Here is a 55,950-nt window from a genome sequence, read left to right on the forward strand (position 1 = left end):
AGCCATTTACAAAAACAAGGCACACCCACCATGGGAGGGATTGCATTTTTAATCGCTTTTGCAGTGGCTGCCGCCTTTTTCATGAAAGGAAATAAAGATGGCACGGTAATTCTTTTGGTAACGGTTTGCTACGGAATTATCGGATTTTTGGATGATTATATCAAGGTTGTGAAAAAGCGTTCCTTGGGGCTTCGGGCAATGCAGAAGATCCTGCTTCAGCTGATTGTGACAGGTGCTTTTTGCTGGTATATCTTTCAAAGTGGCATTGGTACAGCAGTTTATATTCCTTTTGGGAACGGTGTAACCATAGACTTGGGAATCCTTTTTATTCCATTTTTATTTATTGCTGTTTTGGGAACGGTAAACGGAGTCAATTTGACCGATGGTTTGGATGGCTTGGCAGGTGGCGTAACACTGATTGTAGCAGCTTTTTTTGCTGTGGTTGCTTGGGCATCCGGCAGTACCGTTGCACCTGTTTGCGGCGCGATTGTTGGTGGCTTACTTGCCTTTTTGATTTTTAATTCATATCCGGCAAAAGTTTTTATGGGTGATACCGGTTCTCTTGCTTTGGGTGGATTTATTGCATCTACGGCTTTCATTTTAAAAATGCCCATTTTTATTCTGATTGTAGGGTTTATTTATCTTTTAGAATCAATCAGTACAATGTTGCAGGTGGGCTTTTTTAAACTGACAAAGCGCAAATATGGTGCAGGTAAGAGACTATTTAAAATGGCACCGTTTCATCATCATCTGGAGCAGAGTGGATGGAGAGAAACGAAGGTTGTTACATTGTTTTATGTTGCAACAGCCATGCTATGTTTGATAGGATTTTTAGGCTGCAAGAATATTTTTTAAGTTTTTTTGTTAGCGAAACAACCGTTATTGCATAATTTAATTATTTGTTATGGTTTTTCAGCTGTTTTTAGGCTGCAAAACTCACGGAAAGAAGGAATATATGTTGAGTTATAAGGACAAAAGGGTTTTGGTTTGCGGTATGGCCAAAAGTGGTGTTTCTGCTGCCAAACTTTTGAATACAATGGGCGCAAGGGTAACATTACAGGATATGAAAAAGCGTGAGGAAGTAAAAGACCCTCAGCTTTTAGAGGACGAAGGAATTTCATTGTTTTTAGGATCAAACCCTTGTGATATTGTTTTGGAGCAGGACTTGGTTGTGCTAAGTCCAGGGATTCCCTGTGATCTTCCATTTATTCTAAAGGCAGAGGAGAGGGGGATACCTGTAGTTAGCGAAGTTGAATTGGCGTACTGTTTCACCCCTTGCCCTGTGACTGCAATTACGGGAACAAATGGTAAAACCACTACAACCACCCTTGTGGGAGAGATTATGAAGGCAGTAAAACCGAATACAGCAGTGGTAGGTAATATTGGCGTTTCTTATAGTGGGGAAGTTGACCGGCTATCGGAAGATGATTGGGTAGTGGCTGAAATCAGCAGCTTTCAGATGGAGAAGGCGAAAACCTTTCGTCCACATATCAGTGCAGTTTTGAATATTTCCCCGGATCACTTAAATCGTCATAAAACCATGGAAAATTACATTGCTATGAAAGAGCGTGTTTTTATAAATCAGGAGGAAGGCGATTTTTGTATTCTGAATTACAGCGATGAGGTTTGTTGTAAGATGGCAGAAAAAACAAAGGCGAAGGTATTCTTTTTTAGCAGCAAAGAACCTTTAGATGAAGGGATTTATCTGGAAGGAGATATGATTCATTTTCGCTGGGACGGAATGGACGAAGATTTAATTTCTATTCATGACCTCCAAGTTTTAGGGGTGCATAACTATGAAAATGTTATGGCGGCATCGGCTATGGCAATTGCTGCAAAGGTGCCTATAGATATAATCTGCAGTGTTTTGAAAAATTTTTCCGGTGTTGCCCATAGAATTGAGTATGTTACCACGGTTGACGGCGTAGATTATTATAATGACTCAAAAGGAACAAATACGGATGCCTCTATTCGGGCGGTGCTTGCCATGAAAAAACCCATTATACTAATTGGCGGGGGCTATGACAAAGGGGTATCCTTTGACGAATGGACGAAGCTTTTTAAGGGCAGAGTAAAGCATCTTGTTTTGATAGGGGTTACTGCCCAGCAGATTAAGGAATCTGCTGAAAAATTTGGATTTCAGAACATATCTATTTGCCAAACGTTTGAAGAGGCCGTATGCCTTTGCAAGGAAAAGGCAGAAACGGGAGATTGTGTTTTGCTCTCACCCGCTTGTGCAAGCTGGGGAATGTTTGATAACTATGAACAGCGTGGCGATATGTTTAAAGAACAGGTGAGGGGATTTATAAAATAGAATGGGCCAATGTTTTGAAAGGCAAGATTACCAATAAGGATAGGTTTTCCGAAGGAGAACAGGGGGGATTCCCCTGGAAAACAGAAATTTTTCAAAAGTGGGTCAAGGGATGAAATCCCTTGTGGAGTTGAGGCAGAGCTTCAAGGTCTTTAGATCTTAAAAATTTTGAGCATAGTTTTCAAGCCCTTATTTAAAATCCAAATGAACGGAGTGAGGAAATGGGAAGAGTGAATAGCCACAGAAAGGCACCAAAAGCAAGAGGAAAACGAATTAAGCCCGATTCCTTTGACTTTACGGTTCTGTTCGTGGTGTTGACGCTGATGTTGTTTGGCGTTGTAATGATTTTCAGTGCCAGCTACTATACAACGATGACCAGCGCAAAATATAAATATGATATGTTCTATTTTCTGAAACGTCAAAGTGTTTGGGTGGTATTAGGTACTGTGGCAATGGTTTTTGTTATGAATATACCCTATAATTTTTGGCGTCGATTTTCTTTAATAGCATACTGGCTTTCCAATTTCTTCTTACTGCTTTTGCCCTTTATCGGTATCGAGGCGGGTGGACAGAAACGTTGGCTTGGGGTAGGAATGCTTCAGTTCCAGCCTTCAGAGTTTACAAAGCTTGCATTGGTGCTTTTTTTATCCCATTATATTGTAAATCACAGGCAGGATTTGGGGAATATTAAAGGGTTCTTTAGAGCCTTGGTGGTTTTGGCAATCCCTGTAGGGTTGATTGCTATTTCTAACTTTTCGTCGGCATTATTGATTCTATTGATGGGGCTCACTATGTTATTTATTGGTAGCCCTAAAATTTGGTACTTTGTTGCGGGGGCAGCAGCCCTTATTCCTGCCGGTGCACTTGCCGTTATATTATTTCCTTATCGACTAAACCGAATCAAAATTTGGCTGAATCCTTGGTCAGATCCGATTAATAAAGGTTTTCAAACCATTCAAGGGCTTTATGCGGTAGCTTCCGGAGGAATTTTTGGATTAGGGCTTGGGCAAAGTCGTCAGAAAACCTTTGTTCCCGAATCCCATAATGATATTATCTTTGCAATTATTTGTGAAGAATTAGGGATTATCGGAGCAGCACTCATCATTATACTGTTTGCAGTTTTGATTTGGAGAGGGATTAAAATTGCTATGGCTGCAAAAGATACATATGGTACACTAATGGCTACGGGAATTACCTCGGTTATTGCATTTCAGGCAATTATTAATATTGGGGTAGTTACAAATACTATTCCCAATACTGGCCAGCCTTTACCTTTTGTTAGCTATGGTGGCACCTCACTTTTGTTTTTAACAATTATGATTGGGCTTCTTTTGAACATTTCAAGGTATCAAAAGGAATAAAATAAAGAACAGCACAGTATTTCCATGGAATGGACTGTGCTGTTTTTGTTTTTAAATATGTATCATAACGTTTTTTCAAAAGAAGAAACTAATCTATTTGATAAAGCACGACGATGTCTTTATGAATTAAAGGCTGTAAATCCCATCCATATTTAAGACAAGAAATGTTGCGGCAGAGCCTTGCTTTTCGCCGATCTGAGTGAGTATTTGGGGACCGGAAGTATTCATGCAGCTAGTGGGCAAATCTTTTACTGCCAGGGGTTCTACTGCTAAAACCTCATCAACAAGTAAACCCAGCATTGCGTTGTTTTTATCTTTTACGATGATGCACATGATTCTGGCATTTTCACGGAATATGGTTTTTGCTTCGTCCAATAAGGTAACAACAATATTCATATAGGTATGTGCATCTTCTTTGAGTTGATCTTGCAAGCATTTGTCACGTTCACAGTTATTGTATTCGCTAGGGCATTCAAAAGCCAAATGAGCGGTATTGTGGAGTTTTTTGTGAGGGTCATCAATCTTTCGAAGATGAAAAGCAATAGATTGATTTTCGGTATGATAAGAGTCATACCATTTTCCGAAAGCACATTTGTGAGGGTCAGTAGCTAAGTGGAATTTATCCTCTTCGCGAAGACAGCGTTCCATCTCTTGAACCCAATGAATGTGCTCATTTTTTCTTTGTTCCAACATTGCTTCAAAGTCATCTTGCTCCTGTTCAAAGGTTTTTAAACCCAGGGCAGCTCTTAAATTAATAATTGGAACCACGTTGCCTCTTGAATGAATGATACCGGGTTTCATTACATTGCTTTCTGCTAACGTACTGATAGGCTCTTCCAATAGGAAAATCGATTCCACATAGGAACTATCAATGGCATATAGCTGTGTTTCCAGTTTTATGGTAAGCCACAAGTCAGTGTTGTTACTTGCAGCATCTAATTTGTACATCATAGAGTATCGCTCCTTTCTGAAAGTTTTATTGAGGGGTATATTTAATTCATAGTACAACAAAATCTTCCGATTTTCAACTGCAACATAATTGTTTATAATTTAAGTTATTTTTTCTGTATACTGTTTTCGATAAAATAGACTGAAGATGAGTTTTTTTTATTTATTGAAGAAATATTTCTGAATTTTCGGTGTTTTGAAAAAAAGATACTTGACAAATTTGGTGGAATTGACTAAAATCTTGTGATATAGAAAGAGCAAAAGACAGTGAAAAAGAGGAGTATGTATCGGATAATTGGCAGAGAGAAAGGGTCGTTGGCTGTAAACCCTTTTCAAGATATGATACGGAAGGTAGCTTTTGAGTTGTTTTGCCGAAGGTTTTTACTGTGTAGGCAAAAACGGTTGACCCCGTTAACGGTTGATGAGTGTCTGCCTTATGGGTAGAAATAAAGGTGGTACCGCGAGTTTTCGTCCTTTTTGGGATGAAAGCTCTTTTTTTGTTGAAAGATGCTTTTTGGAGTATGTTAAAAAGTGAAAAACGAAATTGTGCTACGAATAAGCTAAAAATTTGGGTATAACGTGGAACAAAGGGAAATCTTTATTAGTAAGTGAAATTCTTGTCCCATGCTTCAGCATAAAAAAACAAAAATGTTTATTGGCAGACGTAACGTAAGATTGATTTTTAATAAAGGAAGATCTTATGTGCGAAGATACTTACCAAAAGTAACAATTTTAAATCAAGATAGTTTAGATACTAAGGAAAATGGGTTAGAAATAGAGAGGAGAAAGCTTATGAAGGAATTGGCTAAAAATTATGATCCATCAATTGTAGAAGAAAAGCACTATGAAAAGTGGATGGAAAAAAAATATTTTCACACAGAGGTTGATAAGAGTAAAAAACCTTTTTGCATCGTGATGCCCCCTCCAAATATTACAGGCCAGCTGCATATGGGTCATGCATTGGATAACACCATGCAGGACATTTTGATTCGCTGGAAAAGAATGGCTGGGTTCAATGCATTATGGGTTCCCGGTATTGATCATGCAAGTATTTCTACCGAATTAAAGGTAGTTCAAAAGATGGCATCCGAAGGCCTAACAAAGGATGATGTTGGCCGTGAGGGATTTTTGGATCGTGCATGGGAATGGAAAGAAGAATACGGTGGTATTATTTTGAACCAGCTTCGCAAATTAGGATGTTCCTGTGACTGGGACAGAGTTCGTTTCACTATGGATGAGGGTTGTTCTGATGCTGTTTTGGAAGTATTCTGTCGTCTATACGAAAAAGGTTATATTTATCGTGGGGAAAAAATTATTAACTGGTGCCCTGAATGTCAAACTACAATTTCTGATGCAGAAGTAAACCATGTGGATACGGCAGGCCATTTTTACCACATTGATTATCCTATTGTAGGCTCTGATGAAAAGTTGCGTTTGGCTACAACAAGACCTGAAACAATGATTGGGGATACTGCTGTTGCTGTTCATCCTCAGGATGAAAGATACCAGCACTTAATAGGGAAAAATTGTATGTTACCTTTGGTAAACAAAGAAATCCCAATTATTGCGGATGAATATGTTGACCGTGAATTTGGTACAGGTGTTGTTAAAATTACACCTGCCCATGACCCTAACGATTTTGAAGTTGGTTTGCGCCATGATTTGCCTCGTATCTGCGTTATGAATGATGACGGTACCATGAATGAATTGGCGGGAGAATACGCCGGCATGGATCGTTATGAGTGCAGAAAAGCAATCGTTGAAAAACTGAAAGAAGAAGGCTATTTGATTCGGATAGAGGATATCACACATGCCGTTGGCTGCCATGAACGCTGTAATGCTGCCATAGAACCTATGATTAAGTTGCAATGGTTTGTTAAAATGGATGAAATGGCAAAGCCAGCCATGGAAGTATATGAAAATCAAAAATTAAATATTGTACCTGATCGTTTTGGAAAAATTTATATGCATTGGCTGGAGAATATCCGTGACTGGTGCATTTCCCGTCAGCTTTGGTGGGGTCACCGGATTCCTGCTTATTACTGTGCAGATTGTGGGCATATTACCGTAAGCAAGCATATCCCTGATAAATGTGAAAAGTGTGGTTCTCCTAACATTAAACAGGATGAGGATACACTGGATACTTGGTTCAGCTCTGCTTTATGGCCTTTTTCTACATTGGGCTGGCCTGAAAATACAGAGGAATTGCAACATTTTTACCCTACAAGCACTTTGGTAACTGGGTATGATATTATTTTCTTCTGGGTTATCAGGATGGTTTTCAGTGGTTTGGAACAGCTGGATGAGATTCCTTTCCATGATGTATTGATTCATGGGTTAATTCGTGATGATCAAGGACGAAAATTCTCTAAATCCTTAGGTAACGGCATTGATCCTTTGGAAGTCATTGCAAACTATGGTGCTGACCCTCTGCGTTTGATGCTGATTACAGGAAACGCACCGGGAAATGATATGCGTTTCTATTGGGAAAGACTGGATAACTGTAGAAATTTCTGCAACAAAATTTGGAATGCAACTCGTTTTGTGATGATGAATATGGACGAGAAGCAAGAAACAAAATTGTTGATGCCCACTTCTGCAGATAAGTGGATTCTTTCTAAAGTAAATACCCTGGCAAAAGAAGTGTCCGACAATATGGATCATTACGAATTGGGTCTGGCAGCGCAAAAAGTATATGATTTCCTTTGGGATGAATTCTGTGACTGGTACATTGAAATGGTTAAGCCTCGTTTGTACAATAAGGAGGATAAAACAAGAGAAGTGGCCCTTTGGACACTGAAAACTGTTTTAATCAACGCAATAAAGCTATTACATCCATTTATGCCGTTTATTACAGAAGAGCTATTCTTGCATATTCAGGATACCGAGGAGAGCATTATGATTTCCGATTGGCCTGTATATAAAGAAGAATGGAATTATAAAGAAAACGAAATTGAAATTGACACAATAAAAGAAGCTGTACGCAATATCCGTAATATTCGCGCAGAGATGAATGTTGCACCATCTAAGAAGGTTCAGGTTTATGTTGTGTCTGAAAATGAAGAAATTTGCCATATTTTTGAGCATTCAAAAGTATTCTTCAAAACATTGGCTTATGCCAGCGAGGTTATGATTCAAAATAATCGTGAAGGCATTGGCGAAGATGCAGTTTCCATTGTAATATCCGAAGCAACAATTTATATGCCTTTGGCTGAATTGGTTGATATTTCCAAGGAAATAGAACGTTTGGAAAAAGAACGGGAAAAGATGCGCAAGGAAGTGGAGCGTGTTGAGAAGAAACTTGCAAATCAGGGCTTTATAGCAAAAGCTCCTCAGGCTTTGATCGACGAAGAAAAAGCAAAGGGAGAAAAATATAAAGCTGTTTTGACTCAGATTGAGGAGCGTCTGAACCAGATGAAAAAATAATGTGATTTTAAGATGATAAGTTTCTAATAATTCACTGACTTTACGAGAACAATTTTTAAAAAGAGTAGCTTTTATGGACTGGGTTCAATATTATTGGGCTCAGTCTATTTTTTAGGTATGAGTAAATGATATAAAAAACCCCGGCGGTTTGCCGGGGAAGATTTGTGTTTTATGGTGAATCTAATTGCTTATCTACATCCACCTCTGTTATTACATCCGCAGCTATTGTTGCAGTTGCAACTATGATTGCCACAGCTATTGTCGTCTAATTCACAGTTTGGAGAACTGTAATTTGGACCAATTGCACAACAGGATTTTGGCACTTCATTAGGTGAGAACAAATCCCAAGGGAAACTCATGGCATCAAAGTTTGCACAAGGGTCACCGGAAGGGGAAAGGGGTGATACACAAGGTTCAGGCAAGCATCTACCTGCGGATTCAACCAACATGTTAACCGTACGGAACAGTTGGACAATTGTAAACAAACCGATTGTAACACTAACAGCAATAGGGGCATCCATTGGCATGTCACAGTGGTGACCACTGCCAGGACCGCAGTCACAGCAGCAATCGCAGCAACAGCAGCAACTGGAGCTACAATTGTGATTAGCGTATTTTAGCTCTGCTTCCAACCCTAATGCTTTGCCTTCAGCGATACAGTAAGGTTCACTACTGGAGTTGTTATTGCCATTAAACATATCATTTACGACTGTAATGTCTGTTTCGCTACCTCCAAATAGTGTTAATTTTAAGGTGTAGCTGTTGGTTGCATCAATACAGCCGATGAAGCAACCGTCAGCACGACGGAATTCCAAGGTATATTCAAAAATATACTTTAGTTCGATATCCCAGCAGCCGCTTTGCAAAGGGCTGGGTGTCTTGCGAATAATTTCGATTTTCTTAAGTCTTAAATGTTTCATAATGACATCAGTTGCGTTGCAAGGAGGAACGATGATGTCTCCGTCACAAAACATTTCATTGCAGCAGGGAACAGGATTTGTTGCAGCTCTTGCAGGTCCTAAGATATCAGGAGTTAAACATTTCTGAATGCGGCATTGGTCGAGGATTTTTTGTGCGATGATACAGACTTCGCCTCTTCCTGCATTGGAGCCACAGCCACAGTTTCTTGCGCTGAGATTGTTATTGCTATCAAATTCAAAAGCTCCCATAAGATTGCCTCCTTTGATTAGTAAGTTGTTCTTATATATAGTATGTAAGGGGGGAAAATGGGTGATAGGGGCGAAACAAATATATTGCGAGATTTTTGCTTTTCCCAAAAGAGTTGGAAGAATTCACTGCTTTTTGTATACCTACAAATGTATTTTTATTACTTTTTCCAAGTGCTTTTTATAGACTAAAATGGTATACTTTGGTTATACTCAATGAATAGGACTTGTTTTTTAGGCGTTTAAAAGTATTCCTATGCTTTTAGACGAAAGTGAGTTTGACATCGGTAAAGATAAGGGGTTATCGTTGTTATATGAAAAGTTCGTTTGATTGGGTTATATTCTTGAGGTTCTTGCTAAAAATTACAAAATAGAGTGGAGGAGTACGGATGAGTTTGAATTTTGAAGAGATCAAAAGTGTAGATGCAGAAGTGGTAGCGGCAATTGAGGCTGAGCTTACACGTCAACAGCATAATATTGAATTGATTGCGTCAGAAAATATTGTTTCTAAGGCTGTTATGCTGGCAATGGGTACGCCTTTGACAAATAAATATGCAGAAGGCTATCCTGCAAAACGTTATTATGGTGGTTGTGAAAAGGTTGATATTGTTGAGAACTTGGCAAGAGACAGAGCAAAGAAATTATTTGGCTGCGATCATGTGAATGTACAGCCTCACAGTGGCTCCCAGGCGAATCAGGCTGTTTATTTTGCAATGCTGCAATATGGGGATACTGTTATGGGAATGAATTTAGATCACGGTGGTCATTTAACCCATGGAAGCCCTGTAAACCTTTCCGGCAAATATTTTAACTTTGTGTCTTATGGCGTAGATGATAATGGATATATTGACTATGAAGCGTTCCGCAAAAAGGCTTTAGAAGTGAAGCCCAAAATGATTGTTGCCGGAGCAAGTGCCTATGCCAGAACAATTGATTTTGAGTTTATGGGTAAAGTAGCAAAAGAAGTTGGTGCATATTTTATGGTGGATATTGCTCACATTGCAGGTCTGGTTGCAGCGGGTTTCCATCCATCACCTGTTCCCCATGCTGATTTTGTTACAACAACAACGCATAAAACATTGCGTGGTCCTCGTGGTGGTATGATTATGTGCAAAGAGGAGTATGCTCAAAAAATAGATAAGGCAATCTTCCCTGGGATTCAGGGCGGGCCTTTGATGCATACCATTGCTTCTAAAGCAGTATGTTTTAAAGAGGCATTAGATCCTTCTTTTAAGCAATACATTGCCCAGGTTGTTAAAAACGCAAAGGTTCTTGCTGAAAGTTTAAAGGAAAACGGCGTGGATATTGTTTCCGGCGGCACAGATAACCATTTGATGTTGGTGGATTTACGAGCATTAAATATCACCGGCAAGGATGCAGAAAAAATTTTGGATGAGGTTGGTATTACGGTTAATAAAAATACTATTCCAAATGATCCCCAGTCACCTTTTGTAACCAGCGGTATTCGTATTGGTACCCCAGCAATTACTTCAAGAGGTATGGTTGAGGAAGATATGAAAGAAATTGCCAAAGTAATTGCCTTGGTTTTGAAAGATTTTGAAGGAACAAAGGAAGAGGCAAAACAGCGGGTTAGAGCATTGACAGATAAATACCCTATTTATGAAAATTAATTGTTTGTGATAGCAAAATCCCCTAGTTATGATGTTAGGGGATTTTATTTTCTTTATAGATAGCAAGGATTTTTGCATGAAACATAGAAATTTTGTAGAAAAAAGAAGAAAGGACACCATAGAATAGAGGATGGTTCTTTTGCTTTTACTCCCATAATGTGATATAATAAAAAAAGCATAATGAATAAGAAGTAAGAAAACGACCGTTTTTCAATATAAATGGAAGATTAAAACAATAGTCTTGTTTTATTATGTGAAACAAATTATTATTTGTGCATATATTGAATGTGTTGTTTTAGGTTTAATTTACAATTTAAATCAACAGACAACGGTTATTTTTAAGACGGGGCTTCCTTTTGTGTGGGAAACAAACGAAGTAAGAGAGGTAATACAATGAAAATTTTAGCAGACACACATACTCATAGTATGGCCAGTGGACATGCTTACAGCACCATTCAAGAAAATATAAAAGCAGCAGCGGAAAAAGGTCTGGAATTAGTTGCACTTACGGAACATGCGCCTGCTATGAAAAATACAACTTCCCATGCGTATTTTGCCAATCTTCATGTTATTCCGGATCATCTGTTTGGTATTCATGTATTAAAAGGGGTAGAATTAAATATTATTGATTTTGAGGGAACCATAGACTTGGATGAGGTTACATTAGCAAAACTTGATATTTCCATCGCCAGTTTACATACACCTTGTATTACTCCAGGATCAAAAAAAGAAAATACGAGAGCTTGCCTATGTGCAATGGAGAATCCTTTGGTGGATATTTTAGGACACCCTGGTGACCCCAGATATCCTTTGGATTATGAGGAAATTTTTAGAACTGCGCAGAAAACGGGGACCTTACTGGAAATCAACAATGCATCTTTGGTACCTGAGGGCGTTCGTGCAGGTAGTGAAGAAAATATTGAGCGGATTTTAAGGATGGCCATGAAGGAAGACGTTCCGGTTGTTGTGGGAAGTGATGCTCATTTTTACACCGGAATTGGCGATGTATCATTTGTAGAAAGGCTAATGGAAAAGATTGGATTTCCGGAGGAACTGGTTTTGAATTCCAATTGCCAAAATCTGTTGGGCACTATAAAACGTAATAAAGGCGAAAAAAGAGGTGAAAAGCCTTTACTTTAACACTTTAGTATGTTAATATATAAAGGAATTTTAGTGCAAAAGAGGTGGCCTTTGGAAATGAATAAGAAAATAAAAACAGAGCTTACAGATAAGCTTTTCCAATGTATTTTGTGTATGAATACAGTTGAAGAATGTTATCAACTTTTCGAGGATCTTTGTACGGTGAATGAAATACAGGCCATTGCCCAACGGATGGAAGTTGCAGCTATGCTGGATGCAAAATGCACTTATGTGGAAATTGCAGAGAAAACAGGTGCTTCAACAGCAACGATCAGTAGAGTAAATCGCTGTCTTCATTATGGAACAGACGGCTATAAATTGGCAATAGATCGTGTAAAAGCATTGAAACAGGCAGAAGAGAATTAAGTTGCAGAAAATAAAATGAGTGTAAGGCTGATTATCGGCGAAGCAAAAGGATATTTTTCCGGCTGTTGCCGTTATCAGCCTTTCTTGCCGCTTTTGCCATAATTGTCGGGGAAAATAAACAAAGAGGAGAATTGTAGTTATGATAGGTTTTGATCAGCTTAACAATATGCAGCAAAAAGCTGTTTTACAGAAGGATGGTCCGGTTTTGGTTTTAGCAGGGGCAGGTAGTGGAAAAACTGGTGCATTAACTGTGCGTATTGCCCACTTATTGGAAACTGGAGTGAAACCTTGGAATATCCTTGCCATTACGTTCACGAACAAAGCGGCAAAGGAAATGAAGGAAAGAGTGCATAAATTGGTACAGAATGGGGCGGAGGATATTTGGATCAGTACCTTCCATTCTACCTGTGTTCGTATTTTACGCAGGGAAATTCATCATTTGGATTACGACGGGCAGTTTTCAATTTATGATGCCGACGATCAGGAAAAGCTGATGCGTGAGGTTTTCAAACAATTAGGTTATGATGCTATGAATAAAGCTTTTTCTGTGAAAGGTGCAATGTCCAGCATCAGCAGTTTAAAGGAAGAAATGATTTCCTGGGAAGATTATGCCAAAACCATTGAACCGGGAGACGAAAAAGCAAATCGTATTAAGGTGGTTTATCGAACCTACCAAAATCGTTTGAAAGAAAACAATGCTTTGGATTTTGATGATTTAATCTATAAAACGGTTTTATTATTCCGCAATCATCCCGAGGTTTTGGAAAAGTATCAGGATAGATTTAGATATATTATGGTGGATGAATATCAGGACACCAATACATCACAATACGAATTGGTTTATATGTTGGCGTCGAAATATAAAAACCTTTGCGTAGTGGGTGATGATGACCAGAGCATTTACGGCTGGAGAGGGGCAAACATCCGAAATATTTTAGAATTTGAAAAGGATTTCCCTGAAACTGTCGTTATAAAACTAGAACAAAATTACCGCTCTACGAAAAAAATTCTGGAAGCGGCTAATTCGGTAATTCAAAATAATCAAAAACGTAAGGATAAATCTCTCTGGACGGAAAATGATGGCGGCAGCATTTTGCATATATATAAAGCGGAAAATGAATATGACGAGGCACGTTTTGCTGCCGAAAGAATCCAGGAAATGGTAAATGACGGAAGAGAATTTAAGGAAATGGCTGTGCTTTATCGTACGAATGCCCAGTCACGTGCGGTGGAGGATCAGTTTGTGAAGAAAGGAATCCCCTATCGTTTATTTGGCGGCGTTAGGTTCTATGAGCGTAAGGAGATTCGGGATATTCTCTCCTATCTTAAGGTTTTGGCAAACCCTGTGGATACCATTGCCTTGCGACGTATTATAAATGTACCTAAAAGGGGAATAGGCGAGGCATCCATTGATAAACTGGCGGCTTTTGCTGAAAGAAATGAGATATCTTTGTTCGATGCTTTGGCAAGATTGGATGAAATTACGGAATTGAAAACCAGAGCAGCAAAGTTCCGTGATTTTTTTGAGATTATTCAAAGTCTCCAAAATGATGCATCTTCCCTCTGTGCAGCGGAGCTTATAGATACGGTAGTAAAACGTTCCGGCTATTATCAGCTTTTGATGAGTGAAGGGACAGATGAAGCGCTTACTCGTTTGCAAAATATAGATGAGTTTGTGAATAAAGCTGTAGAATACGATAAGACTAACCCCGAGGGTGGTTTGGCCGGTTTTTTGGAAGAAGTGGCGTTGGTAGCTGATATTGACAGTTACGAAGCAGGTGACGATGCTGTTGTTCTTATGACACTACATAGTGCAAAAGGACTTGAATTCCCTTATGTTTTTATGCTTGGGATGGAGGAAGGGATGTTCCCCACTTTCAGAGCAGTTATGTATGGTGGAGAAAAGGACATCGAAGAAGAACGTCGTCTTTGCTACGTGGGGATTACCCGTGCTAGGGAAGAGTTGTTTTTGACCCATGCCAAAAGTCGTATGCAACATGGAATTACACAGTATAATCCACCTTCTCGTTTCTTAAAAGAAATCCCTCAAGAATTGGTAGATATGCCTACACGTCAGATTTCTGATATGGCAAAAAAATATGCAATGCGTGACAGCATGAAGCTTTCCCCGATTACATCCTTGAAGCAGCAAAAAGCTGGAGGGGGAAGAATGGGAAGATCTACGGTTACATCCTCCATTGGGCGTAATACTATGCCTGCACCAAAAGATTTTGTTCTGAATTATGAAGTTGGCGATAAGGTTCGTGCCCCCAAATACGGTATTGGCGTGGTAAAATCCATCCAAAACGGTGGTGCGGATTTTGAGGTTGAGGTTTCTTTTGGCGAAAAAGGCACCAAGAAGTTTATGGCGAAGCTATCTAAGCTCATCAAAGTAGGCGAATAATGGATTAGGAGTTGAGGCTGAATGGTGAACCGAATTAAGGAATTGATTTCTCTTTTGAATAAAGCCAGTAAGGCATATTATCAAATGGATTCAGAAATCATGCCTAACCAAGAGTATGACCGTTTATATGATGAACTAGTGGAATTGGAAAAACAAAGCGGCATGATACTGGCAAATAGCCCTACCCAAAGAGTCGGCTATACTGTATTAAGTAATTTGAAGAAGATAAAACATGACAGCCCCATACTATCCTTAGATAAAACAAAAGAAATAGATAAGTTGAAAAGTTTTTTAGCGCAAAAAGCAGGGATTCTTTCTTGGAAGTTGGACGGTTTGACCATCGTATTGACTTATGAAAAAGGAGAGCTGGTACAAGCCATAACCCGTGGGAACGGAGAAATTGGTGAAGATGTCACCCATAATGCAAAGGTTTTTGCTAATTTGCCCTTGCAAATCAGTTTCAAAGGGGATTTGATCCTTCGAGGAGAGGGCGTTATTTCATACTCTGAATTTAAGCGAATCAATGAAGCACTGGGGGAAGAAGAAGCGTATAAGAATCCAAGAAATCTCTGTAGCGGTACAGTGCGTCAGCTTAACAGCGAAATCGCGGCAAAAAGGCGAGTTCACTTTTTCGCGTTTACACTGGTGAAGGCTGAGGGTGCAGTGTTGGCAGATAGCAAAGCGGAAAATTTAGACTGGCTTGTCTCCCTTGGTTTTGAAGTGGTGGAGCATAAGTTAGTGAAGGCGGAAACCATGGATAGGGAAGTAGAGTGGTTTCGCAGCCATGTAAAGGAAAACGATATTGCCTCCGATGGCTTGGTTCTGACTTTTGACAGCATCGCTTATAGTGAAAGCCTTGGCAGAACGGCAAAATTCCCAAAAGATTCTATTGCTTTTAAATGGGCGGATGAAATGGCAGAAACCACACTGCGGGAAATCGAATGGAATACTTCAAGAACTGGCTTGATGAATCCCATTGCAATTTTCGACCCTGTAGAATTGGAAGGTTCAACCGTTAGCCGAGCTAGTGTGCATAATGTGAGTATTTTGCATGAACTAAAGTTGGGCATTGGCGACAAAATAAAGGTTTATAAGGCAAATATGATTATTCCCCAAATTGCAGAGAATTTGACAGGTTCTGCGACAGCAATGATACCTGAGCATTGTTTTGTATGTGGTGGGGAAACCCAAATTAGGAAGCAGAGAGACGGTGAGGCTTTATACTGCACAAATCCCGAATGTTCTGCCCAAAGGATTCAACGTCTTACCCATTTTGTTTCCAGAGATGCCATGAATATGGAAGGCTTATCAGAAGAAACAATAAAGAAATTTTTAGAAAAAGGATTTATTGAACAGTATCCTGATATCTTTTGTTTGGGAAAATATAAAGAAGAAATTGAGAATATGGATGGCTTTGGTGAGAAATCCTATCAGAATTTAATTCATTCTGTTGAAAAAGCGAGGAATGTGGAACTGCCTAATTTTATCTATGCTTTGGGTATTAATCAGGTAGGTTTACGAAATGCAAAGCTCCTTTGCGAAAAATTTGAGTATGACCTGGAGCGGATTAAGGAAGCCACAGAGGATGAACTACAGGAAATTGATGGTTTTGGAGCGATTATTGCCCATAGTATCAGCCAATATTTTCAAGTGAAGGAACACATTGCTTTATTAAACCAAGTTTTGGAGTTTCTGTTCTTTAAGATTCCTGTTTTTAGGGAAGAAAGGGATTCCCTTGTGAAGGGGCTGACCTTTGTAGTTACAGGGGATTTATCAGCGTTTCCTAACCGTAAGGCTCTCGCTGCGTCCATTGAGGCACGAGGGGGGAAAGTGACGGGAAGTGTTACAAAGAAAACCGATTATTTAATTAATAATGATGTTTATTCTTCCTCTTCTAAAAATGGAAAGGCAAAAGAATTGGATATTCCAATTATCAGTGAGGCGGATTTTATTGAGAAATTTAAAATTACTCCAACTGAAATCGGTGAGAAGTGATTTTACGAGATAAAATTAGATGGAATAATTATTTGATTACAGATGTAATTATTAACATGAAAAAACCCATATTATAGGGCTATGCCTTGTAATATGGGTTTTTTCTTTTTTCTTTTTAAAAACTCTTGTAGGAGTGAGTTTTTATTGCCTAAGGCATATGGAGGGAGCCATATGCCTTAGGGGGAGAATATGAAAAGCAAATCAATTTTTACTGTGTTTTCTTTTTTGTTGTTGCATTATAAATGGGCAAACCAATTAAGGTCAAAATGATACTGCCGATTGCTAAAATTCTTGTTGTAGAACCCGACATAAACAATTGATTTAAAACGACATAGATACCACTAATAATTGCGATTGCAGGAATAACAGGATATAAAGGCACCTTGTAGGTTCTTACAAAATCTGGCCAGATTTTTCTTAATCGAATGACTGCAAAAAAGGTTAATGTGTAAAAAATCCAGCAAGCAAAAACTGCTAAATCTGTTAAACGATTAAACTGTCCACTGATTGCAAAAAGACAACCCAGACCACCAACCAAGATGATGGAATTTGTGGGAACCTGTGCTTTGTTTAGCTTTGCAAGTTGGCTGCTAAAAGGCAGAGTTCCCTCTTCTGCCAAGGAATAAGCTACACGAGAACCTGCAAGAACAAAGCCGTTTGTGGCACCCAAAACAGAAATCATAATACCTACGGAAATAATTTTACCGCCAATGTCCCCAAAAATTGCAATTGCTACAGCAGAGGCAGGGGCAGGGAGGTTCATCAATTCATTTGCGGGCAATACCCATAAGTATGCTAAGTTGATGGCGAAATATACTGCCATAATTGCGGAAACACCACCGATAATTGCGACGGGCAAGTCTTTACCAGGATTTTTCATTTCACCGGCAATAGCCCCAACATTGGTCCACCCTTCAAAGGCAAATAAAACAGCAACCATCAACTGACCAAGTACAACCCCAGGATTTAAGCCGTCTGAAACCATAGGGGTAAAAATTGGGTTTGCGCCGGAACCGCGAAGAAACCCGAAAATCATAAGTAAAATTAAAGGAATTAATTTGCAGATTGTGAATATAATCTGCACACCACCGCCAACGGCGGATCCAAGGTTGTTCAAAATAATAATAAGTATGATAGCGCCAATTGCTATAGGCAATCGGAAACTTTCGCCTACAAAAAGGGTTGCCTGTTCTGCAAAAATAACAGCCAATGCAGCAATCATGGCAGGATAAAATAAAATACTTTGCATCCATCCGGCTAAGAAGCCGACTTTTTTACCAAAAGCTTCTTCCAAGTATGCAACCATACCACCTGTTCTTGGAATCATAATGGCAACTTCTGCAAAGGTCATTGCTGCAGCGATACAAACCAGACCGGTAATGAGCCATGCCAGCATGCCTAATCCCGGTGCACCTCCGGTTGCTGTATAAATGGCTTGCGGCTTAAAGAAAACCCCAGAACCGATTACGCAGCCTACTACTGTTGCCATTGCTGTGGATATTCCAAGATTTCTTTTCAATTCTTGCTTTTTTTCCATGTTTTTTCCCTCCAATAACGTGAAAATTGAGTAAAATTACATAGTTCGCTGATTTTTTCGCAAAGAAAAAAGGATATACAAGCAGTATATATGCCTATATATCCTCTGTACCTTCACCTGAAAGCATTACTTCGACGGCGGTCTTTTTCAAGACACTCTCCAGAGTTCCATCCATACAAGGTTCTTTGCACCTGAAAGTTTCTCCAAAAACGGCTCTTTTGGATTGCTCCATCGGTTCTTATTATAAAAAATAAGATCTCCCATGTATATCAACTGGCTATATGTAATTTGTAGAGTCAGTATACAATCTTCAATGCAAATTGTCAATAGGTTTATTGCAATATTTTTAATTTAGTAAACGATTGTTTATTTTTATTATGTTTGTAAAAAAGTATTTCTTTATTGCCATATTTTTTCATAATATGTACCAATACCCGTACATAAGGTGATGGAATGAGTAAAAAAACGATTATCACAGGAACGTTGATTTTGACAACGGCCAATTTAATTACAAAATTCATGGGATTCTTTTATCGCGTGTTTATGTCCAATGCCATTGGCGCAGAGGGCATGGGCTTATACCAATTGATACTGCCTATTTATGTTTTAACTTGGAGTATAACCTCGGCAGGGTTTACAACAACTATTTCCCGTTTGAGTGCCCAGGAAAATGTTCTTGGTCAATCAGGAAATATTGGGCGCATCGTAAAGCAATCCATTTTGCTTTCCCTAGGACTCAGTCTCATTGTTTCTAGCTGTTTATTTCTGTTTTCAGATCAAATAGCGCTGAGTCTTCTAAAAGATGGCAGAGCAGCTCTTTCTTTGCGCTTACTTTCTTTTGCAATACCCTTTATGGCAGCAGGTTCTTGTTTTAGAGGCTTTTTCATTGGTTTACAGAATACTTTGATTCCTGCGTTTTCTCAAGTCCTAGAGCAAGCAATTCGTATTTTGACAATTTATTTATTAGCCGGCATTTTTGTTCCCATGGGCTTAACTTATGCGTGCTGTGCGGCTGTTGCTGGTGTAGTATTGGGGGAATTTCTTTCCTTTGTTTTTGTTATAATTAGTTACTTACGATTTAAAAGAAGGAAAAAGATGATTAAAAAGCCAAGTCTTTCTCCTTTTGCAGCATGTAATATGATTTTAACCATGGCGATTCCTCTTTCTGCAACGAGAATAGCCGGTTCTTTGCTTGCCACCACAGAAAATATATTGATTCCCCGACAATTGCAACTATTTGGTCAGAATGCGCAAGAAGCATTAAGTTCCTATGGTGAATTAACAGGTATGGCAATGCCTTTAATTTTATTGCCGTCTGCCTGTTTAATGGCGGCCTCTGTTTCTTTGGTTCCTGAAATTTCCGAGGCTTGTGCCGTACAACAAAACCATAGAATTAGCCAAACCGTGTCTGTAACCTTTCTGTTCACGTTTATTATCGGCATTGGTGCGGCAGCTTTATTTGCAGTTTTCCCCAGGGAAATTTGCTATATCGTATATAATCGCCAAGGGTTGGGAGAACTTTTATTCCCTTTGGCATTTCTTTGCCCCTTTATATATGCCCAAACAACCCTACATGGTTTGCTAAATGGAATGGGTGAGCAGTTTTTTTTATTCCGTAATAACCTAGTTACTTCTGTAATCACCATTGCTGGCATCTGGTTTTTTATGCCTTTATATGGAATTCCGGCTTTTTTGGTTAGTTGGGCACTGGGTCTTGTATATTCTGTGGGATCTTGCTTGTATAAGCTTTACATACGCACGGGCGTTTTTCCCGAATTTGGCGATTGTTTCATAAAGCCTCTTTTGGCAGGGGCAGCCTCCGGCCTGATTGTACGCTACATTATTCGCATTTCAACACCGTCAAAAATTCTATTTTTCCTTTCCTTGATGGCAATGGGACTGTTATACCTTGTTTTCCTTTTACTCCTTGGATGTTTTTCAAAAGAAAATATGACAACTTTTATGGGAGAAAAGAGTAAAAAACATAGATAGTGTGAATTAGTGGGGTGATGCAAAGGATAATTTTTTTGTCAGTATAATATTAAGCCAAAAAAGATAAAGAAGATGAAAGAGGGAAATACTAAATTGAATTAGTGTTTTGTTTCTCGTTGCAATGACGAGGAAAATGGAATGAAACTTGCTCTTTTTCAAAAAAACGAAAAATATTTCGTTTGGAAGAAAAATTGCTAGTAGATATTTTTATGTATGCATTGAAGGAATGAAGCTTCAGTTTTTTCCATAAATAGCTTCATTTTTCAATACTTTTTAAAGTAGAAGTGCTTATGTGGAAATACAAGCTTCTTCAGTAAACTACATTGTGTTCAAAAAAACCATTTAATTATTGAATAATTATAATTGTTTTTTAATATTACTGCAGAATTATGAAAAGGCAAAATGCACAAAAAAAAATCGGCAGATAAAAAGCAAGAAAGGTTTTTACAAAGGAAAAACAACGAATTTTATTTTTTGTTCGGGAATAATCAATATATTCAATGGTCTTGTCAGATAAGAGAAGAAAGAAGTGGGTTGTAATTTTATATTGATTTTAGCGGGAGTTTTATAATTTATGGTTTTGAAACATCGCAAATGAACCTTTAAAATTATATAATTTAAACAAAAATATGCTTTAATTAACGGGTAAAATGAGTGAAAGATATAAGAAATGCAATATTACCAATAAAAATCACAAAAGTAAATTGTTACTTATTATGTGATACTTGACATTTAGGCATATTTAGACCATAATATAATAGTTGAATTAGGGTATATATTTTATGGATATGCATTTGTTCAGAAAGCTTATTTCAGTTATCGTGTTAAGATTTCGTAAAAATTTGAGATTCTTTTTTTATGATATTTGTGGGTCTGTTTATATTATTTTTAAAGAAAGAGTTGCAAATTTCAATCGATTAGGGGTGATTTTTCTGAATACAAAATGCAACAGAAAAAGGGAAACTCTGTGAAAATGAAAACAGATAATAGAATGGCATTCAGATAGTTATGAGGTTTTAAATTTATTATTTGACAGGGGGAAAGGGTGAAGATATGTTTTTCTTGCTATTTTTATTATGGATTATATTTAATGGTAAGGTTACTTTAGAAATTGTTTTGTTCGGTATTGCTATTTGTGCGTGGCTTTACTGGTTTATGTGCAAATATTTGGGTTATCATGCGAATAAAGAGATGAGGATTTTAAAACACATGCATCTTTACATTAGGTTTTTTTTCATATTAGCACTTGAAATTATAAAGGCCAATATTGCCGTTATTCGTATTATTCTATCTCCCAAAAAAGAATTTGAGCCAGCCATTGTAAAGTTTAAGACAGATATAAAGTCTGATCTTGGAAGGGTATTTCTTGCAAACTCTATTACTTTAACGCCGGGAACATATACCATTCAGCTGGAAGATGATGAATATCTAATTCATGCGTTGGACAAGCCTTTTGGGGAAGATTTGAATGATTCTGTTTTTGCCAAAGAAATAAGGGAGTTGGAGGCGAAGTCATGAGTGTGTTTATGAAAAACGTGTTGGAATTTGCTTTGGGGGTTCTCTCTTTGGGAGTTTGTGTCGTTTTTGTTCGAGCAATCAAGGGTCCAAGATTTACGGATCGTATTGTGGCAATCAATATGATCGGAACTATGACAACCGCAATTATTTGTATTCTATCGGCATATTTAAATGAAGTTTGGCTGATTGATGTTTCGTTGGTATATACGTTATTAAGCTTTTTGGCTGTGGTTATTATTTGCCATGTAGTTACGTTGCATCATAAAGGTAGAGAATTGTTCTTAAAAAGAAGAAAAGAGGAGGCGGAAGAAAAATGAGAGAAATAATAGCGGCAATTTTTATTATTATGGGCATTATTGTTTTTTTGCTTTCTATGTTCGGGGTTTTTCGATTTAAATATGTTTTGAACCGAATACATGCAGCCGCTTTGGGAGATACTCTTGGGTTGGGATCAATAGTCGTAGGATTGATGATTTTGGGCACTGATTTTTTTGCCGGTGCCAAGCTTTTCTTAATCATCTTATTTTTTTGGCTGTCTGGACCAATTGCAACACATAGCATTGCAAAGGTTGAAATACTGACGAACAAAAACTACGAAGAGAGGGTGCGTGATAAATGAGTACTGGAATTCAGATTATTTTACTTGTGTTTTTAATCGTTTGTGCTTTGGCAGTTTCGTTTACAAAAAATTTATTCATAGCAGTTATCGTTTTTATGGGCTATAGCTCCATTATGGCGGTAATTTGGTTACTATTGGAATCCCCCGACCTGGCTATTACTGAAGCAGCTGTAGGAGCAGGGGTAGACAGTGTTTTATTCTTCCTCACACTGAAAAAAGTTCATTACCTGAAAGGTACGCGTGAGGGCTGATATGGGAGAGAAGAAATCAGTTTGGGAACACTTAAAAGCATGGGTGGATGGAGAGGAAGTCATCCTAGATGCTGATAAATATATTGTTAATAGATCTAAGAGAGAAAAAAAAAATTGGCGACGCAATTTCTCCATGGAATATATAAGAGGGAATGTCAAACTTTACAGATTTTTAAGTATTGCAATTAGCGTATTGTTTATTGGAATTATGCTCTCTGTTGTAAATGATTTGCCTGAATTTGGTAATCCTGCCAATCCTGCGGACAATGAAGTTATGGAACGTTATCTTGAAAGCGGGATTGAGGAAACGGGTGCAACTAATTTTGTTGCCGGAATGATTCTGGACTATCGTGCATTTGATACTTTTGGAGAAGCTAATGTTTTATTTTTGGCAGTCATGTGTGTTGTTCTTTTGCTAAAGAAGGATCAAAAAAATTACAGTGCAAAGGAAGAGCAAGAAAATCGAGAGGACGACTTTTTTGATGAAAACGAAAAACGTCCAATTTTACAAATTGGTGGTAAATTGTTAGCTCCGCTGATAATCCTATATGGCATTTATGTCATTTTGAATGGGCATCTTTCACCAGGAGGGGGATTTTCCGGGGGAACAATTATTGGAGCAGGATTGATTCTTTATGCCTCTGCTTATGGACAAAAAAAGATGCAGACTTTTTTTACATTCCGGACATTTACACTTATATGCGTGGGAGGACTTTTAACATACTGTGCTTGCAAAAGCTATTCCTTCTTTACAGGTGCCAACCATGTTGGGTTTGAAATTCCCAAAGGCATACCCGGACATATTTTAAGCGCAGGTTTTATTTTGCCACTAAATATTTGTGTAGGTTTAATTGTTGCGTGTACCATGTATGGTTTCTATGCTTTATTTACTAAAGGAGATATCTAACTATGAATCATCTGGGAACAAATTTTTACGAGGCGGTTTCGGTCATTCTGTTTGGAATTGGCTTTATGAATCTGCTATTGCAAAATAACCTGATCAAGAAATTCATTGGTCTGAATATCATGGATACGGCAGTTTATTTGTTTTTAGCGGCAAAAGGCTATATTTGGGGGAGAATGGCGCCCATTTTAACTGATGGAATTGTGGATGCTTCTTATTATATAAATCCAATTCCAGCAGGTCTTGTTTTAACAGGAATTGTTGTATCTGTAAGTGTCACTGCTTTTTCTCTGGCATTGGTTCAGCGTCTTTATAAGCATTACGGCACGTTGAATATGGACGAAATCATGAAATTGTCCAGAGAGGAGGAAGGGGAATAATGGAGCATATAAATTTGGTACATAATATACCCTTTTTCAGCATTTTTCTGGCAATGCTTTGCGGTATTATTACTGCATTGGTAAAGAATGGTAGAGTAGCCTATAAAATTCATACAATAATGGTTCTTGTTGTTGGTATCATGTCAGGAATTTTATTGGCCAGTGTCGTCAAAAATAATGAAATTTTTACTTTTATGATGGGTCATTTTCCTGCTCCTTGGGGGAACGAATTAAGGGCAGGTCCTTTGGAAGCGTTGATGGCAGTTACTTTTAGCATCGTTATGCTTTTAATGGTAAGCGGTGGTTCAGAATTTATTTTTAAGGATGTGCTTCCTGAAAAACAACCGCTGTACTTTATTATGTTAAATGCGTTATTTGGTGCCATGCTTGCTTTGGTTTACACAAATGATATTTTTACCGCTTATGTTTTCATAGAAATTAATACCATTGCTTCTTGTGCATTAATTATGGCAAAAGGAACACCGCAATCTATGGTGGGAACGACGCATTATTTGGTAATTAGCCTTTTAGGTTCCGGTTTGTTTCTTTTGGGTGCCTCTATTTTGTATAGTATTACGGGACATCTTTTATTTCCCCAAATGAAGGAAGCAATTTTGGAAATTATAAAAACAGAGCAATATAGACTACCTTTATTAGTAGTAACTGGTTTTATGTTCATTGGTATTGCAATAAAAAGTGCGTTATTTCCTTTTCATTCTATGTTGCCGGGGGCTTATCATGCAGCGATACCTACTTCCAGCGGGATCTTATCCGGTTTGGTTTTAAAAAGCTATGTAATTTTAGGCATCAAATTGATATACTGTGTGTTTTCGGAGTATGTGATGGAAACATTAAAAATTACTGAGGTTTTATTTGCTTTCGGTTTGGCAGGAATGGTAATGGGGTCTGTTTACGCCATGAAAGAGCGCAAGATGAAACGAATGCTTGCCTATTCTTCTGTGGCACAAATCGGTTATATTTACATGGGTATTGGTATGGGTACTCGTGTTGGGATGACTGCTGCGTGTTTCCATATTCTTGCCCATGCGATAACAAAAACTTTATTATTCCTTTGCTGCGGCAGTTTTGTAGAAGACAGCGGCGGTAAAGAAAAAATTTATCATATGAGAGGTGCGGCACATCGCAACCTGCTGGCTGGTGTTGGCTATACCGTTGGCGCATTATCCATGGTTGGTATTCCTCTTTTAGCAGGCTTTATTTCAAAGGTATATTTTGCAACGGCATCGGTATATTCATCGGGTAAAATGGCCGCAGTTCTCATTGTTTTAGGTGTTAGTATGGTGTTAAATGCATTGTATTTCTTGCCTTCTGTTATTGCAATCTGGACTCCTGTGAAGGGGGCTGAAAGCAGACCGACTTCTTCAGTTTCTCCCGTGTTTGCCGTTTCTATTGTTGGGTTTATTATTCTGAATTTTGCTTTGGGAATTTATTATCGCCCGATAACTCGTATCATTCAAATGAGCATTGACTTATTAGTACAATAGATAACAAAACGGTGAGAGGATGAGGTGAAAAAATGTCTGGAAATACGATACTGTTGCTTCCGGTAATTCTGCCATTTATAGCGGGGATAATAATCGGTTTTATTAAGAATGAAAAGCAACGGAATATGATGGTTTTTATAACGCTTGCCGTTGAATTGGCTCTCGTTGTTTATTTTATGATGACAGGTGGCGATTTGACAGTATGGCATATGACACAAAGACTTACAATTGCCTATCATATAGACGGTATTGCGAAATACTTTGCTTGTATAATCAGTATTATTTGGTTATTGGCAGCGATATTTTCAATGGAATATATTAAGCATGAGCATAAGCAAGCACGTTTTTTTATGTTTTATGTAATGTCCCTAGGTACTTTAATTAGCCTATGTTTCTCAGCCAATATGATTACGATGTATCTTTCTTATGAATTTATGACCTTGCTAACCTTTCCATTGGTGATTCATTCCCAAGAGGTACAAGCAGTAAGGGCAGGAATGAAGTATTTAGGATATTCTATTTTTGGTGCTGGACTAGGCCTTCTGGGTTTTTTCTTCCTAAATACCTACTGCGTAACGACAACGTTTGCGCCCGGTGGAACATTGGATTTTGTTCTTGCTCGGGGAAATGAGAATCTTTTGTTGCTTGTGTTCTTTCTTATGGTGGTTGGTTTTGGTTGTAAAGCGGGTATGTTTCCCCTTCATGCATGGTTACCCACAGCTCATCCTGTTGCACCGGCTCCTGCCTCGGCAGTGCTTTCGGGTATTATCACAAAGGGTGGTGTCATTTGTATCATACGTGTGACATTTTACTTGTTTGGGGCGGATTTTATCAGAGGATCATGGGCACAAACAACTTTACTGATATTAACGCTGATCACAATCTTTATGGGCTCCATGCTGGCATATAAAGAAAATTTGCTGAAGAAAAGGTTGGCTTATTCTACGGTTAGTCAGGTTTCCTATGTTTTATTCGGGCTAATGCTGTTAACCCCTGTTGGCTTTGCGGGAGCATTACTTCAGGTGGCTTTCCATGCGGTGGGAAAGAATATTCTATTCCTTAGTGCCGGTGCTATGATTTACAAAAAAGGAACAACTTTTGTAAATCAGCTTCGTGGGGTTGGAAAAGAAATGCCTATTGTTATGTGGTGTTTTGCCATTGCGGCATTATCCTTGGTAGGTATTCCGCCAACAGGAGGCTTTGTGAGCAAGTGGTTTTTGGCACAAGGTGCATTAAGCTCCTCATTGGGTGCACTTGCTATTGTTGGTGTGGCTGTTCTTATGGTTAGTGCTTTGCTGACAGCTGGATATTTGTTATCTATTGTCATAGATGGATTTTTCCCGGGAAAAGATTTTGATTACGAAGCCCTTGAGAAAAAAGAGCCAAATTACTTGATGACAATGCCTCTGGTAATTTTAACAATATCGGTTGTATTACTAGGGATTTTCCCGGTGTATTTAGAAACTTTTATCAATAGCATTAGCGGCGTAATTTTTTAAGGAAAGGGTGGGAACGTTATGAATGGATTTGCAACGATCTTACCGGTGATCTTTCCGATCATAGCAGGGGTTGCGCTGCTGCCGGTAAAATTTAAAAATAGAAAGCAACGAGAAGCATGGGTTTTATCTATAACGATTATTAATACAATTTTTGCACTTTATGCAATTTATTTTGCAGAAGCAGGTGTTGTCACATTATTCCATTTTAGTGAGAGGTTATCGTTAACACTGCATGTAGACGGATTATCCAAAGTTTTTGGAACAATGGTCTCCATTTTATGGGTAATTACTACGGTTTATGCTTTTGAGTATATGACCCATGAAGGAAGGGAAGACAAATTTTTTGCCTTCTTTACCATGACTTATGGTGTGGTTTTAGGTGTAGCTTTTTCCGGAAATTTCCTAACCATGTATCTATTTTATGAATTTTTGACCTTGGCTACCCTGCCTTTGGTTATGCATGCAATGGATGATAAGGCACGCCATGCCGGAAAAACATATATTTTTTATATGATGTTTGGTGCCGCCTTAGCGTTTATCGCTTTTGTATTTTTATATTGCTACGGCGATGGACTGGAGTTTGTTTATGGCGGCGTGTTGAATCGACAGCTTGTGGCAGGGAATGAGTATACATTACAAATTGTGTTCTTGGCTGCTTTTTTTGGATTTGGCGTGAAGGCGGCAGTTTTACCGTTCTATCGTTGGCTGCCAAAAGCTTCCGTAGCGCCTACCCCTGTTACGGCGTTACTTCATGCGGTTGCGGTGGTAAAGTCGGGTGTATTTGCCATTGTCCGTCTGATTTATTTTAGTTTTGGTACAGAGTTCCTCATCGGAAGCTGGGCACAAAGCGTAATACTGATTGCTGCAGCAATTACCATTGTATTTGGCTCCACGCTTGCGTTGAGAATGCCTCATATTAAAAGAAGATTTGCTTATTCCACAATTTCCAATCTTTCTTACATTGTTTTTGGTGCAGCACTTATGACACCGGCAGGCCTTACAGCCGGACTTTTGCACATGATTTATCATGCGGTAATTAAAATAACACTATTTTTCACAGCCGGCGCAATTTTGTATAAAACACATAGAGAATATTTATATGAAGTGGAGGGTTTCGGAAGACTCATGCCCATTACCTTCTTAAGTATGGCTTTAACAGGAGTTAGTTTGGTTGGGGTACCGCCTTTTGCAGGCTTTCATAGTAAATGGGCATTGGCAACAGCGGCGGTGCAGTCGGGGAATCCAGTGGCATATATCGGCATTTTTGCGCTGATTATTTCTGCGGTTTTAACGGCACTGTATATTTTTTACATTATCGTTCGAGCTTATTTTCCAAGGAAAAAGGAGTATCCTAAAGGGTATTATGAGCATGTTTCAGACCCTAATTATTATATGACAGTTCCTTTGGTTGTTTTAACAATTATTACGGTAGTAATCGGACTTTTCCCGTCCAACCTTCTTTCTATTTTAGAGAAGGTTGCAACAGGAATTATTTAAGAAAGGAGGAAAACGAATATGGAAAAAAATATTGTTTTACCGTTATTGGTTTTCTTCCCCATGGTAGCGGCGGTTTTAAGCTACTTGATTGGACGAAAAAATAAAGAGGCAAGGAATATATGGGTTTCTATTGTAACTTTTTTGGTTATGATTGGAACATTTATGCTAGTTGGAAAAGATGCAAGCTATTCTTTGCCGGGATTTTGTAGTTTAGGCTTGAGTTTCGAGGGAGATGGCCTTCGAGTGATATTGGCCATTGTAACCTCTTCCATTTGGTTTATTACAACCTTATTTTCAAAGGAATACTTCACTCATTTTTGCAATCGAAATAGATATTATTTCTTTATGTTGATGACACTTGGGGCAACCTTAGGGGTGTTTCTTTCTGGGGATTTATATACAACCCTTATTTTCTTTGAAATTATGTCCTTTACTTCCTTTGTTTTGGTTATTCATGAGGAAAAGGAATCAACCATTCGTGCAGCAAAATCTTATTTGGGTGTTGCAATCATTGGTGGTTTGGTAACATTGATGGGCTTGTTTTTGATGTATCATATGGCGGGCACATTAAATATTGATGCGTTGGCTGAGTTTATGGCAGCACAAGAGGACAAACGTGCTTTTTATGCAGTAGGTGTATTAATTCTCTTTGGTTTTGCAGCAAAAGCAGGCATTTTCCCATTGCATACATGGCTGCCCGAATCATATCCTGCGGCACCGGCACCAGCAACTGCTTTGTTATCTTGCGTTTTATCAAAGGCAGGCATTTTTGGTGTTTTGGTTTTAAGTTGCAAAATTTTTTTGCATGATGCGAACTGGGGCGGTTTTATTTTGTTCCTCGGTGTGATTACCATGGTACTTGGGGCTGTTTTAGCTGTCTTTTCCGTTAATTTAAAAAGAACATTAGCATGCTCTTCCATGTCTCAGATTGGGTTTATTGTTGTGGCAATTGGTATGCAAGGGTTATTGGGATCTCATAATGCCTTGGCAGCAGGGGGAACAATACTTCATGTTATAAATCACTCCTTATTAAAGCTGGTTTTATTTTTATCAGCTGGTGTTGTTTATATGAACCTTCAAAAGCTGAATCTCAACGAAATCAGGGGTTGGGGCAAGGATAAACCGTTACTGAAAATTTCCTTTCTTATGGCAGTACTGGGTATCGGGGGAATTCCGTTTTGGAATGGTTATATCAGTAAAACCATGATACACGAGAGTATTGTGGAATATATTGAAATTTTGCATGAGGCAGGACTGGCAACAGGCTATATGCAAACAGTAGAATGGTTATTCCTATTTTCCGGCGGTTTAACCTTGGCATACATGACAAAGATATTTGTTGCTTTGTTTGTAGAAAAAAATCCTTATGCTGAAGGAAATTCTAAAAATATCCATGAGCCTTATATGAGCAAACTTTCCGCCATTCTTTTGATTGTATGTGCAGTGATATTACCTGTAATCGGCGTAGTACCCCATATGACTGCTGACAAAATTGCGGATGCAAGCTATCACTTTATGGGTGCCCATGCGCCAGAGCATGCTGTGCATTTCTTTGCTTGGATTAATTTAAAGGGCGCGGTTATTTCTGTCGTGATTGGTGCTTTGGTGTACTTCCTGTTTATTAGAAAAGTACTTATGGTGAAAGATCATAATGGAAATTTGGTTTATGTAGATCGTTGGCCAGTGGGATTAAATTTGGAGAACAAAATATATCGTCCGGCATTATTAAGCTGGCTACCCTTTATCGGCGCTTTCTTTGCTCGTTTGGCGGCCTCTTTGACGGATGGATTTATTTCTATTTTGCGTATGCTTATCTTTAATGATGACACCGGTAGGGTAGTCCCCCCGGAGGATCAGTATTTCTCAACATATGCTGATTCGGATGATGACGAGGAAGTTTACGGCGAGGGTTTTGCAAAAAGTCTCTTGATGATTGGAATTGGTCTTGCTGTTGCAATGCTGTATATTTTATTTTAAAAGAAAGGTCGTATCGAAACGGTACGACCTTTCTTTCATTGACACAGGGATTGGGAGCAGTTAAAATAGAATAAGACAAGTATTATGCAGGGAGAACCAATTTATGAAAAAATTCAAATTAATAGCTATATGCCTATGTTGTGCCGTTATTTTTGGCGGATGTGTAGAGAAAAGAGAGGAAGCCAAGGAGATGCTTTCTAAATCTTCGGAGGAAGACTTACATGAAATGACAACTTTTGCTATGGATACGGTGATGCAGTTTTCCATATATAATGAAAATGGCGAACAGCTTTTAACAGATGCGGAGCAAGAAATTCGCAGATTGGAGCGGCTGTTTTCGGTAACTATGGAGGGTAGCGAAATTACCAAGCTGAATAACCAGGCGGGGTTGGGACCGGTTTCGCTTTCCGAAGATACGTTGAAAATATTAAACCGAGGCAGGGAAATCGGTGATCTTACCAATTACGCATTTAATATTACCATATCGCCTGTTGTAAAGGCTTGGGGTTTCACAACAGACGAAGAAAAACACGTTCCATCCCAAGAAACATTGGATAGTTTATTACCATTAACCAACCCTAAGGATTTGGTTATCAATGAAGGTGCATCCACAGCGGAATTATTAAAAAAAGGAATGGCAGTTGATTTGGGTGGAATTGCAAAAGGGTATACTTCCGATGCAGTTACAGCGTTGTTAAAAGAAGAGGGAGTCACCAGTGGGTGGTTTTCTTTAGGGGGAAATGTTTCTGTTATAGGCAAGAAACCGGATGGAGAGAAATGGAAAGTTGCCATTGAAAGTCCCTTAGATGCCAATGATAGTGTAGGGATTTTAGAGGTAGAAGACTGTGCTGTTATTACTTCCGGCGGATATCAGCGATATTTTGAAGAAAACGGAAAACGATATCATCACATAATTAACTCCAATACTGGGTATCCTGCGGATAAGGGTTTGATATCTGTTACCATTATTAGTAAGGATGGCACCAAAGCAGATGGCTTATCTACTGCATTGTTTGTGATGGGCTTGGATGATGCCACAAATCTCTGGCGAAACAGTAACGATTTTGAAGCCGTTTTTGTTACGGCAGACGGAAAAGTCATTGCGACAGAGGGGGCGGCTGACTTCTTTACTTTTGATGGTACGGATAATGACTTTATATATGAAACAATAAAGCGATAAGGAGGGATACAATGAAGAAAATAAAAGATTTTTTAGACAGCTACATTGTTGAATTTGATTGGAAGGATATTAGCATTTTTAAGCTTTGTCTTACGGCTTTTGGTATGATGATTGGAGTTTCCTTACCAAGAGGAAAGAAGAAGCCGGTTTTGGCAATTTGCGGCGCAATATTTGTTATCACTACCATTCTATTATTGGCCAGATTATTTGGAGTGGAATGTCCGTTTTGTAGAGATGAATGGGAAGATGAAGATGAGGACGAAAAGGGCTTTGTCATGAGAATTACGGCAGAAGATGAATAATGGCAAAAAGACTGTGGGCGCTAAACATTTTAGACTCACAGTCTAATTTTTTTGATTATTAAGTTATACACATCTATGATTTAACTTCAGTGCGTGATGGAAATGTCAAGGCGAGTAGCATATCTTACATGTTACTTTAATAATTTTATTTGTTTAAATATGATTATATTCCTGTACAAAATATAAAAAAGTGGTAAAATTTTACTATAACCGTAAGTTGTTCATTTCTATGTTATCTAAAATATATATAAAGAAAGGGTGTTTTGTATGTCATATTCTCCAACGTTGTCATCTGGTTTTACTACAGGGAGAAATTCCAGTCGATTTATATCACCAATTTCCGGAATGTGTTCTTTGTGTTCATCAGATTGTAATGGAACTTGTGAAATTGCTTTGGCTGCTGTTCTAGGGGCTAGAACTGTTTATCCTATTACCACAGGCAGTAATCAAATTGCCAGTGAAAAAAACTACCCAGTTGACTATTCTCATTTTAACATCAATGGAAGGGTTTTTGGTGCAGAGGGGACTGAAAAGTCGGTGGAGGAGCTGACCGTCTTTGATGTAAATTTAAATACGGAGTATGGCGCAAAGAACAAAGTAAAAATGACACTTCCCGTTATTTTGCCGGCATTAATAAAATTAAATTGGAAAGATTACTTTGGTGGTGCGGCAATGGCAGGGGTGAGTTGTGTTATTGGCGAGGATGCCAGAAATAACGATCCCAACCTAGTGATGTGCAATGGGAAAATTACTGAATTTCCCCTTCTGAAAGAAATTATGGATAGCTATGCTCCTTTTTATCGTGGCTATGGTCAACTGATTTTGCAATGTAATGCAGATGATAACCTCTTGGGGGTGCCTGAGATAGCAATCAAGAAATATGGTTATAAGGCAATGGAAATTAAGTTCGGACAAGGCGCAAAAGGTGTGCAGCCGTTAAAACGACTGAAAAATTATGAGATGGCTTTGGAAAAACAGGCTCAGGGGTGTGTTGTTTATCCTGATCCGTTGAATCCCAAGATAAAAGAGGCTCATGAAAATGCCGTATGTCCCAGCTTTTATTCCTGTGGAAGATTTCCTGATTGGACAGAGGAAAATATAAAAATACATATCGAAAATTTAAGGGAAATGGGTGCTGAAAATATTTATTTCAAAATGGCTGGCTATGACGAGGCGGATGTAGAACGGGTACTTAGAATGGCTTGTGCTAATGAAGTGGATATGGTTACCTTTGATGGTGCAGGGGGCGGATCCGGATATAGCCCGTCTAAAATGATGAATGAATGGTCATATCCTACAATTGTTCTTGAAAAGAAGGTTGTTGAAATTTGCAAGAAACTTAAAAAAGAGGGATTGTTTTTGCCGGCAATTTCCATAACCGGTGGATTTGCCAGCGAGGATCAGGTATTTAAGGCTCTTGCTCTTGGCGAGGGATATATTACTTCAGTGGGCTTATGCAGAGCGGCAATGGCAGCAGCCATGACAGGACAAAGCATTGGAGAGAAAATAAAGGCTGGGAAGGTTCCAGAACAGTTTCAAAGCTTTGGTACGACTGTCGAGGAAATATTTAGTGATTTACCTGATTTATGTGCAATCTACGGAAAACAGGCAGAGCGTTTTTCCACAGGCGCCATTGGTGTTTTTTCTTATCTCAATAAAATTGGTTTTGGTGTTCAACACTTTGCGGCATTAAACAGAAAATTTGATATCTCCCTTCTTAATTGTGATGATCTGATTCCGTTGACAATAGAAGGGGAGAAGATATTACAATATAAATAATCAATATTCAAACGTTTTATGGTAAATTAATAAAAGTATTATTTAAAAAAAGAGGCTTGCATATTGCAAGTCTCTTTTTTTAATCACTTGACTTGACAATTCAAGCAATATAAATTCAAGAACTTAGTTTTACAACATTTTTTATTTGCATAAAAGGAAATACAGATCATTTACATTGGTTCCCGTGGGACCCGTAATCACTAAAGCATCGGCAATAGACAAAGCGTGATTGGAGTTGTTTTCCAACATAATATCATCAATGGAAATGCCTGTCTTTTGTATCATTTCTTTTGTAGCACCATCAACCAAGCCACCTGCTGCATCAGTGGGGCCATCTGTGCCATCGGAACCCACTGCTCCAATCACAATATTCTTCATTCCTGAAATGGATGCAGCAGCGGATAAGGCCACTTCTTGATTTCTCCCACCTGTTCCCTTTCCTGTAATTTTCACAACGGTTTCACCGCCGCAAATCACAGCGCAAGGAGGTTTTAAGGGCAAACCCTCTTGCTGAATTGTTTTGCCAATGGAAGCCAAAAGACGGCCTGCTTCTTTTGCCTCACAGTCTACAAAGGTGGATAAAATCAGGGGCGTATATCCCAAAGCTTTCGCTTCTGTTGCCGCTGAGAAGCAAAGCTCTTTTACGCTTCCGGTAATAAGCATAGTATTATTTGAAACATCTTTAGGTGTTTCTATAGAAAGTTGCTTTTTCATTTCTTCTGTAAGGCTTAGCCCATATTTTTCAACGGTTGCAAAGGCTTCTTCGCAGGTGGAAAGATCTGAACAGGTAGGGCCTGACGCAATGGAATCAGGTCTGTCACCTAAAATATCGCTTAAGGCAATGGTATAAACATGGGCAGGAGCACATAGTGTGGCGAATTTACCGCCCTTTACACTAGAAAGATGTTTACGGATTGTATTGATTTCTACAATATCTGCACCGCATTTTAGCAATTGATCTGTGATTTGTAAAAAGTCATTTAATCCCAAATTACCTGCGGGTTTCTCAAACAAAGCAGATCCGCCACCCGAAACTAAAAAAACAACTGTATCTTCTGGGGCTAGATGGGAAACGGCTTGTATTATTTTTTCTGTTCCCGCTATGGTGTTATCATCGGGAAGGGGATGAGAGGCTTCTAAAACAGTAAAACCACTGATATCACCTTGTGAATGATGATACTTGGTAAGTACAATTCCGTTACTAATGCGGTCACCAAGAATTTCGGCGGCAGCGTTTGCCATATTCCAAGCGGCTTTTCCAATGGCAATTACAATAACCTTACCGGCAAATATTTTTCCTTCTAAAGCTCGTTTTACTGCAACATCTGGAAGAACACTTTGTATTGAAGTTTGAATAATTTTTTGAGCATCCTCTTTGATTGTTCCCATTATAACACCTCTTTCGTCCTAATTAGTTTTATTATATCATAGTTTTGTTATTTCATAAAAAAAAAGAGCCAAACTGGCTCTTTTAAAGGGGAGGGTATGTATTACTATGTTATTTGCTTTATCCTTGCTTCTCTTTAGGATGATTCTATAATAAAGTAGGTTTATGAATTGGGTATGTAGGGAATATGAACATTTTGTAAACATTTCAAAAAAATATAAATACAATAGAAATTCAGTGTTTATAAGAGCTTTGTTCCTAAGAAAGCATTGAATATATCCCCATGCAAAATGACGGGGTTTTTCTGTTCCTTTACTTTTTCTTTTAAATCGTTAAGACATTGATAGTATGGGAGTTTATCACTTTCTTGTGTTGAAATATGATGAGAAATAATTTCATTATTGAATGTTGCCCATATATAAGCCCATTCATATAAAACATTATTTTGCCACATCCTAGTCATATCAGATACTACGATTTCTAAAGGTCTTTTAGCTTCTAATTACCACTTACTACATTTGCAAAAACTGTGCTTTTTGTTCCTTTGTTTGTTTTTTTGTATGGAAAAGATTTTATTTATATGGAATTTTTCTCTAATTCACAATCTTTTTTCGCTTTTATCAAGCAGGAGTATATTTAATTTAGAAAAGTTTTTCCATAATTTTGCCCATTAATTTTTCTTTTTATGGTATCATAGCATTAATTGTAAAAGAAAGAGGGGGTATCATGTACGGTAAGGAAGAAGTCAGAAAATTATTAGATACAAAAGGCATTACCTATGAATGGATAGACCATGAAGCGGCATACACCATTGATGATATGATTCGCATGGGGTTTGACAAAAATTTAGATGTTGCAAAAAATCTTTTTTTACGTGACGGAAAAGGTACCAATCATTACATTGTTGTGGTGCGCTCCGATAAAAAAGTGGATTTAAAAGCCTTTGGAAAGGCGTTTCATTTGACGAGACTTTCTTTTGCATCTGAAGAACGTTTGGAAAAACATTTGGGACTAAAAAAGGGAGCGGTAACCCCATTGGGGATTCTTAATGATGGGGAAAAAAGGGTAAAGGTTTATTTTGATCGGGACTTTACAGCTATGAGCAGAATAGCCGTTCATCCAAATGATAATACTGCCTCTGTTTATTTGTCAGTAAAAGATCTTTTTGACATCATAAAAGAACACGGAAATGCAATGGAAGTGGTAGAAATACCAAAGGGAATTTGAAAATGATATTTTCTTGGTGTTGCTTATTTATTTGGTAATTTCCCGTATAGATAGATAATTTAGAATCGGATTAAAAATTTCTGACGTAATTGTAATAAGAAAAAATTCGTTGAGCCAATTGTATTTCTATGTTATACTAAAAAATAGTGGGCTTGCCCAAAATTGCATTGAAAGGAAAGAGCCATGAGGGATACAAAAAAAGAGATCGCTGTGGATGAATCAGAATTGTCACGGCAGTTAGAATATATGCATATTATTCGTGAGAAAAACGATATGTTTGAGCATGAAACAGGAAAAAAGAAGAAATTCTACAGTCTGGCTATGGGATGTCAGATGAATGCCCATGACTCGGAAAAGCTGGAAGGAATGCTGGACGAGATGGGATATGAGCGAACAGAGGAAGAAACGGAAGCTGATTTTGTGATCTATAACACTTGTTGTGTTCGTGAAAATGCAGAGCAAAAAGTATATGGAAAATTAGGCTGGTTAAAGCATTATAAAAAGGATAAGCCGGATACTGTGATTGCATTATGCGGTTGTATGATGCAGCAGGATAGTGTTTTACAAACGTTACGAAAAAAATATCGCCATGTGGATATTGTTTTTGGCACATACAATCTCTATAAATTGCCTGAACTAATGAATACACGCATGGAAAGTGGCGAAACTATTTATGATATTTGGCAGGAACATGAAGAGATTGTGGAGGATTTGCCAAGTATCCGACATTTTCATTATAAAGCTTCTGTAAATATTATGTTTGGCTGCAATAATTTTTGCACTTACTGCATTGTGCCCTATGTACGGGGGAGAGAACGCAGCCGTATGCCGGAGGATATTTTAGACGAAGTGAAAAATCTGGCAGCTGATGGTGTAAAAGAGATCGTGCTGTTAGGTCAGAACGTAAACTCCTATGGTAAAAATTTGGACGAGCCTGTTAGCTTCGCAAAACTCTTACGTATGATTAATGAGATTGAGGGGATCGAGCGCATTCGTTTTATGACCTCTCATCCCAAGGATTTATCAGATGAATTAATTGAAACAATGAAAGATTGTGATAAGGTTTGCAAAAGCCTGCATCTTCCTGTGCAATCGGGTAGTAGTGAAATTTTACGTCGCATGAACCGTAATTATACAAAGGAATCTTATTTGGAAACGGTAAGAAAAGTAAAAGAGGCTATGCCTGGGATTACGTTAAGCACGGATATAATCGTTGGATTTCCAGGGGAAACAGAAGAAGATTTTCAGGAAACCTTAGATGTAATCCGTAAGGTAGGATACTCTACGGCATATACCTTTATTTACTCCAAACGCACAGGAACACCAGCAGCCACCATGGAGAATCAGGTGGAAGAAAACGTGATCAAAGACCGTTTTGATCGTATGTTGAATGTTTTAAATCCTATGATTCATGAGTTAAATGAAAAAATGGTGGGGAAAGAGGTTATGGTTTTGGCTGAAGAAATCAGTAAACATAACGAAAATGTATTGACCGGAAGGGCAGACAATAATGCGCTGGTACATTTTGAAGGCAATAAAGATTTCATCGGGAAATTAGTGCCCGTTAGGATCATTGAGAATAAAACTTTTTATTTTATTGCAGAAAGGATTTAAGGTGAATAACATGACATCTGTTTATGAATTAGCAAGAAACTTAGGCGAAGAATTAAAGAAAACTCCTCAGGTTGAGGCCCTTATGGAAGCAAAAAAGGCTTATGAAGAAAGCCCTGAAATTTCTGCGGCAGTGGAAGAATATACAAAACTGCATCAGGATTTTGAAGCAAAAATGCAACAGGGTGGCATTTCTGCAGAAGAACAGAAAGCATTCTCTGAAGATATGGCAAAAAGAGGGGAAGAAATCAGAAACAACAAAATTGCAGCCGATTTGTTTGCAGCTGAAATGAATTTTAATAATTTTGTAAACTCTGTATTTACAATCATTACCTCTACTTTGACAGGTGAAGAGCCAGCTGAGAACGGATGCAGCCCCAGCGCATGCGCATCTTGCGGCGGCGGATGCCACTGATCAATTGAACGAGCGTTGAAAAAATGCCCGAGCTCCCTTGCGGGGTTCGGGTTTTTACATAAGTTAACAAACGAAATAGTTTGATGAGGGTTTAGTTTGAACAATATGAAAAAATTTAAATACGAAAAATCTGCTTTCAATAAAGCTTAAAATATAAGAATAAATACTTAAATTGCTATTTTATTTCAAGATGAAAACAAGCAATCCGTATAAGTATATTGGTGGATTATATAAAGGGAGGAACGATCATGGCAAAAATTACGCCTATGATGCAGCAATACTTTGAGATAAAAGAAAACTATAAGCATTGTCTGCTTTTTTTTCGTTTGGGTGATTTTTATGAGATGTTTTTTGAAGATGCAATGATCGCTTCGAGAGAGTTGGAGATTACCCTGACGGGAAAAGACTGGGGTCAGGAGGAACGGGCGCCTATGTGTGGGGTACCCTTTCATTCGGCAGATGGATATATTGCCAGACTTGTGGAAAAGGGCTATAAGGTTGCCATTTGTGAACAGGTAGAAGACCCGAAAATGGCAAAGGGCATTGTAAAACGCGATGTTGTTCGGATTGTCACACCGGGGACGGTTTTAGATCATGCTGTTTTAGATGAGCGTAAAAATAATTATATTCTTGCCATATACAGTAGCCAAGCCGGGTATGGTATTGCCGTTTGTGATGTAAGCACAGGAGAGTTCCAAACAACGGAGTTTACCAGTATTCAAGCGGCAAGCAAAATTATAGATGAAATTGCCCGTTTTTCTCCTGCGGAAGTTATTTGCAATGAATTGTTTTTGGGTAATCCTTTGGCGAAAGAAATAAAAGAAAAATTTTATTACTTTTTAAATGACATTGATAACCGTATGTTTGATTTTGCCACGGCAAAGGACACCATCTTAAAGCATTTTCAATTAAAAACGTTGGATGGATTCGGTTTAAATAAAAAACCAATGGCAGTGGCAGCAGCGGGAGGATTATTGTGGTATCTTTTAGAGACACAGAAAAATGATCTAAACCATATTTCTTCGGTAAAATATTATACGGCGGGCGATTTTATGTTGTTGGATGTTTCCAGCCGAAGAAATCTGGAACTTACGGAAACCATGCGAGAAAAAAGCCGAAAGGGTTCTTTGTTATGGGTTTTGGACAAAACGCAAACGGCCATGGGGGCAAGACTACTTAGAAAATGGGTAGAGCAGCCTTTGCTTTCTGCGGTGGAAATTCAAAAAAGACTGGACGGCGTGGAAGAACTTTGTACTGACTTATTCCTTAGGGAAGAAATAAAGGATATTTTGCGCTCTATGTATGATTTTGAGCGGATTATGGGACGTGTCATTTATCAAAGTGCAAATGCAAGGGATTTGGCGGCTCTGAAAAATTCTATTGAGAATCTTCCCTTACTGAAAAATATTTTAGCAAGATGTAAAAGCCCATATCTGACGGAGCTTTGTGATAAACTTGATCCATTGGAAAATATCCATGAATTAATTGAGCAGGCAATTGTTGATGATCCTCCTTTTTCTGTTCGAGAGGGCGGTATGATTAAACAAGGCTTCCATGGAGATTTAGATACCTATATGCAAGCCAAAGAAAAGGGTACCCTCTGGATACAGCAGATGGAGGAAGAGGAAAGAGAAAAAACAAACATCAAAAACTTGAAGGTGCGTTATAACAAAGTTTTTGGATACTATATTGAGGTCACCAAATCAAATATTAAGGATGTTCCTGAAGGGTATATTCGCAAACAAACCCTTGCCAATTGTGAAAGGTATATCACACCTGAATTAAATGAATTGGCAGAATTGATACTGGGGGCAGAAGAAAAGATTGTAACTGCGGAGTATGAGATTTTTACGGAAATTCGTGAAGCAGTTGCTGCGGAAGTTGAGCGGATTCAATATTGTGCCTATATTGTAGCAGTGGTAGACGTATTGCAGTCTTTTGCCGAAGTTGCCCAGAGTATGAATTACGTTAAGCCTTTGGTAGACGAGGGAGATATGATTTCTGTTACTGCCGGACGTCATCCCGTTGTAGAGAAGATGATGCAAGGGCAGTTTATTCCCAACGATGTTTATTTGGATCAAGAAGAAACCAGACTGGCAATTATTACAGGGCCGAATATGGCAGGAAAATCTACTTATATGCGTCAGACAGCTTTAATTGTATTAATGGCACAGATCGGTAGCTTTGTACCCGCTGAAGCGGCACATATTGGGATTGTGGACAGAATTTTTACAAGAGTTGGGGCTTCTGATGATTTGAGTGCCGGACAAAGTACGTTTATGGTAGAGATGTCCGAAGTTGCCAATATTTTAAATAACGCTTCATCAAAAAGTCTTTTGATTTTGGATGAAATAGGAAGAGGAACCAGTACTTTTGATGGTTTAAGCATTGCTTGGGCAGTATTGGAGTACATAGCGGATGTCAAACAAATTGGAGCAAAAACTCTCTTTGCAACCCACTATCATGAGCTCTCGGAACTTGAGGGGAAACTTTCAGGTGTAAAGAATTATTGTATTGATGTTCAGGAGATGGGGGAAGATATTATTTTCCTTCGTAAAATTAAGCGTGGCGGCGCAGACCATAGCTATGGGGTTCAAGTTGCAAGGTTAGCAGGTCTTCCCCTAAAGGTGATTCGCCGTAGCGGTCAGATTTTAAATCAGCTGAATGCTGCTGATATTACGAAAAAAGCGAAAAAAATTGCTGTGGAATCCAAAGAAAATGCGGAAGAAGCGGCAAAGCAGATAGATATGTTCTCTTTAAAGGAGAATCAGATGATAGATGAAATTTCCAAGCTGGATGTCATGTCAATGACTCCTATCGAAGCGCTGCAAACCCTTTTTGAATTACAAAAGAAGGCAAAAGGGCTGTAAAGGAAAGGAGGATTTCCTTGCAAAGTATTAAAATACTTGATACAAAAACAATTAATAAAATTGCTGCGGGCGAAGTAGTGGAATCTCCTAAATCCGTTGTAAAAGAACTGGTGGAGAATGCCATTGATGCAGGGGCGACCTCGGTAACCGTAGAAATCAAAGAAGGCGGCATTTCTTATATCCGTGTGACAGATAACGGAGGAGGTATTCCCAAAGAGCAGGTGAAAACGGCTTTTTTACGCCATGCTACCAGTAAAATGAGTGAAATTGAAGATTTGGAGCATATTTTTACCCTTGGTTTTCGTGGTGAAGCGTTAGCCAGCATTGCTGGAGTTTCACAGGTAGAGATGATGACAAAAACCAGGGAGGAAGAGATCGGTACGTTGATTGAAATTAGCGGTGGGGAAATTAAAACGATACAAGATGCCTCTTGTATGGAGGGAACTACCGTTACCGTAAAGAATTTGTTTTACAACGTTCCCGCTAGGCGAAAGTTTTTGAAAAAGCCCGCTACGGAAAGCGGTTATGTCTCTGATCTGATGAACAAATTAGCATTGGGACATCCTGAAGTTTCTTTGCGATACATAAATAATGATACAACCATGTTACATACAGCGGGAAATGGAGATTTAAAGGCTTCCGTTTTTTATGTTTACGGAAAAGAAGCCTCAAATTCTATGGTTCCGTTGTGTTACAAAAATGGAGAGTATTCTCTTTCCGGTTTAATTGGCAAGCCGGAACTTTCCAGGGGAAATCGTAATTATGAAAATTTGTTTATCAACGGAAGGTTTATCAAAAACAAGGTTGTTGCAACTGCGGTGGAGCATGCCTATAAAACTCGTTTGTTAATTGGTAAATTTCCAGTATTTGTTTTGAATTTAGAAGTGGCTCCCAGCCAGGTGGATGTAAATGTACATCCTGCGAAGTTGGAAGTACGTTTTAAGAATGACGATGAAGTTTATGACTTTTTTTATCGAGGGATTTGTAAGGCCTTAGAGGAACAGGTGTTGATTCCTCAAGTAAACTGGGATAAGAAAACAAATGAAAAAAATATTGAAAAAAGCCCAGTTGTTGAGCAGCAAAAAATTGAGGAATTGCCTTCTTACCAAGAGGTAATGGAGAATTCTTTTTCTGAGAATTCAAGCTCTTCTCCCAGTGTGGGAAAAACGGTAGATCAGCTGTTAAATAGGAAGACAGTTTCCCAAAATCAAGTTCGTCAAAGCGCAGAGCCTTTTTTGATTGAACCTACGGTGGCTGAAGAAAAGACGCTAAATACTGAAGTGGATGGGAAGATTAACGAAATCAAAGAGGTAAAAGAAGAGGCGTCAATGCCAAAAGCAGATCCATTTTTTAAGCAATATAAAATCATTGGTCAAATTTTTCAGACCTATTGGATGATAGAGCAAGGAGATTGCTTATATTTGATAGACCAACATGCTGCACATGAGCGCATATTGTATGAAGAATTGATGAGTCGTTTTAAAGAGGAACAGGTGATTTCTCAAAAGCTATTGGTACCCCAAATGTTGAATCTGACCCCTGTTGAGGTTGAAGTTTTAAAAGAAAATAGGAGTCTTTTAGAAGACTTTGGATTTGAATTTGAAGTATTCACCGGCAATCAATATGCTTTAAAGTCAGTACCTTATTTATTGAAAGAACCAAGCGGCGTAGGGTTTTTTACAGAGATTTTGGACAGCCTGTCGGAGCAGAAAATACGCTCTGTATATGATATGAAACTTTTAGCTGTGGCGACAATGGCATGCAAGGCTGCGGTAAAGGGCCACGATCGCCTAAGCTTTCAGGAGGCGGAGGCCATGATTGGACGGCTGTTGAAGTTGGAAAATCCATTTACCTGCCCCCATGGGCGCCCTACGATTATTGAAATGACGAAATATGAACTAGAAAAGAAATTTAAAAGAATTCAAAACTAAAGGGTGGTAGGATGAAAAAACCTTTTGTAATTATTGGAGGGCCCACTGCATGTGGAAAAACAGCTCTGTCCATTGAACTGGCAAAAAGGATTAACGGTGAAGTAATCTCCGCTGATTCTATGCAGGTGTACCGCTTTATGGATATTGGTACTGCCAAGGTGACAGAAGAAGAAAAGCAGGGAATACCCCATTATTTGGTGGACGAGCTATATCCTGATGAAGAATATAATGTTATGATCTTTCAGCAAAAAGCAAAGGCGTATATGAAACAAATTTGGGAAAATGGGAAAATTCCTATTTTGGTTGGAGGTACGGGATTTTATATTAATGCCTTGCTGTATGATAATGATTTTACGGAAACGGAAAATGATACATCTTTTCGCCAAGCTTGCTATGCCCAGGCGGAAAATGAGGGAGCGGAGAGTTTGTTTGCCAGGTTGAAAGAGGTTGATCCTGAATATGCCCAGACCATTCACGCAAACAATGTAAAACGTGTTGCCCGTGCCTTAGAATATCACTTTTTAACGGGCGAAAAGTTTTCCTCACATAATGCAGAGCAAAAGCAAAAGGAAAGCCCATACAATGCCGCAGTTATCATTTTAACCATGGAGCGGGAAAGGTTATATCAGCGCATTGAATATAGGGTGGATTTGATGATGGAGCAAGGCTTATTGGCGGAAGTGAAAGGTCTTTTGGATAGGGGATACTCCCCTGATTTGGTGTCCATGCAGGGGTTAGGCTACAAGGAGTTTATTCCTTATTTTGAGGGGAAGGGTTCTTTGGAAGAGGCTGTGGATGCATTGAAAAAAGGTACCCGGCATTTTGCAAAGCGTCAGCTCACTTGGTTTCGACGACAGGTTGATGGCTTGTGGGTAGATTTATCCAAGGCTGACTTTGATATGGCAATGACGGATATTTTAAATTATTTGAATGAGAAAAATATATTAAAGTGACAAAGAAATGCAATGTACGAAAAACTATTTTGAAAAGAAAAAGGAAGGATAAGCGGAATGAAAAAGCAATTTTGCAAAAAAATCGTCTTATTACTAGCGATGACCTTATCTTTGGGAGTTGCTGGATGTGGCAAGGATGAAGAACCCTTACCTGAAAATACAGCGGGAGCAGAAAACACAGAGAATACAGCACAGGATGCCCAACCCCTTGTGACCACTGAGGGGGAGGAAACACCTCTATTGCAAGCAGCTTTTATTCAGGCAGATAACGCACCCGATGTTTCTGCAAAAACGGCAATATTGGTTGAAAAGTCAACAGGGACAATACTTTTCGAAAAAAATGCAAAAGATAAAATGTATCCGGCAAGTATGACAAAAATGATAACAGCTCTTGTGACCATGGATTATTTTAAACCTGATGAATTAATTACCGTTGGTAGCGAAATAAATGAGGTGTCTCTTGATTCCAGCAAGGCTGGACATATTGTGGGAGAGACGATCACCGTTAAAAATTTGATTCGTGGGTTAATTATTCCTTCTGGAAATGATTCAGCCAATGTTTTGGCGGCAGCCGTTGCAAAAAAAGTGAAAAACAATGATAACCTAACCTTTTCGGAAAGTCAGGAAATTTTTGCCGGACTTATGAATGAAAAGGCAAAGGAATTAGGTGCAGTAAATACACATTTTACCAATGCTCACGGGTATCACAATGAAAACCATTATAGCTGCGCCTATGACATGGCATTATTTGCCCGTGCATATCTAGAAAATAGCACGTTAGCAGAGATTGCAAATGAAAAAAGCTTCTCAGGCAATGGTGCTGATAATATGTTTGCCCAAAGCGAGAGTATGAAAACGCAAGATTATGTATGGAGAAGCCATAACCTTTTGATTACTGATAATGAATATAATTATAGCTATGCTTCAGGTATCAAAACCGGTTTTACGGATGAAGCAGGGGATTGTGTATCGGCAGCAGCTGAAAAGGATGGAGAAACTTTAATTTCCATTATTTTCGATTCTCCTGATCCGGGACGTTGGCAGGATGCAAAAAGTTTGTTTGAATTTGGTTTTAATCAATATGAAAAGGTTGAATTGGGTAAGACAGCTGATGTTGTGGAAGCAGTCCCTTTAACCAAGCATAATCGTTTAGAAGGGGATACCCTTGATGTTGTATTTAATCAAGATGTTTTGACGTATCTGCCAACAGGTACATCGGATAAAGTTTCAAAGAACATTGCTTATGACGAAAATTATTTGGCTGAAAGCAAGGATGATGTGTTAAAATTAAAGGCTCCTATTGCGAAAGATGCAAAAATAGGAACAGTAACCTATCAAGTTGATGGAAAAACAGTTTTAACAGAGAATGTTTACGCAGGTCGTGAAGTATCCAAGGGAACCATTTGGAGTAATATAAAGTACTTCTTTAAAAACTTTACTTCCATTGTTTTTTCTAAGAAGGGCTTAATTGGTTTAGCAATCATTGTTGTTGTAGCTGTTCTCCTTTTTATCCTTTTCCGTATTTTTGGTGGACGAAGAAGAAGGCCATCCAGAGGTTATTCTTTCCGACAACCTGTTTCACGTAAAGTGAAAAGAAGACGAAGAAGATTTTGATTAAGGTTTAGTTTTTTTAGAAGCTATAGATTAACGAAAAAAAGCTGGTATCTGTTTTGATTGATACCGGCTTTTTTATGTATTTTAATAGAATAAGTAGAGAAAAATCAAACAAACTCGTGTTTTTTGATATAGCAGATTCCAATTGCTGTGGGGCCGGCATGGGTTCCGATGGTGATACCCACTTGTGCCAAAGGCGGGTTAATTAGTTCAAAACCTTCAGCCTTAAGTTCATTTGCCAATTCTTCTGTTGCCGGTTTTCTTTCTTTTTCAGCATAAAGCAAAAGTAACCGATACTGCTCTTTTTGATCTCCTATTTCTTGGCGTGTCATGTCCATAATGGTACGAAGGGCTTTTTTGTGGCCCCTTACTTTACTCTCAGGGAAGAGTTCTCCATACTGAGCAACGATAATTGGTTTGATATTTAAAATAGTACCGGCCAAAGCGGCGGCTTTGCCAATTCTTCCGCCTTTTTGTAAATGTTCCAAAGAATCTACAGTAAAGTTTATTTTAGTGGTTTCCTTTAGAATGTTGATTTTCTCCAATTGCTGATCTAAGGTATAGCCTTCATCTCGCATTCGTATGACTTCCCAAACCAATAAACCTTGGATTCCTGTAACATTTCTGGAATCTAAAACTTCGATTCGTGCTTCCGGATAAGATTCAGACAAAATATTTTTTGCATTGACTGCACTTTGAAAGGAACCACTGAAATTTGAGGTTAGACACAGGCAAAGAATATCTTTTCCTGCTTTTAAATGTGGTTCAAAAACATCTAAATAGTCTTGTATGGTGGGTTGAGATGTTTTTGGAAAGACAGAACTTTCGTTTATTCTATCGTAAAACTCGTTGGGAGTTAATTCGTAAATTTCTTTATAATAATTTTCCCCATCAAAGGAAACAAAAAAAGGAACAATCCCCAAGCCCGCTTTTTCAATATATTCCGGCGCAATATCGCAAGAGCTATCGGAAATGATTTGATATGTTCGCATAGAGTACCTCCGTGATAATGTAATTGCACACAAGTTATTTTATTCTAAAACAAATTTTGTTTTATGTCAATAAAGCAAAGGTTTGCCTTTCTTGGGCAAGGGTGGTATACTTTGGAAAGGCAAAAAAGGAGGTGGGCAAATGGGCAGAGTTTTAGTAATAGCGGAGAAGCCCTCGGTGGCACGAGACATAGGAAAAACACTGGGAGTAACGCAAAAAGGCGATGGGTGCTTGTTGGGCGAGAAATATGTGATTTCATGGGCCATCGGGCATCTTGTAACTTTGGCGGAGCCGGAAGAATACGATGAAAAGTTGAAAAAATGGAGCTTTGCTTCTTTACCTATCCTACCGGAAAAAATGGAACTAAAAGCAATAAAGGCTACCCGTTCCCAGCTGAAGATATTGCATAAATGGATGAACGATAAAGAGGTAGAATCCATTGTGTGCGCCACGGATAGTGGGCGAGAAGGGGAATTGATTTTTCGTTATATTTATGAAATAACGAAATGTAAAAAGCCTTTTCAGCGTCTATGGATTTCCAGTATGACAGAACAGGCAATCAAAGAGGGATTTGCAGCTTTAAAAGAGGGTTCTGAATATGATTTACTATATCATTCGGCAAAGTGTCGTTCCCAGGCGGATTGGCTGGTTGGTATGAATGCCACCAGAGCTTATACATTGCGTTATAATGTTCTTTTAAGCATCGGACGGGTACAAACCCCTACTTTAGCCTTAATTGTAGAAAAGCAAAGGGAAATAGACGCTTTTGTATCAAAGGATTATTTTGAAGTACAGGCAGATTTTGGAGAATTTTATGGCTTTTGGATTAATGAGGATGGGCAGACGAAAATAGAAGAAGAAGAAAAGGCAAAAGAGATTGCCCAAAAGGTAAAGGGCCAGAATGCCTTGGTAAATAAGGTGGAAAAGGAAGAAAAGAGAATTCTTCCACCTCTTCTTTATGATTTAACGGAGCTTCAACGGGAATGTAATAAAAAATTTGGGTATTCTGCGAAGAAGACCTTAGATCTTGCCCAAGGGTTATATGAAAAAAGAAAGATGATTACTTACCCAAGAACAGACAGCCGATATCTAAGCGAAGATATGAAGGCAAAAGTGCAAAGTACCATGAAGCGCCTAGGAGGAACTGAAACTTTTAATAGTTTTGCGGAACCTATTTTAACGGAAGGAAAACTTTCTTTTTCCAAACGTATTATCGACAATACAAAGGTGACAGACCACCATGCTATCATCCCTACAGATGTACGTCCAAATCTGAATAGTTTGACTGGGGAGGAGAAAAATGTTTTTCTTTTGGTAGCGGCCAGATTTATCAGCGTATTTTATCCCAATTACCGTTATGAGGTAACAAAAGTTTATTTAGACTGTCAGGACGAGGGATTTTTATCCAAAGGAACCGTTGTTTTGGATGAGGGGTGGCAAGGGGTAGAAAACAAACTAATCCCTGTTAAGGCAAAGAAGACAAAATCTAACGATGAGCAAAAACTTCCGCCCTTAGCAGAGGGAGAAATCTATCCCACATTAGAGGCAAAGGTATTAAAGAAAAAAACAACGCCGCCAAAGCCTTATACAGAAAGCAGTTTGCTTTCGGCTATGGAAAATGCCGGACGGTTTGTTGAAGATGAACTGCTGAAAGAGCAAATGAAAGACGGAGGCTTAGGCACGCCTGCAACACGAGCGGCGATCATTGAGCGTTTGTTAGCGGTGGGCTATATTACAAGAAAAGGAAAAACGTTAATTCCTACGGAAAAGGGGAAGGGCTTGATTCAGGTTGTTCCAGAGGCATTGCGTTCTCCCCAAACAACAGGAAAATGGGAAAAGGGACTTTCCTCCATTGCAAAGGGAAAAATGGAGGAGCAGCGTTTTATGGAAAGCATTAAAAGATATGTTTCTTTTCTTGTTGAAGATGCTGCCCGAAGAAAAACAGATGTGGTTTTTCCGGAAGAAGTTAAAAAAGGTACAAGAAAAAGAGGGAAGGCCTTGGGAAAGTGTCCTGTTTGTAAGGATGGGGATGTGCTGGAGAATAGCAAGGCGTATTTTTGTTCAAAATGGAAAGCGGGTTGCAAATTTACCGTATGGAAAGATAGCCTTACTCCCTATGGAATTGATTTAACAAATAAAATGATTCAAATGCTATTAAAAGAGGGAAAGATCCTTGATGTACGTTTAACGCTACCCCAAACAGGAGAAAAGGGAAAAGCCACTATGATTTTTTCCAGTGATGGAAAAGGACGAGTGGAGCTTATGGATTTTACCAGAGATGAAAATACACAGGGGGAGGATTCCCCGCAAACAATTGAAGGAGAGTAGAAATAAATGAGCAGTATGTACCAAGTATTAGGCATTGCCCCAGAAGTTGAGAAATTTTGTGAGAAAGTTTTGGTAGATTTAAAAGAAAGGTTTCAAAGCATTGATTCCATTGCAGAATATAATCAGTGCAAAGTGATCGGAGCAATGCAAAAAAAGCGGGTAGATGCCACTTGCTTTGCAGGTAGTACCGGTTATGGGTATAACGATGCAGGGAGAGATACTTTGGAGAGGGTCTATGCAGCTTGCTTCCAAACAGAGGCAGCCTTGGTTCGCCCCCAAATTACTTGTGGCACCCATGCCCTTGCAATAGCCCTTTCTGCAAATTTGCTGCCAGGAGATGAACTCCTTGCACCGGCGGGAAAACCCTATGATACTTTGGAAGAGGTGATAGGGATTCGTCAATCTCCCTGTTCATTAAAGGAATATGGTGTAAGTTACCGTCAGGTGGATTTATTAGAGGATGGATCTTTTGATTATGAAAATATTCGTAAGGCAATTACCGAAAAAACAAAAGTGGTAACCATTCAGCGTTCCAAGGGGTACCAAATGCGCCCTACTTTTTCGGTGGAGAAAATCGGACAATTAATTGGTTTTGTGAAGGAAGTAAAACCAGATGTGATTTGTATGGTTGATAACTGTTATGGTGAATTTGTGGAAAAAACGGAACCTTCCAACGTGGGTGCGGACATGATTGTAGGATCTTTGATTAAAAACCCCGGTGGCGGGTTGGCTCCCATTGGCGGGTATATTTGCGGCACACAGGCTTGCGTTGATCGTTGCGCTTACCGTTTAAGTGCGCCGGGATTGGGACAAGAAGTTGGTGCCAGCTTAGATGTTATGCGTTCGTTATATCAAGGATTTTTTCTTTCTCCCAATGTGGTGGCAGGGGCGTTAAAGGGCGCCATTTTTGCTGCAAACGTATATGAAAAATTAGGCTTTCCTGTTATTCCAAACGGTACAGAGTCTCGCCATGATATTATTCAGGCTGTGGAATTGGGAAGTGCAGAAGGAGTCATTGCATTTTGTGAGGGAATCCAGGCTGCTGCTCCTGTAGACAGCTATGTAAAACCTGAGCCATATGCTATGCCCGGTTATAATTGTGATGTTATTATGGCGGCAGGGGCGTTTGTACAGGGTTCTTCCATTGAGTTAAGTGCAGATGGGCCTATTCGCCCTCCTTATTCCGTATATTTCCAAGGGGGATTGACTTGGTATCATGCAAAATTTGGTATCATGATGTCATTGCAGAAGTTATATGAAAAAAACTTGGTGAACTTAAAATAAGTAATCTTTTCTATAAATTCATTATAAAAAGAGAGACATTCCATTTTTATGTGGATGTCTCTTTTTGTATCTTATAAAGTATCAAGGTTTTCTGCCTGTAGATATACTTTTTCAATTTCTTTTTTGGATAGTAAACGATTGAGCAAAAATGCAATCAAAATAATACCGGGAATGTCTATTGCAAGGCGTGTAAGGGCAAATTTCATCCCCATATAGGTCATCTCGAACATCAGCATAGGAACCTTTGTAGTTGACCATGCACCAATAAAAATCATTAGATTGGTAAATTTTACGCCCTTTTTCATAAAAACTGCTGCAACAGGAAATGCGCCGTAGAGGGGGCCTGCAGCAAAAGACCCAATGATAAAGGCAAGGAAAATACCCATAATTCCAGAATTTTCGCCCATATATTTCACCATGGTTTCCCGAGGAACCCATACATCCAGTAAACCCAGTAATATAAAGATAGGAGGGATGATAAGAAGCATTTGTGTAAGCTGAAAAACGGAGAGGCTTGCGCTTTTTATCCCAATCTCAGGTTTAAATATAGTTAGTATCCCAAGAGCTGATAAATTGAAGATGAATAAACGATACTTTTTGAGTGTTTTTAAATATTTTTCCATTATGACGCCACCACCAAACTAATAATAAAAGCAACAAAGAATGAGAAAATAAAAGCTAGCATATTTCGTAAAAGAGTAAGCTTTTTGCCAAAGAAATTCATCTCCATGGGTATTGTGACAATACCTACCATGGTAAGAGAGGAGATGAATGCACCAATTTGCATGAATCCGGCACCTGCATCAAGTAACATTGCGGCAGTGGGAAAAGCGACAAATGGCGGAATTAACGTAATTGCACCAACAAGCCCTGATAAAATTACTCCAATCCAGCCTGAATTTTTGCCAATTAATTGGGATATGACATCCGTATTAACGACAGTAAGCAAAACGCTGATTAGCAAAACAACTGCTAATAATTGAGGCAGAAGATTTTCGAAAGATTTCCAGGCCTTTTTTAAAGCAGCCTTCGTTTTTTTCTTGTCTTTGAGAAAAGAAATAAAAAAAGCAATGAATGCTAGAATATAAAATAAATAGGTTTGAATGTCCATAAGCAATCTCCATCTACAAATTTTTATTGGATTAAATAGGGCAATTTAAGGATTCACATACAAATTGTTATATTGAAATATGCAGAAGGTATACAAATTTTGCCCTAAAATAACGGTTTTTCGGTTCAGTTTTTATCCGTATCTGTGGTTTTTTCAATTTCATCTATAATGCGGGAGAGATATTGGCGCAAGTGATTCTTTTCTTCTTCATTTAAGCAGTCAAAAACTTTAACACCCTCTCGAATGTTTGTGTCCATAAATTTGGCCGCCTTTTTTCCCTCAGGGGTTAAAAAAATACGCATTGCTCTGCGATCTTTTTCATCGGGGGTTCGAATAATGAAGTCGTTGCGTTCCAGCTTCATAATCACTTCGCCCATTGACTGGGGTCGAATATCCAACAATTCTGACAACTCTTTTTGATGTATGCCGGGGTGATTATATAATAAGGTTAAAACTCGCCCTTGGCCTCGAAATGATTCTTTTTGGTTGAAACAATTTTTTTGGTGATGCTGATGGTGCATTAATCGACTGACTCGAAAAAACTGATCCATCAATGTTAAATTATCTTCCATAAGAAGCTCCTTTCTAAGAATATCGCAAATTAGTTATTGGTAACCACATTATAAAGGTACCTTACTAATATGTCAATGTATATTTTAGTATTTTTTAAATAAATGATAAATCTTGAAAAGTGTGTTTAAAATATAAGGGTTAAGTGTTAGGTGCGTGTAATCTTATCTAGTGGAAGATGTAAGAATTTATTGTGCAGCAAAGAAAAAAATGACTGGATGGATTAGTGTTATAACGATTGGAAGAACGAAATTTGAAATGAATCAATAAACAGGATTTTCAGTTAAATTCATAAGAAGGGCGGGTGCTAAGCATATTCCGCCCTTGTATGAAATTGAGGATGTAAATGGAGTTTTATGAATCTGTTTTTGAAAAAGAAGCTAGAGGTTCCTTCAATAATTTTTCTACTAATTTTAAAGGAATATCCATTCTCACTGCAATTTCAGCTTTTGTAAGACCTGCATTTAAAAACCGGAGACAAACGGATTTTAAATTTTCCCCAACTTCAATAATATGTTTATCAGGATCGTAAAAACGAACCACTCTTTGTCCCCATCTATGCTCAATCATAGGGTGCACAAAATGAATATCCGACAGAGAGTTAAGTTTTTGTATAAAGGAATCAAAGTTGTTCTCTTCAAAATATAGTTCCGTTGCTTTATTCCCAAATACAATTTCCTCATTTTTTGCTTGGATGAATTCAAGCCAGGTTTCTTTGGTTTGTAAAGCAATTCCCCCTGTCAGCGTTACATTTGCACCAAAATCCATGATAACCCTCAGTCCTAATACTTCTTTGTAAAACTGTTTTGATTTTTGGAGATCAGAAACAACCAGCAATGGATTTTTAAATTTCATTGGAGTACCTCCTTAAAAAATATCAAAATGTAAAGCCGATTCGATAGATACCAAATTCTTTATGACCCAATTTTTCTGCTTTTGTTTGTTCTCCGTTTGCAACGGAAATCATTTTTTTAAAAATCTCTTCTCCAAGGTCGTCAAGGGTGCATTCGCCTTGGATTACTTTACCGCCGTTAATATCTATATTTTCTTCCATGGTTTGAAAAGTTTGGGGATTTCCTGTGATTTTAATCACGGGAGCAATAGGGCATCCTGTTGGCGTTCCTCGACCGGTGGTGAAAACGATCAGCTGAGCACCTCCAGCTACCATGCCTGTAATAGAATCAATGTCTTCTCCCGGTGTATCCATAAAGTAAAGCCCCAGCTTTGCAGGAGGAACAGCTTGACCATATTCCAATGCACCCATAAAAGGAGCCGAATGTCCTGCTTTATGCATACAACCTAATGATTTTTCTTCAATGGTGCTAAGACCACCCTGGATATTTCCGGGAGTTGGCTGTGAGCCCCGTAAATCTTCGCCGACAGCCAAGGCTCTTTTTTCCACATTAGAAACCATAGTTAAAAATTTTCCTCGTTCCTCTGCATCTGGGAATCTTTCAGCTAAAATATGCTCTGCACCGATTACTTCTGTGGTTTCACTTAAAATACTGCTGCCACCAAGGGAAACGAGGCGATCCGATGCAATACCAATACCTGGGTTTGCAACGATACCGCTGGTAGGATCACTGCCGCCACATTCCATGCCAAGGGTTAAGTGTGATATAGGGAAGGGAACTCTGTTTGCTGAAGAAAGGATTTTCGCAAATTTTTCGGCTATTATTATTCCTTGTGTTACGGTTTTCGTTGTACCACCGCAAGCTTGAATGGTAATAAATTCTACAGGCTTTCCTGTTTTTTTAATTTCTTCGGCAACTTGAGACGGTTGGATGCCTTCACAGCCTAGCCCTACCACCAAAACCGCCCCAACATTGGGATTGCAGCCAAATCCCGTAAGCGTCCGTATTGTCTGTCTAAAATCAGCCCCCATCTGACAGCAGCCGTGTTGGTGGGGTAGGGAAACAGCGCCAGTAACTTTTTGGGCAATGCGATTTGAGACTTCTACTGCACAAACAGAGGCAGGAATAATTAAAAGGTGGTTTCGTATTCCATAGGTACCGTTTTCTCGTTGATAACCCATAAGCTTCATTTAGCATCCCCCTCTCTATCGCCACGGCCTCGGGTACTTTCAATATTATGCACATGGACATAGTCTCCTCTGCAAATCCTTTGGGTGGCAAGACCAATGATTTGCCCATACTTTAAAATGGGGCCGTGAACTGGAATGTCAGTCAAAGCTATTTTATGGAATTGAGGAATATCCTCATTTGCAATTAATTGCAGGTCTTTCAAATCAAAAACTTCTCCTGTTGCTACGGGTCTTAGACAGGTGGCGACGTTATCTTTTTCATGAATTTTCAGAATAGGGTTCATTATGTCCTCCTCTTTTGTATAAAATTTCGTTTTGTTTCCCTTTGGATTGAAGCAAAAATCTGGGAACGCCGTTATAAGGAATAAATATAAAGGGGTTTTCCAAGCCTTGCTTTATTACAAAAAATAATTACAACACAAGACTATTGATTCAAACCAAAAAATGTTATAATATCATCATATCTCACTATGCTTAATTATTCCCTCTAAAATCAACACTTTTTGGGCTGTTCGTCAAAAAATCGTCAAAATATTTTATCTATTTTTTCCGCAGCCTTGCGCATCATTTCGTCCGTAACATGCGAGTAAACTTTCATAGTCATTTCTACATCATGTCCCAAGATTGAAGCGGCAGTTTTAAAATCAACACCGTTCGCAATAAGATTTGTGGCATAGGTATGACGCAGCATATGAACCCCTACATAAAAACCTATCTCTTTTGATATTTTAGCAAAGCTGTTTGATACCACATTGTTTTTGAACGGAAAAACTCGGTTGTCAATTCCTATTACATTAAAAATTGTCTTATATTCAAGCAATTCATCTATGACGTTTTTTGAAATAGGAACAATCCTTTTGCTATTTTTCTTTTTTAGTGTACCAAACCCTTCCGTCCCATCATCCAAAAGTTTCCATTGACGTACCACATTAACCTGTCTATTTCTAAAATCAATATTATCCCAAGTTAGCCCCAGTAATTCTCCACGACGCAACCCTGTACCGAGGGCAAAAGAACATAAATAATAATACTTTAAGGTTGTCTGTTTCGATTTTAGTGCTTCAAGAAGTTTTGAGATTTCATTCTTTTCGAGTGCTTTCGACGCTTTTTCTCCTTCGATATATTGCATTGGTGGAAACTTAATATCTTCCATTGGTAAAACAGATATAACTCTATGCGGCTTTACTGCTTGCCCAAGAATATACCTTATTGAAACTAAATGAATTTTTATAGTTAAGGTTTTCAATCTGCTTGAAACCATTTTGTCCACACATTTTTGAATGTCGGCATTTTTCAATTCTACTAATGGGATATTTTTTATTGCGCTAAACTTTTTCATTGCCGCTTTTCTTGCTTTTATTGTATTAGCTGATTTATACAACTTTTCATGTTCAATCAGATCGTCCGCAAATTTTCCAAAAGTGATACCCCTGTATTCAGGATCCGCTTTTTGGGTCAATTCATTTTCTTTCTTTAGTTCATTTAAGCGTTTTTCCGCTGCTTTCTTTGCGTCTTTTTTTAATGAAAATCCCTGTTTGCTCTTTTGTTTCCACTTCCTATCATCCTTATAGCTGATTATATATTGCCATCCTCCGTCTTTTTCTCTGTAAGTTATATTATAGTCCATGGTATCCCTCCTTTTGCCCTACCAAACGATAGGGCGTTTCTTTTTGCGTTTATAATTCATCTATATCCTGTTCCATTAGACGCTGTTGTTCTTCATCATCAGAATTGTCGTTCTGCGCAGCAACCGGGACTAGATGGATAGGTTTGGTTTCCTGTGTATATTTTTTGATAAGCGTTAGTTCTTCAACTCTTTTTATAGCTTCTATTCTTCCGGTTTTATTTAGTTTTTCGAACGGAAAAAGTATTTTTTCTACATCATCTGTCAATGCAAATATTTCACTTTGTTCGCAATTTTCCCAAC

The 55,950-nt window shown here is 38.5% G+C and carries 44 protein-coding genes, 1 pseudogene, 1 riboswitch and 1 other annotated feature (1 of these 47 cut by a window edge); of the genes and pseudogenes, 33 read left to right on the forward strand and 12 right to left on the reverse strand.

What is annotated here, in order from left to right:
• From mraY to ftsW, 3 genes are all read left to right on the forward strand, one after another.
• Positions 1 to 855 carry the 3' portion of a phospho-N-acetylmuramoyl-pentapeptide-transferase gene (mraY, locus tag P9Q65_RS01220; RefSeq protein ID WP_330695106.1) on the forward strand. It extends 132 nt beyond the left edge of the window, so the window shows 855 of its 987 coding nt (coding positions 133-987); its start codon lies beyond the left edge, outside the window; it ends in the stop codon at positions 853 to 855.
• 103 nt (positions 856 to 958) lie between these two features.
• Positions 959 to 2,314, forward strand: coding sequence for a UDP-N-acetylmuramoyl-L-alanine--D-glutamate ligase (gene murD / locus P9Q65_RS01225; protein WP_304507304.1), 1,356 nt, complete (start codon positions 959 to 961; stop codon positions 2,312 to 2,314).
• 218 nt (positions 2,315 to 2,532) lie between these two features.
• Positions 2,533 to 3,672 carry a putative lipid II flippase FtsW gene (gene ftsW / locus P9Q65_RS01230; protein WP_304507262.1) on the forward strand — a complete coding sequence of 380 codons (1,140 nt, stop codon included), beginning with the start codon at positions 2,533 to 2,535 and terminating at the stop codon, positions 3,670 to 3,672.
• Between the two features lie 126 nt (positions 3,673 to 3,798).
• On the opposite strand, the gene P9Q65_RS01235 is transcribed toward ftsW, so the two are convergent.
• Positions 3,799 to 4,623 (reverse strand): chemotaxis protein CheW, encoded by an 825-nt coding sequence (locus P9Q65_RS01235; RefSeq protein WP_304507263.1) that lies wholly within the window; start codon positions 4,621 to 4,623, stop codon positions 3,799 to 3,801.
• Positions 4,624 to 4,878: 255 nt separating this feature from the next.
• Positions 4,879 to 5,099, forward strand: a binding site (T-box leader).
• A gap of 313 nt (positions 5,100 to 5,412) precedes the next feature.
• Here P9Q65_RS01235 and P9Q65_RS01240 point away from each other — a divergent pair.
• A complete protein-coding gene (locus P9Q65_RS01240) occupies positions 5,413 to 8,046 on the forward strand; it encodes a valine--tRNA ligase (protein ID WP_304507264.1) in 2,634 nt (877 codons plus the stop codon).
• A 188-nt stretch (positions 8,047 to 8,234) separates the two neighbouring features.
• Here P9Q65_RS01240 and P9Q65_RS01245 read toward each other — a convergent pair whose 3' ends face one another.
• Positions 8,235 to 9,215: a hypothetical protein gene (locus P9Q65_RS01245; RefSeq protein ID WP_304507265.1), complete on the reverse strand. Its 981-nt coding sequence runs from the start codon at positions 9,213 to 9,215 to the stop codon at positions 8,235 to 8,237.
• Between the two features lie 386 nt (positions 9,216 to 9,601).
• Between P9Q65_RS01245 and glyA the strand changes: the two genes are divergently transcribed.
• The 5 genes from glyA to ligA all read left to right on the forward strand — a co-directional run bounded on the left by glyA (position 9,602) and on the right by ligA (position 16,748).
• Positions 9,602 to 10,843 carry a serine hydroxymethyltransferase gene (glyA, locus tag P9Q65_RS01250; RefSeq protein WP_304507266.1) on the forward strand — a complete coding sequence of 414 codons (1,242 nt, stop codon included), beginning with the start codon at positions 9,602 to 9,604 and terminating at the stop codon, positions 10,841 to 10,843.
• Between the two features lie 393 nt (positions 10,844 to 11,236).
• Positions 11,237 to 11,983: a phosphatase gene (locus tag P9Q65_RS01255; protein ID WP_304507267.1), complete on the forward strand. Its 747-nt coding sequence runs from the start codon at positions 11,237 to 11,239 to the stop codon at positions 11,981 to 11,983.
• A gap of 57 nt (positions 11,984 to 12,040) precedes the next feature.
• On the forward strand, positions 12,041 to 12,349 hold the full coding sequence (locus P9Q65_RS01260) for a YerC/YecD family TrpR-related protein (RefSeq protein ID WP_304507268.1): 309 nt from the start codon (positions 12,041 to 12,043) through the stop codon (positions 12,347 to 12,349).
• Between the two features lie 139 nt (positions 12,350 to 12,488).
• The gene (gene pcrA, locus P9Q65_RS01265) at positions 12,489 to 14,753 is read left to right on the forward strand and encodes a DNA helicase PcrA (RefSeq protein ID WP_304507269.1); all 2,265 of its coding nucleotides are present in this window, start codon (positions 12,489 to 12,491) and stop codon (positions 14,751 to 14,753) included.
• A gap of 21 nt (positions 14,754 to 14,774) precedes the next feature.
• Positions 14,775 to 16,748 carry an NAD-dependent DNA ligase LigA gene (gene ligA / locus P9Q65_RS01270; protein WP_304507270.1) on the forward strand — a complete coding sequence of 658 codons (1,974 nt, stop codon included), beginning with the start codon at positions 14,775 to 14,777 and terminating at the stop codon, positions 16,746 to 16,748.
• Positions 16,749 to 16,956: 208 nt separating this feature from the next.
• Here ligA and P9Q65_RS01275 read toward each other — a convergent pair whose 3' ends face one another.
• Positions 16,957 to 18,285 (reverse strand): APC family permease, encoded by a 1,329-nt coding sequence (locus P9Q65_RS01275; RefSeq protein WP_304507271.1) that lies wholly within the window; start codon positions 18,283 to 18,285, stop codon positions 16,957 to 16,959.
• A gap of 168 nt (positions 18,286 to 18,453) precedes the next feature.
• A riboswitch (glycine riboswitch) is annotated at positions 18,454 to 18,558 on the reverse strand.
• 180 nt (positions 18,559 to 18,738) lie between these two features.
• On the opposite strand from P9Q65_RS01275, the gene P9Q65_RS01280 reads away from it, so the two are divergent.
• From P9Q65_RS01280 to P9Q65_RS01345, 14 genes are all read left to right on the forward strand, one after another.
• A complete protein-coding gene (locus P9Q65_RS01280; RefSeq protein ID WP_304507272.1) occupies positions 18,739 to 20,277 on the forward strand; it encodes a putative polysaccharide biosynthesis protein in 1,539 nt (512 codons plus the stop codon).
• A 1,053-nt stretch (positions 20,278 to 21,330) separates the two neighbouring features.
• Positions 21,331 to 21,795, forward strand: coding sequence for a Na+/H+ antiporter subunit E (locus P9Q65_RS01285; protein ID WP_304507273.1), 465 nt, complete (start codon positions 21,331 to 21,333; stop codon positions 21,793 to 21,795).
• Positions 21,792 to 22,112: a monovalent cation/H+ antiporter complex subunit F gene (locus tag P9Q65_RS01290; RefSeq protein WP_304507274.1), complete on the forward strand. Its 321-nt coding sequence runs from the start codon at positions 21,792 to 21,794 to the stop codon at positions 22,110 to 22,112. Before P9Q65_RS01285 ends, P9Q65_RS01290 begins: the two co-directional genes overlap by 4 nt.
• Positions 22,109 to 22,414, forward strand: coding sequence for a cation:proton antiporter (locus P9Q65_RS01295; RefSeq protein ID WP_304507275.1), 306 nt, complete (start codon positions 22,109 to 22,111; stop codon positions 22,412 to 22,414). Before P9Q65_RS01290 ends, P9Q65_RS01295 begins: the two co-directional genes overlap by 4 nt.
• On the forward strand, positions 22,411 to 22,665 hold the full coding sequence (locus P9Q65_RS01300; protein ID WP_304507276.1) for a hydrogenase subunit MbhD domain-containing protein: 255 nt from the start codon (positions 22,411 to 22,413) through the stop codon (positions 22,663 to 22,665). Before P9Q65_RS01295 ends, P9Q65_RS01300 begins: the two co-directional genes overlap by 4 nt.
• Before the next feature lies 1 nt (position 22,666).
• Positions 22,667 to 23,572 (forward strand): hydrogen gas-evolving membrane-bound hydrogenase subunit E, encoded by a 906-nt coding sequence (mbhE, locus tag P9Q65_RS01305; protein ID WP_304507277.1) that lies wholly within the window; start codon positions 22,667 to 22,669, stop codon positions 23,570 to 23,572.
• Between the two features lie 2 nt (positions 23,573 to 23,574).
• Entirely contained in the window at positions 23,575 to 23,949 is a 375-nt protein-coding gene (locus P9Q65_RS01310; RefSeq protein WP_304507278.1) for a sodium:proton antiporter, read from the forward strand.
• Positions 23,949 to 25,454 (forward strand): complex I subunit 5 family protein, encoded by a 1,506-nt coding sequence (locus tag P9Q65_RS01315; protein ID WP_304507279.1) that lies wholly within the window; start codon positions 23,949 to 23,951, stop codon positions 25,452 to 25,454. Before P9Q65_RS01310 ends, P9Q65_RS01315 begins: the two co-directional genes overlap by 1 nt.
• Positions 25,455 to 25,486: 32 nt before the next feature.
• Positions 25,487 to 26,953: a complex I subunit 5 family protein gene (locus tag P9Q65_RS01320; protein ID WP_304507280.1), complete on the forward strand. Its 1,467-nt coding sequence runs from the start codon at positions 25,487 to 25,489 to the stop codon at positions 26,951 to 26,953.
• An 18-nt stretch (positions 26,954 to 26,971) separates the two neighbouring features.
• Positions 26,972 to 28,450, forward strand: coding sequence for a complex I subunit 5 family protein (locus P9Q65_RS01325; RefSeq protein ID WP_304507281.1), 1,479 nt, complete (start codon positions 26,972 to 26,974; stop codon positions 28,448 to 28,450).
• Positions 28,451 to 28,468: 18 nt separating this feature from the next.
• Positions 28,469 to 30,427 carry a complex I subunit 5 family protein gene (locus P9Q65_RS01330; RefSeq protein WP_304507282.1) on the forward strand — a complete coding sequence of 653 codons (1,959 nt, stop codon included), beginning with the start codon at positions 28,469 to 28,471 and terminating at the stop codon, positions 30,425 to 30,427.
• 103 nt (positions 30,428 to 30,530) lie between these two features.
• Positions 30,531 to 31,607, forward strand: a complete 1,077-nt coding sequence (locus tag P9Q65_RS01335) for an FAD:protein FMN transferase (protein ID WP_304507283.1) — start codon at positions 30,531 to 30,533, stop codon at positions 31,605 to 31,607.
• Between the two features lie 11 nt (positions 31,608 to 31,618).
• On the forward strand, positions 31,619 to 31,909 hold the full coding sequence (locus P9Q65_RS01340; protein ID WP_304507284.1) for a permease of phosphate ABC transporter: 291 nt from the start codon (positions 31,619 to 31,621) through the stop codon (positions 31,907 to 31,909).
• A 267-nt stretch (positions 31,910 to 32,176) separates the two neighbouring features.
• A complete protein-coding gene (locus P9Q65_RS01345; protein ID WP_304507285.1) occupies positions 32,177 to 33,688 on the forward strand; it encodes a glutamate synthase-related protein in 1,512 nt (503 codons plus the stop codon).
• 141 nt (positions 33,689 to 33,829) lie between these two features.
• On the opposite strand, the gene P9Q65_RS01350 is transcribed toward P9Q65_RS01345, so the two are convergent.
• Entirely contained in the window at positions 33,830 to 35,077 is a 1,248-nt protein-coding gene (locus tag P9Q65_RS01350) for a glycerate kinase type-2 family protein (RefSeq protein WP_304507286.1), read from the reverse strand.
• A 724-nt stretch (positions 35,078 to 35,801) separates the two neighbouring features.
• On the opposite strand from P9Q65_RS01350, the gene P9Q65_RS01355 reads away from it, so the two are divergent.
• The 7 genes from P9Q65_RS01355 (at position 35,802) to P9Q65_RS01385 (ending at position 45,696) form a co-directional block, all read left to right on the forward strand.
• On the forward strand, positions 35,802 to 36,302 hold the full coding sequence (locus P9Q65_RS01355; protein ID WP_304507287.1) for a prolyl-tRNA synthetase associated domain-containing protein: 501 nt from the start codon (positions 35,802 to 35,804) through the stop codon (positions 36,300 to 36,302).
• Positions 36,303 to 36,485: 183 nt separating this feature from the next.
• A complete protein-coding gene (miaB, locus tag P9Q65_RS01360) occupies positions 36,486 to 37,916 on the forward strand; it encodes a tRNA (N6-isopentenyl adenosine(37)-C2)-methylthiotransferase MiaB (RefSeq protein ID WP_330695110.1) in 1,431 nt (476 codons plus the stop codon).
• 10 nt (positions 37,917 to 37,926) lie between these two features.
• Entirely contained in the window at positions 37,927 to 38,328 is a 402-nt protein-coding gene (locus P9Q65_RS01365) for a YlbF family regulator (RefSeq protein ID WP_304507288.1), read from the forward strand.
• 248 nt (positions 38,329 to 38,576) lie between these two features.
• Positions 38,577 to 41,198: a DNA mismatch repair protein MutS gene (mutS, locus tag P9Q65_RS01370; protein WP_304507289.1), complete on the forward strand. Its 2,622-nt coding sequence runs from the start codon at positions 38,577 to 38,579 to the stop codon at positions 41,196 to 41,198.
• A gap of 17 nt (positions 41,199 to 41,215) precedes the next feature.
• Complete coding sequence (mutL, locus tag P9Q65_RS01375) at positions 41,216 to 43,129, forward strand: DNA mismatch repair endonuclease MutL (protein WP_304507290.1); 1,914 nt, start codon at positions 41,216 to 41,218, stop codon at positions 43,127 to 43,129.
• A gap of 11 nt (positions 43,130 to 43,140) precedes the next feature.
• A complete protein-coding gene (miaA, locus tag P9Q65_RS01380) occupies positions 43,141 to 44,082 on the forward strand; it encodes a tRNA (adenosine(37)-N6)-dimethylallyltransferase MiaA (protein WP_304507291.1) in 942 nt (313 codons plus the stop codon).
• 57 nt (positions 44,083 to 44,139) lie between these two features.
• On the forward strand, positions 44,140 to 45,696 hold the full coding sequence (locus tag P9Q65_RS01385) for a D-alanyl-D-alanine carboxypeptidase family protein (protein ID WP_304507292.1): 1,557 nt from the start codon (positions 44,140 to 44,142) through the stop codon (positions 45,694 to 45,696).
• Positions 45,697 to 45,803: 107 nt separating this feature from the next.
• Here P9Q65_RS01385 and P9Q65_RS01390 read toward each other — a convergent pair whose 3' ends face one another.
• Positions 45,804 to 46,688: a DegV family protein gene (locus P9Q65_RS01390; RefSeq protein WP_304507293.1), complete on the reverse strand. Its 885-nt coding sequence runs from the start codon at positions 46,686 to 46,688 to the stop codon at positions 45,804 to 45,806.
• A 139-nt stretch (positions 46,689 to 46,827) separates the two neighbouring features.
• Here P9Q65_RS01390 and P9Q65_RS01395 point away from each other — a divergent pair, with 139 nt between their 5' ends.
• Both P9Q65_RS01395 and P9Q65_RS01400 read left to right on the forward strand, forming a co-directional pair.
• Positions 46,828 to 49,014 carry a DNA topoisomerase III gene (locus tag P9Q65_RS01395; protein ID WP_304507294.1) on the forward strand — a complete coding sequence of 729 codons (2,187 nt, stop codon included), beginning with the start codon at positions 46,828 to 46,830 and terminating at the stop codon, positions 49,012 to 49,014.
• 6 nt (positions 49,015 to 49,020) lie between these two features.
• Complete coding sequence (locus P9Q65_RS01400; protein ID WP_304507295.1) at positions 49,021 to 50,298, forward strand: methionine gamma-lyase family protein; 1,278 nt, start codon at positions 49,021 to 49,023, stop codon at positions 50,296 to 50,298.
• Between the two features lie 71 nt (positions 50,299 to 50,369).
• Here the strand turns inward: P9Q65_RS01400 and P9Q65_RS01405 are convergent, their stop codons facing one another.
• Positions 50,370 to 50,921, reverse strand: a complete 552-nt coding sequence (locus P9Q65_RS01405; RefSeq protein ID WP_304507296.1) for a permease — start codon at positions 50,919 to 50,921, stop codon at positions 50,370 to 50,372.
• A gap of 84 nt (positions 50,922 to 51,005) precedes the next feature.
• Here P9Q65_RS01405 and P9Q65_RS13235 point away from each other — a divergent pair, with 84 nt between their 5' ends.
• Entirely contained in the window at positions 51,006 to 51,281 is a 276-nt protein-coding gene (locus P9Q65_RS13235; RefSeq protein ID WP_330695114.1) for a hypothetical protein, read from the forward strand.
• 253 nt (positions 51,282 to 51,534) lie between these two features.
• On the opposite strand, the gene P9Q65_RS01415 is transcribed toward P9Q65_RS13235, so the two are convergent.
• The 6 genes and pseudogenes from P9Q65_RS01415 to P9Q65_RS01440 form a co-directional block, all read right to left on the reverse strand.
• Positions 51,535 to 51,981, reverse strand: coding sequence for a MarR family winged helix-turn-helix transcriptional regulator (locus P9Q65_RS01415; RefSeq protein WP_304507298.1), 447 nt, complete (start codon positions 51,979 to 51,981; stop codon positions 51,535 to 51,537).
• Between the two features lie 352 nt (positions 51,982 to 52,333).
• The gene (locus tag P9Q65_RS01420) at positions 52,334 to 52,834 is read right to left on the reverse strand and encodes a VOC family protein (protein ID WP_304507299.1); all 501 of its coding nucleotides are present in this window, start codon (positions 52,832 to 52,834) and stop codon (positions 52,334 to 52,336) included.
• Positions 52,835 to 52,856: 22 nt separating this feature from the next.
• On the reverse strand, positions 52,857 to 54,023 hold the full coding sequence (locus P9Q65_RS01425) for a UxaA family hydrolase (protein WP_304507300.1): 1,167 nt from the start codon (positions 54,021 to 54,023) through the stop codon (positions 52,857 to 52,859).
• Entirely contained in the window at positions 54,020 to 54,307 is a 288-nt protein-coding gene (locus P9Q65_RS01430; protein ID WP_304507301.1) for a UxaA family hydrolase, read from the reverse strand. The genes P9Q65_RS01425 and P9Q65_RS01430 overlap by 4 nt, the downstream gene beginning before the upstream one ends.
• A gap of 242 nt (positions 54,308 to 54,549) precedes the next feature.
• Positions 54,550 to 55,650, reverse strand: a complete 1,101-nt coding sequence (locus P9Q65_RS01435; RefSeq protein WP_304507302.1) for a tyrosine-type recombinase/integrase — start codon at positions 55,648 to 55,650, stop codon at positions 54,550 to 54,552.
• A gap of 49 nt (positions 55,651 to 55,699) precedes the next feature.
• A pseudogene (locus P9Q65_RS01440) lies at positions 55,700 to 55,950 on the reverse strand (hypothetical protein); the annotation flags it as partial.

It is taken from the genome of Anaerotignum sp. (assembly GCF_030625865.1).
Lineage (GTDB): Bacteria > Bacillota > Clostridia > Lachnospirales > Anaerotignaceae > Chakrabartyella.

What these genes read in the sequence shown, in the direction of transcription:
- P9Q65_RS01280 (WP_304507272.1), top strand. Translation starts at nt 18,739, where the DNA reads ATGAGTAAAAAAACGATTATCACAGGAACGTTGATTTTGACAACGGCC.
- P9Q65_RS01330 (WP_304507282.1), top strand. Translation starts at nt 28,469, where the DNA reads ATGGAAAAAAATATTGTTTTACCGTTATTGGTTTTCTTCCCCATGGTA.
- P9Q65_RS01275 (WP_304507271.1), bottom strand. Translation starts at nt 18,285, where the DNA reads ATGGAAAAAAAGCAAGAATTGAAAAGAAATCTTGGAATATCCACAGCA.
- P9Q65_RS01325 (WP_304507281.1), top strand. Translation starts at nt 26,972, where the DNA reads ATGAATGGATTTGCAACGATCTTACCGGTGATCTTTCCGATCATAGCA.
- ligA (WP_304507270.1), top strand. Translation starts at nt 14,775, where the DNA reads ATGGTGAACCGAATTAAGGAATTGATTTCTCTTTTGAATAAAGCCAGT.
- P9Q65_RS01430 (WP_304507301.1), bottom strand. Translation starts at nt 54,307, where the DNA reads ATGAACCCTATTCTGAAAATTCATGAAAAAGATAACGTCGCCACCTGT.
- P9Q65_RS01395 (WP_304507294.1), top strand. Translation starts at nt 46,828, where the DNA reads ATGGGCAGAGTTTTAGTAATAGCGGAGAAGCCCTCGGTGGCACGAGAC.
- P9Q65_RS01350 (WP_304507286.1), bottom strand. Translation starts at nt 35,077, where the DNA reads ATGGGAACAATCAAAGAGGATGCTCAAAAAATTATTCAAACTTCAATA.
- P9Q65_RS01310 (WP_304507278.1), top strand. Translation starts at nt 23,575, where the DNA reads ATGAATCATCTGGGAACAAATTTTTACGAGGCGGTTTCGGTCATTCTG.
- P9Q65_RS01390 (WP_304507293.1), bottom strand. Translation starts at nt 46,688, where the DNA reads ATGCGAACATATCAAATCATTTCCGATAGCTCTTGCGATATTGCGCCG.
- P9Q65_RS01415 (WP_304507298.1), bottom strand. Translation starts at nt 51,981, where the DNA reads ATGGAAGATAATTTAACATTGATGGATCAGTTTTTTCGAGTCAGTCGA.
- P9Q65_RS01320 (WP_304507280.1), top strand. Translation starts at nt 25,487, where the DNA reads ATGTCTGGAAATACGATACTGTTGCTTCCGGTAATTCTGCCATTTATA.
- P9Q65_RS01355 (WP_304507287.1), top strand. Translation starts at nt 35,802, where the DNA reads ATGTACGGTAAGGAAGAAGTCAGAAAATTATTAGATACAAAAGGCATT.
- P9Q65_RS01285 (WP_304507273.1), top strand. Translation starts at nt 21,331, where the DNA reads ATGTTTTTCTTGCTATTTTTATTATGGATTATATTTAATGGTAAGGTT.
- P9Q65_RS01365 (WP_304507288.1), top strand. Translation starts at nt 37,927, where the DNA reads ATGACATCTGTTTATGAATTAGCAAGAAACTTAGGCGAAGAATTAAAG.
- P9Q65_RS01435 (WP_304507302.1), bottom strand. Translation starts at nt 55,650, where the DNA reads ATGGACTATAATATAACTTACAGAGAAAAAGACGGAGGATGGCAATAT.
- P9Q65_RS01335 (WP_304507283.1), top strand. Translation starts at nt 30,531, where the DNA reads ATGAAAAAATTCAAATTAATAGCTATATGCCTATGTTGTGCCGTTATT.
- P9Q65_RS01240 (WP_304507264.1), top strand. Translation starts at nt 5,413, where the DNA reads ATGAAGGAATTGGCTAAAAATTATGATCCATCAATTGTAGAAGAAAAG.
- P9Q65_RS01315 (WP_304507279.1), top strand. Translation starts at nt 23,949, where the DNA reads ATGGAGCATATAAATTTGGTACATAATATACCCTTTTTCAGCATTTTT.
- P9Q65_RS01235 (WP_304507263.1), bottom strand. Translation starts at nt 4,623, where the DNA reads ATGATGTACAAATTAGATGCTGCAAGTAACAACACTGACTTGTGGCTT.
- miaB (WP_330695110.1), top strand. Translation starts at nt 36,486, where the DNA reads ATGAGGGATACAAAAAAAGAGATCGCTGTGGATGAATCAGAATTGTCA.
- P9Q65_RS01420 (WP_304507299.1), bottom strand. Translation starts at nt 52,834, where the DNA reads ATGAAATTTAAAAATCCATTGCTGGTTGTTTCTGATCTCCAAAAATCA.
- miaA (WP_304507291.1), top strand. Translation starts at nt 43,141, where the DNA reads ATGAAAAAACCTTTTGTAATTATTGGAGGGCCCACTGCATGTGGAAAA.
- P9Q65_RS01340 (WP_304507284.1), top strand. Translation starts at nt 31,619, where the DNA reads ATGAAGAAAATAAAAGATTTTTTAGACAGCTACATTGTTGAATTTGAT.
- P9Q65_RS01245 (WP_304507265.1), bottom strand. Translation starts at nt 9,215, where the DNA reads ATGGGAGCTTTTGAATTTGATAGCAATAACAATCTCAGCGCAAGAAAC.
- pcrA (WP_304507269.1), top strand. Translation starts at nt 12,489, where the DNA reads ATGATAGGTTTTGATCAGCTTAACAATATGCAGCAAAAAGCTGTTTTA.
- glyA (WP_304507266.1), top strand. Translation starts at nt 9,602, where the DNA reads ATGAGTTTGAATTTTGAAGAGATCAAAAGTGTAGATGCAGAAGTGGTA.
- mutS (WP_304507289.1), top strand. Translation starts at nt 38,577, where the DNA reads ATGGCAAAAATTACGCCTATGATGCAGCAATACTTTGAGATAAAAGAA.
- P9Q65_RS01295 (WP_304507275.1), top strand. Translation starts at nt 22,109, where the DNA reads ATGAGAGAAATAATAGCGGCAATTTTTATTATTATGGGCATTATTGTT.
- P9Q65_RS01300 (WP_304507276.1), top strand. Translation starts at nt 22,411, where the DNA reads ATGAGTACTGGAATTCAGATTATTTTACTTGTGTTTTTAATCGTTTGT.
- P9Q65_RS01400 (WP_304507295.1), top strand. Translation starts at nt 49,021, where the DNA reads ATGAGCAGTATGTACCAAGTATTAGGCATTGCCCCAGAAGTTGAGAAA.
- P9Q65_RS01425 (WP_304507300.1), bottom strand. Translation starts at nt 54,023, where the DNA reads ATGAAGCTTATGGGTTATCAACGAGAAAACGGTACCTATGGAATACGA.
- P9Q65_RS01255 (WP_304507267.1), top strand. Translation starts at nt 11,237, where the DNA reads ATGAAAATTTTAGCAGACACACATACTCATAGTATGGCCAGTGGACAT.
- P9Q65_RS01405 (WP_304507296.1), bottom strand. Translation starts at nt 50,921, where the DNA reads ATGGAAAAATATTTAAAAACACTCAAAAAGTATCGTTTATTCATCTTC.
- P9Q65_RS01385 (WP_304507292.1), top strand. Translation starts at nt 44,140, where the DNA reads ATGAAAAAGCAATTTTGCAAAAAAATCGTCTTATTACTAGCGATGACC.
- P9Q65_RS01290 (WP_304507274.1), top strand. Translation starts at nt 21,792, where the DNA reads ATGAGTGTGTTTATGAAAAACGTGTTGGAATTTGCTTTGGGGGTTCTC.
- P9Q65_RS01345 (WP_304507285.1), top strand. Translation starts at nt 32,177, where the DNA reads ATGTCATATTCTCCAACGTTGTCATCTGGTTTTACTACAGGGAGAAAT.
- P9Q65_RS01260 (WP_304507268.1), top strand. Translation starts at nt 12,041, where the DNA reads ATGAATAAGAAAATAAAAACAGAGCTTACAGATAAGCTTTTCCAATGT.
- ftsW (WP_304507262.1), top strand. Translation starts at nt 2,533, where the DNA reads ATGGGAAGAGTGAATAGCCACAGAAAGGCACCAAAAGCAAGAGGAAAA.
- mbhE (WP_304507277.1), top strand. Translation starts at nt 22,667, where the DNA reads ATGGGAGAGAAGAAATCAGTTTGGGAACACTTAAAAGCATGGGTGGAT.